The organism is Pseudolactococcus raffinolactis NBRC 100932 (genome assembly GCF_001591765.1).
Classification (GTDB): domain Bacteria; phylum Bacillota; class Bacilli; order Lactobacillales; family Streptococcaceae; genus Pseudolactococcus; species Pseudolactococcus raffinolactis.
Genome location: NZ_BCVN01000002.1, coordinates 115,344 through 159,612, shown reverse-complemented (window position 1 = coordinate 159,612; position 44,269 = coordinate 115,344). Strand labels below are relative to the sequence as shown.

The window sequence follows — 44,269 nt, the reverse complement described above, 5'->3', positions numbered from 1 at the left end:
CAAAAAAAGAGCATTCAAGCTCTTTTATGACTGATTCAAAATAGTTTTCAAAACCTCAGGATAAAGCACATACTCCATTTCATGGACTCTTGCTTCAAAGGTTTCGAGGGTGTCATCAGGTAAAACTGGTACCCGCTCTTGTGCGATAATCTGACCTGTATCCACGCCTGCATCGACATAGTGGATAGTCACACCACTCTCAGTCACACCTGCGCGCCAAGCATCTTCTATCCCATGAGCACCTGGAAACTCTGGGAGATAGGCCGGATGTATGTTAATAATACGGCCTTCATAGGCTTGCAACAAGGTTGGGCTTACGATTTTCATGTAACCGGCAAGGACGATGAGGTCAATGTCATACTGCGCTAATAGGTTTAAAAGCTCAGTTTCATAAGCAGCCTTATCCTCAAATTCTTTTAAGGCAAAAGTATGGGACTGAATGCCAAGTTTTTCAGCACGCGCCAAAGCCTTGGCATCCCGTTTATCTGTAAACAGGAAGGTGATAGGGATACCTTGTTTGACAAGATTTTCAAAATTCGTACCAGAACCGCTGGCAAAAACCGCTAGCTTCATTTGATGATAACCGCTGCTGTGTCACGTTTTACGATTTGACCAATTTCAAAACAGTTGCCCTCAAGCAAAGCTTTGGCTTGCTCAAGATTTTCAGGCGAAATAGCAAGTACCATGCCCAAGCCCATGTTGAAGATTTCAAACATTTCACTGTGTTTGAGTTTACCTGTTTTTTCTAACAAATCAAAAATTGGTAAAATGTCCCAAGTGCCTTCTGTGATCTCTGCTGCCAAGTCATCACCAAACATCCTTGGAATATTTTCGATAAAGCCACCACCTGTGATGTGTGAAATCCCATTAATCACGCCAGCTTTAACCAAGGGCATGAGATCTTTAACATAAATTTTAGTTGGTGTTAGCAAGTTATCAATTAATTTTTGACCACCCAATTCAATCATTTGGCCATTGAGATCAGTATTTTCAAAAACTTTACGAACGAGTGAGAAACCATTGGAATGAATACCTGATGACGCAAGGCCAATCAAGATGTCACCCTCTGAAATCTTCTCCCCAGTGATAATCTGAGATTTCTCAGCCACACCTACTGCAAATCCAGCGAGATCATAATCATCTTCACCATACATCCCAGGCATTTCAGCAGTTTCACCACCGACGAGGGCTGCGTTAGACTGGACACAACCTTCTGCAACGCCCGCCACAACTTGTTCGAGTTTGGCAGGGATGTTTTTGCCAGTTGCGACGTAATCAAGGAAGTAGAGAGGTTCAGCGCCTGCAGCGATGATGTCATTGACACACATAGCTACACAGTCAATTCCAATCGTGTCGTGCTTGTCCGCTTCGATTGCGAGCAAGAGCTTGGTACCAACACCGTCTGTACCAGAAACGAGAACGGGCTCTTTAACGCCTGTCGTTGTGAGGTCGAACATGCCACCAAAACCACCCAAGGCACCCATAACACCTAGACGTTCTGTCCGTTTGACGTGTTTTTTAATCCGTTCAACAACTTCATATCCAGCTTCTACATCGACACCAGCTTGCGCGTAAGCATTTTTTTCAGACACTCTTGGTTCCAACTTTCTTTTATTTGAGCTCGCTATAATGCGGCCTTTTTTATCATTATAGGTTAATTTCGGCGTAAATCAGCAAAAAAACTGCCTTTTTAGACAGTTTTTAGGTATAATGTTCGGTTTTTAAAATTAATTCCTGTTATTTCAATAGAAATGAACGGCCAAATCATACTGCGCGATCTTCATCTCACCTTGCCAGAATTGATAGCTAGCTTTAAAGCCATCAGCCGATTTTTGATACTGCTGCGTTTTAATTTGGAAATGTTGCGGCCCCACTGGAGTCGCAATCGCTGTTTTGGTAACAACTTCAGGATGCATTTTCATGATTGTGCTAGGCTGTGAAAAGCGTGTAATCGTCAGCATCTCAGCATCATACTTCATCACAACTTTTTCGTCTAGCTCATTTTGGTAGACCAAAAAATGGCTGCCATTTTTCTCATGATAGTCTCCAGTAAATTCCTCGTGAATCACTTCAGTCTCACGGTCGATTCTAATGAGGTTATCAATCGTAATGTCTACCATTTAAAACTCCTTCATCATCTTGTCAATGGTCGCAAGAATTGCATCAACGGTTGGGACTTGCGCAAGTTCAACAGATTTAGCCGCTGAGATTGGCATAAACTGTCCACCTAAGCGTTTGATTGCACCACTAAAACCTGCTTCGACGAGCTGCGCTAGGATTTCACCTGAAATGCCTGAACGCGTTACCGCCTCAGTTAGAATTAGGACTTTACCAGTCTTTTGGGCAGAAGCTGTAAGTGTTTTAATATCGAGCGGTGAAATCGTAATCGGATCAACAATTTCAAGTGACGCACTTGTTTGGCTAGCGACTGACTTAGCCACTTCTACCATTCGACCGAGGGCGATAATCGTTAAATCAGTCCCTTCTTTGACAAGTTTAGCTTGACCGATTGGGACTTCATACAGCTCCGACGGTACTGGCATGGCTGTTTTATAGAGTGATTTAGGCTCAAAAATCAAAACTGGGTTATTATTTTTAACCGCAGCTACTAAGATACCTTTGGCATCATAGGCATTTGACGGCATGACAACAATCAAGCCAGGTACGTGGGCAAACCAGTTCTCAAAACTTTGAGAGTGTTGTGAACTAGCGCCTGTCCCTGAACCACTGGCAGCACGGATAACCATTGGCACAGATTGTTCACCATTTGAAAGAAAGTGAATTTTAGCTGCTTCATTAACCAGTTGGTCAATAGCGACTGTCAAAAAGTCTGAGAATTGAATTTCAAGAATAGGGCGCTTGCCCAATAAGGCTGAACCTGTTGCAACACCAGTGATCGCCGCTTCAGAAATCGGTGTATCTAACACGCGGTCTGGAAAATCAGCGACTAATCCTTTTGTCGCACCAAAGCCACCACCATATGTGCCAACATCTTCGCCGAGAATATAACTTTCTGGCACGGTCTCTAAAATTTGACGCAGACCTTCATTGATCGCTTGTAAAAAAGTCTTAGTCACTGTAAACCGCCTTCCAAATATCAGCTGGTGTGGTTGCTTCTTCATCGTTTAAAGCCTGCTCGGCTTCAGAAGACAAGTGACGATAGATTTTTTCATCGATCAAGGCAATTTCTTCTGATGAGACATCGTAGTCGGCGATTAAAGCTTCCCGTAATTTCTTAATGGGATCTTCCCAGTTAAAGAATTCGTCAGGCGTGCGGTATTGTTCACTATCTGAACGTGAATGTCCTTTAAAGCGATAAGTCACAGCTTCAATCAAGACTGGACCATTTTTGACATCTTGGCGGGCACGTGTAAAGACATCATGGACAGCAAAAACATCTTGTCCATCTACCTTATAAGCGCTCATATCATAATTTTTTGCTCGCTCAGAAATGCTACCTGCTATCATGACAGACGCATCACTGGACATGGCGTACTGGTTGTTTTCGACCACAAAAATAATAGGTAACTTCCAAATGCTGGCTAGGTTTAGGCTCTCGTGAAAGGTGCCTTCATTAGTTGAACCGTCCCCTGAAAAGCAAACGACGATCCGATCTGAGGCATCCATTTTAAGTGCTTGAGCCAGGCCTAGGGCGACTGGATAGTTACCACCAACAATACCATTACCACCGAAATTACCGACTGAGGCATCACTGATGTGCATGGAACCACCATGTCCTCCATTTGTTCCCGTTTTTTTACCGAAAATCTCCGCAAACATGGGATAAGTTTTGGTACCTTTAGCAATAGCATGCCCATGATTACGATGTGTTGAGAGTATCAAATCATCTGGTGATAACAAATCACAAATGGCAGTTGCGATGGCTTCTTGACCGTTATAAAGATGAGTCGTGCCATACAAAAAACCTGCTCGGTTTTTATCATCAATGATATTTTCAAAGTCTCGGATGGTCACCATCGTTTGGTACCAACTTAATGCCCGATTTTTTTCAATATTTTGCATAATACCTTCCTTTCTTTGACCTCACTTCATGAATTCTCAAATCTTGACATCTGCTTATGCTCTGTCTCAGCAGTGTCATTCGTGAACTCAAGTCCGTTCAAAGTCATTCTTTTATTTTTTCGTCAGATTTTTCAAAATCAATCACTTGAAGTTGAAATCATCTTAAAAAGCACATGTAAGTCTATTATACGATAATTTTCATCAAATAAAGTATTTCAATTCCGTAAAATTTAGCTATCAACTTTTGTTAGCACTTAGTCTGTTCTTCGTTAAAAAATAATAAGAACTTTTTTAACTTAAAATCGTGCATTTTTCAGAATTTTAAGTTATAATATAACTACTTATAATATAGAAGGTGTCGTATGTCAAATACTAAATTAGAGAAAGTTTTTCGCGATCCCGTTCATAACTATATCTCGGTGAGTAACCAGACCATTTATGACCTGATTGGCACAACAGAATTTCAACGTTTGCGTCGGATTAAGCAACTCGGAACATCTAGCTACACCTTTCATGGTGCGGAGCATAGCCGTTTTACCCACTGTCTAGGTGTCTATAATATCGCCAAGCAAATCACGGAAATGTTTACAAAAAATTATCCTGATATTTGGAACTCGGAAGAGAACCTCGTCACCCAATGTGCTGCCTTACTACATGATGTGGGCCATGGTGCCTTCTCTCATACTTTTGAGGGCGTCTTTGATACAGATCACGAAGCGATTACAGTTAATATCATCACTGATCCATCTACTGAAGTCAATGCTGTCTTGAGAAAAGTGGCGCCCGACTTCCCCGAAAAGATCGCCAGCGTCATTACACATGATTATGAAAATCAACAGGTCGTTCAACTCATTTCAAGTCAGATTGATGCAGATCGCATGGATTATCTTTTACGCGACTCTTATTATACTGGCGCGACTTATGGTGAATTTGATCTCACACGGATTATGCGTGTGATTACCCCTGTTGACAACGGTATCGCTTTTAAAATTCAAGGAATGCATGCCGTGGAAGACTATATCGTCAGTCGCTACCAGATGTATATGCAAGTTTATTTTCATCCTGCTAGCCGTGCTATGGAAGTCCTGTTGCATCAACTTTTAAAACGTGCTAAAGTCCTCTATCCAACACAAAAAGACTATTTCGAGCTGACTAGTCCACGCTTAGTTCCATTCTTTGAGCACAATTACACCTTGTCTGACTACCTTCATTTAGATGACGGTGTGATGACGACCTATTTCCAAAACTGGCAAACCCATCCAGACGAAATCCTATCGGATTTGAGTAATGCCTTCATTAATCGAAAATTAGCTAAATCAATCAAATATGATAGTGCAGATGAAAAAGATTTAGACATCCTACGTCAAATCATTGAAAAAATAGGCTTTGACACGGATTATTATACTGCTGTTCATTCAAATTTTGACTTACCTTACGATTTATATCGACCAGAGCTTCAAAATCCTAGAACACAGATTGAAATCATGCAAAAGGATGGCACACTCACTGAACTATCTGAGCTATCTAGTCTTGTTAAATCCTTAACTGGGACGACTCATGGTGATAATCGTTTCTATTTCCCACGCGACATTCTCAGTCCAGATACATTGTTTAAAACTGAGCAAGAAACTTTTGTTAGCTATATTAGGAATGACCATTTTTTAGGAAAAAAAAGACTTTGAACTAACAGACGTTTGCAATAACCTCGTTTAGATAAAGCGTAAGCAGAGGTCAAGGTTCAAAAATTCACGAAGTGAATTAATAGAAAGGAAATGAGTTGAGAACTGACTTAACTCACATCATACAATCATGTCAATTAAACTCGTTGCCATTGACATTGACGGGACTCTCGTCAATAACAATCGCGAAATCACACCCGAAGTTTTTGAAGCTATCCAAAAAGCTAAAGCCGCAGGGGTTAAAATCGTTATCGCCACAGGTCGCCCTCTTTTAGGCGTTAAAAATATTCTAGAATCCTTAAATTTATTAGATGCTGGTGATTATGTCATCACCTATAATGGTGCCCTGGTACAAGCCACTGCGACCGGTGAAGCATTCATCGATGAACCTTTAACTTATGATGATTATCTAGATATCGAAATGGAAAGTCGCAGACTTAAGACACCTCTTCACTCGATTACCATGTCAACCATCTACACCCACAATCGTAATATTAGTAAATACTCGATAAATGAAGCCTATATTACAGGCCTTCCTTTAAAATATCGCACTGCTGAAGAAATGGCTAAACACGAAATTATCAAGATGATGTATATTGATGAGCCTGAAAAATTAGATGAGACGATTACTAAACTTCCCCAGCGCATTAAAGAGCGTTATACTATCGTTAAATCAACACCATTCTACCTCGAGATCCTCAACAAAAACGCGAGTAAGGGCTTAGCTGTTCAGCATCTGGCTGAGAAGCTAGGAATCTCACATGAAGAAACCATGGCCATTGGCGATGAAGAAAATGACCGTTCAATGTTAGAAGCCGTTGGCAACCCAGTGGTCATGGCAAATGGTAACCCTGAACTCAAGAAAATAGCTAAATATATCACCAAATCAAATGAAGCATCTGGTGTGGCACACGCTATTAATGAATGGGTCCTTTAAACAAGTCAATTTAGTTTACCTATCGCACACCTAACACACCTAGTGCTTAGCACTACTTATATGAAACCCTGATAAGGGCTACGGAGGAAATAAGACATGCCACGTAAAAAAGTTATTACTGATGAAATGATGCTGGATTTTGGTTTTCAGTATCTCAATACTTATGGATTTGAAAAATTTACAGCTCGTGATGTTGCGCAAAAGTTTGGCATTTCGACGCAACCCATTTATGGTGCCTTTAAAAATATGGAGAACTATAAGCGAGCTGTTTTGAAACATGTCTTCCACTATATGTTTGATGTCAAACTTAATGAAAAATATGCGGATGATCCATTGGTCTCTTTATGTATCGCTTTCATCCGATTTTCTGAAGAAAACCCTAATCTTTATAGAGCTCTCTTCGTTGAAGGTTTTGCCCGTAATCACTTAATGTTTGATTATTCTCTTGAGAATTACAAAAAAATTGTTGCTAACTCTAGTCAATATCAAAATTTAACAGAGGAACAAATTGATGCGCTTCACATCCGTTCATGGATTGTCGTCAATGGAATGGCTGCTTCAAGTATCGCAGGTATTCGAACTTATTCAAATGAGTATCTGATCACTATATTTGAAGAAATTATCAACTATATTCTCAATAACCCTAATATCGTACCAATTTCTCGATAAGTAAGATAAAAGGTGTCAAATAGGAGATTAGGAGGTCTAAAAAAATGGATAATCAAACGTTTGTTGAACGAGTGGCTCAGTATTACACGATTGATGACTATACGAATTATGCTGTCATCTACTTTAAAAGTAATGAGATTGAGCCCATGAAGCAAGTCAAGCTTTATAAAACAGACGATCCCAATCTGGCCCATGCTTTCAAGCACTATATTGCTACTTTCGATGTCAAACAACTGACTGAAGCTAAGTGGCTGGTCGATCCTGAATATTGGTTGGAAAAAGTGATTACACCTGATTTAGTCGAACAATTCTATGTGGATTGGTTGGCAGAACTCAAAACCTTGCAATCCAATATTGAAAAATGATGTTAAACCAATATCAAAAAAAATGATGCCGAAGAATCGGCATCATTTTTTGATAAAGGGATTGGTTAAGCTGCTACTTTCGATAATCGAGACATCTGTATTGAAATCTCTGAGGATTTGTGCCACTTTTTTAACAAATAGCACTTCGATATGGTGACCCGGATCAATGGCCAAAAGCCCTTCAGAAAGCATATCATGGGCTGTATGATAATAAATATCCCCAGTCACATAGACGTCTGCATGTTTCGCAATGGCATCTGGATAAAATTTGCCACCACTACCACCACAAATGGCGACACGCTTGATTTCCTGACTCATATCCTGATCGTAAGAGATAACTGATAAGCCAGATAAACCAAAGACTGACTTCACTTTCTCGCTAAAATCACCTAGGGTTTGCGGTTGGATGTTGCCAACACGCCCCAAACCAAAGTCAGTTAGGTTTTCAGTTTCTGTGACATCCAGTAGGTCACAAAACCAGTCATTGAGGCCGTTTTCAACGATATCAATATTAGTATGGCTAGTATAAACGGCAATTCCTGCACGCGCCAAATCTAGGATAATTTTTTGCTGTGTGTCTTGATCCGTTAGATTATCTAGTGGTCTAAAAATCACAGGATGCTTGGCCAAAATCACGTCAGCATTTTGTTCTATTGCTTCCTGGACGGTTTGTTCACGAATATCTAACGTGACCATGACCTTTTGAATGTCTTTGTTGAGAGTACCAATTTGCAGACCAACTGGATCATCTGCCATGGCAAGCTCTTTAGGACAATAAGCTTCATATCGCGCGAAAAAATCACTAGCTAACATTTAAAACCTCCTTGATTTTAGCAATCTTTGCTGAAAATTCGGCTTGTTTTTGTTGGGCTGATGCTGGAATCTTTGATAAAATCTCTTGGTTGGCTGCTAACTCTGATGCCCATTTTTCAAGAAAAACTGTTGATTTTTCTTGCAGTAGAAAAGGTCCAAAGCAGAGTTCAGCTTCCGTTAATCTATCTACAGATTGACCTGGATGTGCCACGATAATCTCGTAAATCTTGTCATTTTCAGCTAGGATTTTTTCATCAGAAATCGTGAAATCGTGTGCCTGCAACCATGTTCTCAAATGACGTTCGCCGTTATTAGGCTGTAAGATCATGGTTGAGACCTGACACAACTTATCGCGACCATCTTCCAGAATTTCTGCGATCAAATGACCACCCATACCGGCAATCGTAATCGTGTTCACACCGTCTGTTGTTGGCTCAAAAGCAGCTAAACCGTTTGCCAATCTGACTGAGATTTGATCTTGTAAGCCTGCAGATTGGACATTGGCCACAGCACTCTCGTAAGGACCTTTAACAACTTCTCCAGCAATCGCCTTGTTTATCCGACCAGTCTTCACTAAATGAATCGGTAGATAGGCATGATCACTTCCAACATCTAGCAAAATAGCATCTTGTGGAACAAATTCACCGACTTGTGTCAGGCGTTGTGATAATTTTTCATTTTTCATTTTAAAACAGTTTTTTCTCCAAAGTGACAATAGGGTAGAACAGGGCAGGCAACACATTTCGGTGACCGTGCCGTACAGTGATAGCGACCAAAGAAAATCAAGCGATGATGAGTTACCACCCAATCTGATTCAGGTACAACCTTCATCAACTTCTCTTCTACTTCTGTGACGGTCGCCGATTGTTTGATCAGCTGCAGGCGTTTCGACACACGTTCGACATGCGTATCCACAGCAATTCCAGGAATCCCAAAAGCATCCCCCAGCACAACATTAGCCGTTTTTCGACCGACGCCAGGCAAGGTCTGTAGTAGGTCTTTATCTCTCGGAATCTCACCCCCAAACTCATTCTCGATCATCTCAGCCGTTCTGACGATATTTTTAGCCTTACTGCGATACAGGCCAATGGTCTTGATTAAGTTTTCAACGTCTGAAACCTCTGCTTGAGCTAGGCTTTGACTGTCTGGGTATTTGGCAAAGAGTGCTGGTGTTGCCTTGTTGACACCTTTATCTGTCGCCTGAGCTGACAAAATCACTGCTATCAACAGTTGAAAAGGCGTTTCTGCATCTAATTCACCATGGGCCTCAGGAAACATGTCAGCGATAATCGCTAGTACTTCTAAAAATTTCTTCTTACTGAGCATTGTCATACCCCCAAGCCTTGCGTAGGCTATCGACTGAATTAAAGTAATCCTCTGAGAGTGTAGTGTCGCTTTGTTGCTCTACTTGGCGCATCTCACGCGCTTCACGATTATCGGCAATATCACGCGCCGTCACAATACCATCGTTACGCCAGTTACGCAAAATCGCACGGATATAAGGCAGAGAGACTTTCCGATTCAGTGCTGCTTCGCGTAATGCTTGGAGAATTAAGTCTGCTTCAAATTTATCATCCGTCAACCACTTCTGTAGTTCTTCAATGTTAATCGGTGTCAAACCACCTGGCATTTCAGGCTCAAAAGCTGCAATCAAACGAGCGATATCAGAAATGCCTGATACTTCGTCATCTACTTTTGAATCTTTTGCTGATGTTGGGTTGCTTGCAACTGCCAAGAGATCATCTAATTTAGCAAATGCTGGACGCGTATCAAAACGCATCTCACCCGTTGTCTCATCAAACTCAGCTGTCAATATGTTTGAATCCGTCAAAAGATTGATGGCTTGATTGACATCTGCTGTCGTCATCTTTAAAAAACTAGCAATTTGACTAGGTGCCAATGATTCATTGCCATAAAAATAAAGCCATACATTGAAACTCACCAGTGTCGGGAAAATATCTAAAATATGCGTTAATATCGCCTGTGGTAGGACGATATTTTTTTTGAATTGGTCGTAATATGTCATGATTTCATTATACCAAAAAACCACGGTAAACGAGGTTAAATATTATAAGATTCATATTTAGCAAGTACCATCAGTTATCAGAAATATCAACGATAAAATCAATCTTGTCCTAGTGCTTTGATGGCTTGACTTGTTTTCTGCAAATTTCGATAACTTTGTTCAAAGTGTTCTGAAACATACATGTAAAAGAGAATATCAACAACGTAGAGTTGTGCCATTAAACTCATGGTAGCTGCTGTTCTCATTTGGAAATCTTCTCCAGAAATGGAGTGAAGGACATAATCAGACAGCTGACCTAAAGTAGACTTTTCATTTGAGGTAATGGCAATCATAGGCACTTGCATTGATTTAACAACGTTCGCTAGTTCGATGACTTCTTTTGTTTCACCTTTCATTGATATCCCGATAAATGCAGCTTGATCTTTTTGAACAGAGAGGGAAGAAACTAAAAGATGTGTATCTTGTAAGAAGTAAACTTGTTTCCCGATTCTACTAAATTTTTGGAATATATCTTGTGCCACAATGGCTGAAGCGCCAATACCAAAAACAAAGATGACTTCAACTTTATCTAAGCAAGAAACGACCGAGATCATCGTTTCATCAGATAATGCTGTATTCGTCGTCTCTACCATATGGTTAATGCGAACTTTTAATTTGTTTTTAATGGATAAAGGTGTTTCAGCATCGCTGACTTCATCATAGTAACGGTCATCTTCTGCATGCATGGCATAGGCGGCACTTAATTTTTGTTTAAATTGGGAAAAGCCATCATAGCCTAGTTTTCTAGAGAATCTAACTAATGACGCAGACGAGCTCCCCAGTTTCTTGGAAACTTCTTGTGAGCTCATCTCTAAAATAGCCTCTCCAGACTCAAAAACATAATCTGCTATCCGTTTTTCGACAGCGCTTAGACTAGAATATCTTTCTCTTATTAACAGTAAAGTATCCATTACGCCTCCATTCCTTATTTAATTATAACAAAGAGGCTGGCATAAACCAACCTCTTCTATTTAATAAATATTATGGTTGGATAGTTAAGAGTACTTGTCCTTTATCAACAGTATTTTTAGCATCAATACTTATAGCTTTATAAGAATTTGAATTCGTTACAACAATTGGCGTTATCATTGATAAACCTGCAGCTTTAATTTTATCAAGATTGACTCGTATTAATAAGTCACCTTTCTTCACACGTTCATTTTGTTTGACAAAACTTTCAAAGCCCTCACCATTTAATTCGACAGTGTCCATACCGATATGAATTAAAATTTCAACACCATCATCACTAGTCACACCAATTGCGTGTTTAGTTGGAAAGACAGTCGTGACAATACCATCTACTGGTGAGTTAACTTGTCCATTTGTCGGCTCAATCGCGATGCCATTACCTAGCATACCACTAGAAAAAACTTCATCTTCAACCTCAGACAAATCTTTCACTTTACCTGTCATTGGTGCATAAACAGTAGAGCGCTCAAATGCAGGTGTTGTCACCACACGCAAAGTTGGTTGTAGTGTTTCCATTTGAACGTTTTTACCAAAATTGTCTGCTTTCATTTTTGCATCTTTTGGAATACCGAAGAAATATGTCGCAAGGAAGCCACCAATATAAGCACCAACTAGTCCTAAAAGATAGATTATCCATTTTCCGTGAGCAATTAAGGGAATTAAAGCGACACCACTAGGACCTGTTGCAATAGCACCAACGTTACCGAAGAATCCGATAATTGCACCACCAATACCACCACCGATACAGGCTGTGATAAATGGTCTACCCATTGGTAAAGTAACACCATAAATCAAGGGTTCACCAACACCAAGAATACCTACTGGTAAAGCGCCTTTAATATTTTGAACAAGTGTGCGATCTTTTCTAAGTTTAGCCCAAATTGCCAATGCAGCACCGACTTGGCCTGCTCCTGCCATCGCCAAAATTGGAAGTAAATTAGTTTGACCCGTTTTAGCGATCATTTCCAAATGAATTGGTCCTAAAATTTGGTGTAGCCCCAACATCACCATTGGCAAGAAGGCAATACCTAATACAAAGCCAGAGAAGGCACCACCAATATTTAAGATACCATTAATACCACCGATAAGATGATCTGAAACAAAGCCAGCAAGTGGCATGATTAAGAAAATTTCTAATAGACCGATAATAATCAAACTAATCGTTGGTGTGACAATGATATCTACTGACTCAGGTACAACTTCGTGAAGTTTCTTTTCTACGATTGAAAGTAACCAAACAGCTAGTAAAACGCCTAGCATCCCACCTTGTCCTGCTGAAAGTGGTTGACCTGTGAAAATGTTTTTGATTGGATTTTCTGGGTTCATGCCTGTTAACATGACCACGCCACCAATAACCCCACCAAGTGTTGGTGTTGCACCAAATTCATTAGCAGCATTGATGCCGACATAAATCGTCAGGTAGGCAAATAAAGCATTTTTCAAGATATTCATGATATCAATATACTGCTGCCATGTTGCTGCATTGAGACCACCTGCAACAACTAAATTTGATAGAACAGCCGCAATACCTGCAACAATCCCTGTTCCGACAAAAGCTGGAATCATTGGAACAAAAATATTTGAAATTGATTTTAAGACTGATTTTAATTTTGAAGGTTTATTATATTTTTCTTTTGCAGCCGCTTTATTAGCTAAAGACTGTTCTTCAAAGCTCAAACCACCACTATTTGGGAAAGTTTCTCCGAGCTTGACGCCGACCATGTCAACCATTTTCTTAGCGACTTTATTGACCGTTCCAGGACCTACAACAACTTGTAGTGTGTCATCTTCAACAATCCCCATAACACCATCAATTGCTTTTAGACCAACTAGGTTAACCTTTGAATTGTCAATAATTGTCATACGGACACGTGTCATACAGTGAATAACTTTTCTGACATTCTGTTCGCCACCAACATTTTCATAGATCTCTTTTGCGATACGTGCAATCTTTTCTTCTGCCATTTGTTTTCCTCTCCCATTCCTCTTAAGATTATTAATTTAATGTCTGTTTAACAAAACCATTCGCTTTAGCTAGTTTTTCGCGTCCTTCCTCTGCACTTGAGTCTGTTAATATCATGACGATTGCAAGTTTAACATCTTGATTGGCCTCCTCAAATTTTGCTTCAGCTTGTTCATAGGTACATTCCGTTGCTTGCATAATGATACGCTTACTGCGTTCCACTAATTTTTTATTTGTTGGTTTTACATCCACCATCAAATTATTATAAACTTTACCAATACCGATCATTGCAACTGTTGAGATCATATTCAAAATTAATTTTTGAGCTGTACCTGATTTTAATCGCGTTGAGCCTGTTAAAAATTCTGGTCCACAGTCCACTTCTATCGGTAATGTTGCATGTTTAGAAATCTCAGCATCCTTGTTACATGATAGACTAGCTGTGGTTGCACCAACTTCACTTGCATAATCTAGCCCACCAATTACATAAGGTGTTCTGCCACTTGCAGCAATGCCAATAACCGTATCATTGGAATTCAAGTTTAAATCAATTAAATCCTGACGTCCCAACTCTAAACTATCTTCTGCCCCCTCTACTGCAACGGTCATGGCTTGATCCCCCCCTGCAATCAAACCAATCACTTGTGTCGCTGGAACACCAAAGGTTGGGACACATTCAGCAGCATCTAAAACGCCTAAACGACCACTCGTTCCGGCCCCCATATAAATTAACCGACCACCTTGCTTAAAGGATTGAATCACTGCATTTGTCACAGGTTCAACCTCTGGTAATACTTCGGCAACAGCTTGAGCAACTTTTTGGTCTTCTTGATTCATTTTATAAGTCGCTTCATGAACACTCATCTGATCAAGATTAAAGGTTTCTGTATTTCTGCGTTCTGTTGTTAGTGTAGATAAATCAATCATCTTGCTTCTCTTTTTCTATTCTATATTTTTGTCCTGGTCCAATGTAATCAAGTAAGTCTGTGTCTTCAGCAACAATACACCCTACACGATTAACTTTTGAATCCGCTACCAATTCTGTTTTGACGACTTGAATTTCTCCCATATAGCGACCGTAGTCACAATTATCAATTGTGATTGCCCCTTTTTTTCTGACTACTGTATTCTCAGGCTGTATATCTGGGATAGTCTTAAATCTTGCATTGGCGCTTCGAATCACATCTCTTGCAGCATCTTGCCTATTTTCATGTTCACCTTGGACATGCCTAAAATCAGCTGTCTCAGATCTGGCCCTTAAAAGAACTGTTTGATCATTGATATACTGAGTAAGCTGTAAAGCCGTTGTCTCTTGTAAACCACCATCTCCAACATAAATATGGTCAACAGCCATCCGTTCCATATCTAGCAAAGCAGCCAGAGGATGTAAAAAGCGATGTACTTCTAATGTTGGTAACCCCAAATACAAAGGATGTCTGAGATCTGCATCACCTGGGACAAATGCCATTACCTTAAAACCATGTTGCTTTAGAAAATTATTTTTTTCAATGAAGTCTTGGTGGGAAAGTCCTGTTTCTGGACGCGGATAGTAATTATGCCAGGCCTCCAAATGATTGAAATTCGCATTATTTTCTTTTAATTCATCAATATCTTGTTGCGTTATGGTGCTGGCATTTAAACTGATTGTAATTGTATGACTAGCCTTTGAAATGATAGCATTACTAATATGATAATCCATTCTTAAACCAGTCACACCGATTGCTTTCAGTTCAGCTAAGTTGTCAAAAGAGAAACCCGACCTACTTAAAGCATCACCAGAAATATCAACCATTAACTTCAAATGATGCGTTTGCGCAAAATTTCCTAAATCTGTCAATCTCTTTTTATAGAGATTAACATCATCCTCAGGAATATGCATCGAGGTAAAGATACCCTTAAAGCCACTATTGGCCATTTTCGCAATGTATAAACACTTTGCTTCCTCTAAATCTGAGTTCATTATAATCGAGAAACCATACATGTTTTACCTCCTTTTGAAATATTATTTCATGTTTATAAATATATTATACATCAAAAGAATTATAATTTCAATAGTTTGTTTATTTTTTTTCAAAAAAGAAATAATATTTCAAAAGGATCATCTAAAAAACCACGATCAACGTGGTTAAAGATTATAATATTCAAATTTTGCAAGTTCCCGCAAGTCATAGGGGGTATCTTGATAAACAGCATAGTTAAGCCAATTTGAAAAGAAGAGGCTAGCCGCACTTGACCAGGTCATGCGAGGTTTTTGGGTTGGATCATCATTTGGATAATAAGCTTCTGGCACAAGATCCTCACCAAATTCAAGTTTATCGCGCTGATATTCAAAATCTAAAGTCATCCGATCGTACTCTAAATGACCAAAGCTATAGATTTCCCGCAAATTTTTCTTAGCCACAATAGATAGACCTGACTTTTCGCCATATGACAAGATGTCAAATCCATGAGGTAAATCACTAGCAAGTGTCTCAGTACTCCGAGAATGTGGTGCAACAAACTCATCATCAAAGCCACGAAATAGAACATGTTTGGGATTTTCTACCGTCTGGTGATAAACACCCCACAACTTTTGATCTAAGGCATGTTTAGAGATGCCATAACGCGCATAAAGACCTGCCTGTGCCCCCCAACAGATATGCAAGGTTGAGTAAACATGAGAACGAGACCAATCTAAAATCTGATGTAATTCATCCCAATAGTCAACTGCTTCAAATGCCAGATTTTCAACAGGTGCACCTGTCACAATCATCCCATCATAATAGTCCGCTTTGATATCATCAAAACTTTTATAGAAGGTATCTAGATGATTCTGCGTAATATTTTTAGATTTATGCGTCATCATATGCAGAAAATCAACATTAATTTGAAGTGGTGTATTGGATAGTAAGGCTAAAATTTGTGTTTCTGTGACCATTTTGCGTGGCATCAGATTAACCACCAAAATGTTCAAGGTTCTAATATCTTGTTGCGCAGCTCTCGCTTCGTCCATCACAAAGATATTATCGGCTTCTAACAGTTTAACAGCTGGTAGCTGACTATTGACTTTTACAGGCATCCAATCCCTCCTTTACCTAGTATCATTGCTCTATTTTACCATGATAAAGCATCGTTTCAAACTATGATGAAATTATAGTTAGTTATAAAAAAAAACTATACAGTGATAGTTTTTAGTCATTTAAGCGTTGATATAGTGGGAACAAAGCCTCAAATGTCTCTAAAATATAAGCTTGAGGATCTTCCTGCCAAATCGTCGACTCTCGGGAAATAATCCGTCCGATTTCGAATTCCCCTTTCTTCACATCGTGCAAGCGCTGAATTCCTTTCTCTAACCCTTCCGTCACCGAGAAAAATTCAGGTTTGGTATGATCCAAAGAATAGACAAAATCCTCCGGAAAATCATGATGTTTTGCTAGATCATCCGCGTACTGCTCACGTTTTGCAGGGTTATCAATGATAGATAAATACATAAAGACATAGTTATCCCAAATACCCAACTGTAAATGAGCCTGAGACTTGTAGCCACGCTTGCTATCAGAAATCGCCGACCAAGTATTTTCAGGCGCATATCGCGTGCGTCTTCGATGTTGCGCAATATGAACAAATGTCTCATGCTCAACAAAAGCACTCAAACGCGTCGAAACCTCTGTCATGATATCTGCAAAAATCGGTTGGATATTGGCACGAATGGCAACCATTCGCTCATCTAAGCCTTCAACATCAAAAACCTTAAACGAATCGTCGTTAAAAACTTTCACTAGAAACTCCTTCTTTTCATTAAAAGCGAAAGAAGATGATGCCCGCACCATCTTCTAACACCACAATTAATCTCACTAACCTTGGTAAACAATCTCACCATCACAAATGGTATAAGCAATCACACCTTGCAGTTGATCACCAACAAAAGGCGAGTTGCTGGCTTTTGAGGCAAAATCATCTGCAACTTCACGCGTAACATCTGCATCAAAAATCACAAGGTCAGCTGGCCCATTTTCAGCGAGATACCCCGCATCCAAATCTAAGACCCGAGCTGGATTACTAGTCATCTTCTCAAGTAAAGCCATAACAGACAGATAACCTGGCGTAACCAAATGTGTTAAACCAAGCGATAGTGATGTTTCAAGACCGGTCATACCAGATGGTGCTTTTGTAATTTCTTGCTCTTTTTCTGCATGGGTATGCGGCGCATGATCCGTTGCAATCACATCAATCGTACCATCCTGCAAGCCAATAATCAATTTCTCAATATCAGATGTCCGACGCAATGGTGGATTGAGTTTCGCATTGGTACCATGTGTCAAAATCGCATCTTCAGTTATCGAAAAATGCTGAGGTGTCACTTCTGCTGTGATCCTCGCCCCCATCGCCTTAGCAAATCGGACGATATCGACCGATTCCCCTGCAGACAAATGTTGAAAATGTACACGCGCCTTTGTATCTAAGGCTAGCATCGCATCACGCGCCACCATACTATACTCAGAAACCGTCGGTGCACCCGTCACACCACATTGATGCGCAACTGCACCATCGTTAATCCCCAAAACACCTGTTAATTGCGGATCTTCTTCATGCAAGGCCAAAATCGTGTCGAAGTCGACAGCTTTTTGCATGGCCTTACGCACCTGACCTGCGTCCGTGAACGGAATCCCATCGTCAGAAAAACCAACCGCACCTGCTTTTAAAAGTGCCTCAAAATCCGTCAGCGTTTGCCCATCAAACTTATCGGTAATGGTCGCAACACTCTTAACATGAATGTTTTCACGTGACGCAGATGACAGAACCTCTGTCAAAGTTTCAACAGTTGAAACAGTCGGATTCGTATTGGCCATCATGACGACAGTCGTAAATCCACCACGCGCAGCAGCAAGACTACCTGTATGAATATCTTCCTTATGTGTCTGACCAGGTTCCCGAAAATGGACATGAATATCAATCAAGCCAGGCGCAACAATTTTACCAGTCGCATCAATGATTTCAGCATCTTCTCTAGTTAAATCTTGCCCAATCGCAACAATTTTCTGACCATCAATCAAAATATCAGCCAACGCATCAAATTGACTTTTGGGATCTATCACACGGCCATTTTTTATGAGTTTCATTTTGGGTCCTTTTCTATCTAGCGCCTACTACAGGTCAATGACTTGATTTTAATCTCGCCAAGTGTTTTGATTTTCCTTGAACTTTTTCAACAATTCTAACTCATCAGCATTAACATAACCGATTTCTTTAGCAATCTCAATCAAATCAGAATAATTTGACAAGGTAATTAAAGGTAGATTGGCTTTCTCAAAGTTTTCAATACCACGTGGTAATTCATAGGTGAAGATGGCTGCAACCCCTAAGACATCAGCACCTTCACGACTTGCAGCTTCAGCTGTCCCAATCACAGAACCACCAGTTGAAATCAAGTCTTCGATAATCACCATTTTTTGATTTTCAGTAATGCGACCTTCAACCTGATTACCTGCACCATGGTCTTTGGCTTTAGAGCGGATATAAACCATTGGCAAATCAAGAATTTCAGCAACCCAAGCAGCATGTGGGACACCACCAGTTGCAGCACCTGCAATCACTTCAACATCAGGAAACTCAGCACGAATACGCTCAGCAAAACCTTTTGCAATGCGACGGCGTACTTCTGGATAAGAGATCGTGATCCGGTTATCGGTATAAATTGGAGATTGGATACCGCTCGCCCAAGTAAAGGGATCATTGGGTTGGAGGAAAACGGCCTTAATATCGAGTAAGTCTTTAGCGATGTCGCGGGATAGTGTTTGCATGTTGTGCTCTCTTTCAAAAATTTGTTTGTTACCATTTTATCATAAGATCGATTGGAAATGGTTGAGTTTTCATAAATTTACTTAATCTTGTTGAAATTCTTTTTCAACGGCACCCAAGGCAGCATTGAAAACTTGATCCATGTCGTAGTATTGATAATTACCCAAACGGCCACCCATGATGACCTTGTCAAGTTGTTTCGCTTCAGATCGGTATTGTTTGAACAAAGTCGAATTCCTCTCATCATTTACTGGGTAATAAGCTTCTTTACTACGATCCCAGACTTGTGGATATTCTCGTGTCAAAATAGAAACATTGTCATCACCTTTTTGATCGAAATGACGCCATTCCATAACCCGTGTATAAGGTGTTTCTGCATCTGTATAGTTGATCACGGCATTCCCTTGCGCGTTATCAGTCGGTAAAACCTCAGACTCAAAACGAAGACTGCGGTACTCTAACTCGCCAAATTTGTAATCAAAAAATTGATCAATCATACCTGTGTAGACAACACGTGGAAATTCTTCTAAATAAGTTGCCTTATCATCGAAAAAGTCAGTATCCAGTTGGACATCAATCAAATCACTATCTAGCATTTTATCAAAAATCGCTGTATAACCATCCACAGGCACACCTTGATAACGGTGATTAAAATAATTATTATCAAAGGTAAAACGTATCGGTAAGCGACGAATAATGAAGCTAGGTAGCTCAGTCGCCTTGCGTCCCCATTGTTTTTCCGTATAGCCCTTAATCAGTTTCTCGTAGATATCAGTCCCGATGAGTGAGATAGCCTGTTCTTCAAGATTCTTAGGTGCTCCTGTAATCTTAACTGCCTCACACTGCGCTACAATTTTTGCCTGAGCTTCAGCTGGCGTTTTAACACCCCACATTTGATAGAAAGTGTTCATATTAAAGGGCAGGCTATACAAATCTCCTTTGTAATTTGCGACAACTTGGTTAATATAGCTGTTAAATTCGGTGAATTGGTTAACGTAATCCCAAACAAATTTGTTATCCGTATGGAAGATATGTGCACCGTAATCATGGACATTGATGCCGTTTTCTTTATGGGTGTGCATATTCCCACCGAGATGACTACGACGTTCAATGATTAAGCTACGCTTGCCTCGATCTGCTGCTTCATGGGCAAAAATAGTACCGAATGGACCTGCACCAACAATTAGATAATCATATTTTTTCGTATTGTGGTGCACGATTCCTACTCTCCAAGTTCTTCAGATTTTTCTAGCCACAGCTCTTCAACAGCTTCTTTTTCTGCCATAACCGCATCCAATTCTTTTTGTAAATCACCCAATTTTACAAAGTCTTCTGATGACACAACCATTTGTTCATGCAGTTCAGCGATTGTTACATCGAATGCCTGTAACCGCTCATCCAAGGCTGAGATTTCTCGTGTCAATTTCCGACGACATTTTTGATCATCTTTCGAGGCTTGATAACTAGACGGCGCCACTTGTTCTGAGACTAGCTCATTTTCTGTTGCTAGAAGTGTAGCAATTTCAGCTTCCTCAGCCTTCTTCTCCAAGTAATAGTCGTAATCACCTAGATATAGCTTACTGCCTTCGGCAGATATTTCAAGGACTTTATCAGCAACTCTGTTGATGAAGTATCGGTCATGGCTGACAAATAATAGTGTCCCATCAAAATCGATGAGGGCATTTTCCAATACTTCACGACTGTCGATATCTAAGTGGTTGGTTGGCTCATCAAGTACCAAGAAATTATCATTTTGCATGGATAACTTAGCCAAAAGTAACCGTGCTTTTTCACCACCAGATAACATGCCAACAGCTTTTTGGACATCATCGCCTGAAAAGAGGAAAGCGCCCAGACGGTTTCGAATCTCAACCTCTGGAACAAGGCTATGGTCTTTCCAAAGTTCTTCTAAAACTGAGTTAGAAGGTGTCAAGTCACGTTGCTCTTGATCGTAATACCCCATGGCAACATTAGCCCCTAATTTGACTGTCCCATCAATCAAAGGAATCTTGCCAACGATAGATTTGATTAGGGTTGATTTCCCAATCCCATTAGGACCGACAATCGCAATTGAATCATATTTACGTTCATCTAGGTTAATCGGACTAGATAAGACTTCTTTATCATAACCAACAGCACCATTTTCAACAGTTAAGACGACATTGCCTGATTCAAGAGCTGGTGAAAAGGTAAAATGCGCTGATTTTTCATTGGCCAAAGGTTGATCCAAGCGTTCCATTTTCTCAAGTTTTTTACGTCTTGATTGGGCACGTTTAGTCGTCGACGCACGCGCGAGATTTCGATTAACAAAATCCTCTAGGCTAGCAATTTCTTTTTGCTGTTTGTCATATTGTTTAGCCTGTGTCGCGAGTTTTTCAGCTTTAAGTTCAATATATTTACTATAATTACCGATATACTTTTCAAGCTTGCCACGTGACAACTCTAGGGTCTCAGTCGTCACTTTATCTAGAAAATAACGGTCATGACTGACAATTAGAATTGCGCCACGGTAGTTTTTCAAATAGTTTTCAAGCCATAATAAGGTTTCGATATCCAAGTGATTGGTCGGCTCATCAAGAATCAAAAAGGCTGGGTTTTCAAGCAATATCTTAGCCAGGGCTAAACGTGTTTTTTGACCACCTGATAAACTAGAAACAGACTGCGTCCAAAACGTCTCATCAAATTTGAAACCATTTAAGACGTTTTTGATATCAGATTCATAGGTAAAGCCTTTATTTTGGCGAAATGTTTCAGTCAGACTATCATAACGAGACATTAAGCTGGCTAGATCAGCACCCGTTAACTCTCCCATTTGCGCTTCCATCTGGCGTAATTGTTTTTCTTGGCTTATTTGTAGGTCAAAAACACTCAGCATTTCAGCATATATCGTTCGCTCTGACGAAAAGTCTGCCTCCTGTGCGAGATAAGACATGGTTAAATTTTTAGTTTTTGAAATCTCACCTGAGCTTGGTGTCTCGACATCTGCAATGATTTTCAGCAGGGTCGATTTCCCTGCACCATTGCGGCCGACGAGCGAGACCCGCGAATTATCTTGGATCGTAAAATTTATCTTTTCAAACAGGACATCTGCACCAAACGTCCGTGAAATATTGTTCCCTTGTAATAAAATCATAGGTCTATTTTACCATAAATTAGGCTGTTTTTCTAATCGTCTAGTCTATTTTGTTTGACAACTTCACAAACTTTTGGTAATCTATTCACAAAGAATACTGATGGAGGTCTTTACTTTTATGGTCGTAACAAAATTTAACGAGGTCTTACCTAAGGCAACTGCCAAACGTTTGCCCCAATATTATCGCATTTTTAAGCAGTTTGTCTCAGATAAGGTAGATCGAACCAACTCTCAGGCTATTGCTGCGAAATTAGGTGTAGACTCTGCCACTGTCAGACGTGATTTTTCATTATTTGGCGAACTTGGTAGACGGGGCTATGGTTATGATACGACTGCCCTTCGTGACTTTTTTGGTAACTTATTAGGGGACTCAGCCGAAACAAATATCGCCCTTGTCGGTGTGGGGAACTTAGGTCGCGCTTTGATTAACTACCGCTTCCACGATCGCAATAAGATGCGGATCACCCAAGCCTACGATGTTGCGGGAAACCCGCTCGTTGGAACAAAGACCGATGATGGTGTTCCAATCTATAATATCTCAGACATTCAAAAGAATCTTGCAGATGCTAATATTGAGACTGCGATCATCTCTGTCCAATCAGATCGCGCTCAAGAAGTTGCTGACCTTTTAATTGCTGCTGGCATTAAAGGTATTCTCAACTTCACACCAAGACGCCTGCAAGTACCCGAGAATATCACAGTTCAATCTGTTGACTTAACCAGTGAACTTCAAACGCTCTTATTTTTCATGCAAGATAAAAAAGAAACTGCAGATAAACTATGACAACATTACACCCTATCATTGGTGTTGCCGCAAATGAACGACGTGATGCAGGGGATGACATGGGGCACATGGCTATTTCCTATAATCCTTCGGGTTATATAAAGGCAGTTCAGCTTGTTGGCGGTTTGCCAATCATGATTCCTATTGGTGACCCCATGAACGCCAAGCGCTATATTTCAATGATTGATAAACTGGTTCTAGCAGGTGGTCAAAATGTTGCGCCAGAATTTTATGGTGAAGTCGAAACAATCAAGTCTAACGACTATAATCGTGAACGAGACGCTTTTGAAATTGCACTGATTAACGAAGCTATCAAACAAAACAAGCCAATCGTTGGTGTTTGTCGCGGGATGCAATTAGTTAATGTCGCCCTTGGTGGGTCGCTCAATCAACATATCCACCACCATTGGCAAGAAAAACCAATGACCCAGACTTCTCATGATGTCTTAATTGATAAGCACTCGCCACTTGATCAAATATATGGACGAAAAGCACATGTCAACTCCTTTCACCGGCAAAGTCTCAAACAGATTGCACCACAGCTTGAAGTTATCGCCAAATCATTGAATGACCATGTCGTAGAGGCTGTGCAATCAATTGATCCACATCTTCGTTTTCTAGGTGTTCAGTGGCATCCAGACTTCATGTATAATGTACGTGATGAAGACTTAGCTTTCTTTCGTTACGCTGTTTATAATCTATAATTACACGTTCTTCATCTGAACGTGTTTTTTTCTGAGCTTTTTTTAAAATCAAAACATCAAGCCACTTTCTTGAAATGAAAAGTAGCGCTGTTGTCCAACAATGATATGATCAACCAAGTTTACGCCGATATAATCACAGGCATTTTCCATTCGCTCCGTAAAAACAACATCTGCATCTGATGGTCTAGGGTCACCAGACGGATGATTATGGGTAATTAAAATCCCAGCTGCCAAAGTTTTAACTGCAAAATGTAAAATTTCACGAGGATTAGCACTAGCTGAATTGACAGTGCCAACAAAGATCGTCCGCTTTTTGATGATTTGATTTCTACCATCTAGATAGACTGCTACCAAATGTTCCTGATCAAAGTCTGACATCTCATCCATCAATGTCCTTGCAAATTGCTGAGCGCCCTTGACTTGGCCATATCGCTTGCGTTCAGTCGACTGAATACGTTTGCCAAGCTCCATCATAGCTCGGATTTCAACCGCTTTACTTTCGCCAATTCCTGGAATTTGCATGAGTTCCTCAATACTAGATCTACGAAAATTTTCTAACGTTTCAAAATGACTCAAAATTTGACCCGATAGATCCAAAACAGAAGATCGAGCGGTACCTGTTCTCAGTAAGATTGCTAGTAATTCTTGATCCGATAAATACTTTTCGCCAAGTGTTCTCAAACGTTCACGTGGTCTCATGGGGTAATCTGCTTCTCTTATTTCATACATATTTTTATCCTCTATCTATTTATACGAAAAAAAGAGTGATTTGCTTACCCTTTTTAATATTTTTTAATAATTTCTGACTATTGCCAAAATAGTTAGTTTGTGTTTTAATAGATAATGTCAAAAGTTTTTGACATTTTATATCAAAACTAGTGGCCTCTATTTTGATCATCTTATATAGCTTCATATCTGACTGAAAGACTTTAGTGCGCGGATGGTACCCCTTGGACGGGGGCGTAAGTGGAAGTCAATATTTTAAGAAGTAAACTCGCAGAAAGGGCAAGACTTGTGACTAAAAAACTAGTAGGTATCATCTTCTTTGTCATCCTCATCGTCTCGTCAATCTTTATCGGTCTTGTCGATCTTCCTATTTTTGAATTAGGAACTTGGACAAGCCGTCAAAATCTTGTCTTATTGTCGTCAAGATTACCACGGACCTTGAGTCTAGTGATTGCTGGTGCAAGTGTTAGTGTTTCTGGTCTTGTGATGCAAAATCTGATGCAAAATAAATTTGTATCACCAAACACTGCCGGTACCATGGATAGTGCCAAGCTAGGGATAGTCTTTGTCATGATCTTTCTGCCCAATGCGCCACTTTTGATGCGAACAAGCGTTGCATTCGGCTTTGCGTTCTTGGGAACATGCCTATTTTTACTCCTATCACGCTATTTACCTAGTAAAAATACGATTTTAATTCCCTTAGTTGGGATTATGTTCGGGAATATCGTTGGGAGTATCGCGACTTTCTTTGCCTATCAGCATCAACTGCTACAGAATATGGCATCATGGTTACAAGGTAACTTTTCTGTTGTGATGCGAGGTAACTATGAATTGCTTTACTTATCAATTCCTTTATTTATCGTCATTTATCTCTTTGCCTACCAGTTTACCATCATGGCAGCTGGTCAAGAGATGGCAACCAACCTCGGCATCTCCTACCAAAAAATGCGTCTCTTTGGCATTGGGATTATTGCCCTTTCCTCAAGCATTGTTCTCGTCAGCGTTGGCAACATTCCCTTTTTAGGGATTATCGTTCCTAATCTGGTGAGCCTTAAATTTGGTGATCAAATGAAAAATAATCTACCACTCACCGCCTATTTCGGGGCAAGCTTCCTCTTAATTTGCGATATGATTGGTCGGATTGTCATTGCCCCTTACGAGATTTCAGTCAGTTTAGTTGTCGGTGTCCTAGGCAGCGTTTGTTTTATCGCCCTGTTACTCAAAGAAAGTCGCAGGTATGCTTAAATGACTCGAAAACTAACCCATCTCACGCTAGGTCTTGCGGTATTAGCCGCTTGCGCCCTCTTTATGACCTATCAAACCTACGGGAACCTTGACTTTGCTATCACTTTGCGGGGCAAAAAAATGCTAGCTTTTATTTTAGTCGGGATTGCTTGCAGTTTTTCAACGATTAGCTTCCAGACTCTGACCCAAAATAAACTGCTAACACCCAATATTCTCGGTATTGATTCATTCTACGTCTTGATTCAAACCTTGTCTATCTTTGTCTTTGGCAGTCAAAGTCTTTCAAAAGCGACTAATATCTGGGACTTTTTACTGACCATCCTCTTGATGATCTCACTCAGTACCTATCTCGCTTTCACCCTCCTCAAAAAATTTAAGCAAAACCTTTTTCTATTTTTAATGATTGGCATGATTCTAGGAACATTTTTTAACAATGTCAGCAGTTTCATGCAAGTCATCCTTGATCCAAATGAATATGATCATCTACAAGGTAAGCTATTTGCTAGCTTTAGTAATGTCAAACCGGATCATTTAGGGCTTGCAACCATCTTAATCGGCTTACTCTGTCTCTTTTTATGGTGGCTCGCACCCCAACTGGATGTCCTGCATCTAGGTAACGACCATGCCGTTAATCTAGGCATTGATTTAAGAGGACTTCAGTTGATGAGCTTATTTGCCATTACTGCGCTTGTCGGTATCTCAACAGCCCTTGTTGGACCGACAAGTTTCCTCGGCTTCATCGTGGCCAATATTGCCTACCAGCTCATGAAGACCTATCGGCATCGAGAGCTATTCCTTGCTGGTAGTTTAATCGCTATTCTCCTGCTGATTTTGGGTGAGTTTATGGTCGAGCATATCTTTAGCTTTAACACGACCCTCAACGTCATCATCGAATTTACAGGGGGATGCTACTTTATCGGGCAAATCTTATACGAAAGAAATGGTAACAAAAGATGAAAATAGAAAGCTTATCGAAATCGTTTGGTAAAAAGCCCATTCTAAAAGAGATTGATTTGACCATTAAAAAAGGCAAATTAACTGCTTTTATCGGACCAAACGGCGCTGGCAAATCAACACTTCTCGCTAGCATGAGCCGACTCATTGGCATTGAAGCTGGCCATATCTATCTGGATGGTCAGGAACTCAAAGCATTCAAATCACGTGAACTCGCACAGAAATTAGCCATTTTAAAGCAGATGAATCATCTCAATATGCAAATTTCCGTTCGTGAACTCGTTGCTTTTGGTCGCTTTCCCTATTCTAAAGGGCAACTCACTGCTAATGACCAGACTAAAATCCAAACTGCAATTGAGCAACTTGGCATGCAAGACTTAGCCGATGATAATATCCAAAATTTATCTGGCGGTCAGCTCCAACGCGCTTACATTGCTATGATTTTAGCTCAGGATACTGACTATATTTTACTGGATGAACCCTTAAATAATCTGGACATGAATTATGCGCTACAGATGATGCAGCTCTTGCAAAATTTGGTACGCGATTATGGCAAGACTGTTGTTATCGTGTTACATGATATTAATTTTGCTGCGAGTTTCGCTGATGACATCGTTGCCATGAAGTCTGGTACCATTTTTGCCCATGATAAGACGACTAATATTATCAATGAGCCTGTCTTGAATGACTTGTATGATATGACGATTCGCATCGAAGAAATTGATGGTAAAAAATTCTGTCTCTATTTTTAGAGCATCTTAACTATAATAACGAAGATAAGGAAATAACATAATATGAAACTTAAGAAACTAATCACGGCTTTCACTGGTGTTTTGCTCGTTGCTACGCTTCTTGCAGCTTGTGGCAGTAAAAAAGAAGCTGATTCGTCTCAAAAAGCCAAAACAGATACGATTGAAGTTGTTGGCGCTGACGGTAGCAAAGTTAAAGTTCCTAAAAACCCTAGCAAGGTCGCTGTTTTTGACAATGGCTCACTTGACACAATTCAAGCGCTTGGCGAAGGAAAATCTGTCGTTGGTGTTGCTAAGAAAAATCTACCTGACTACCTGAAAGAATTTAAAAATGTTGACAGTATCGGTGGTTTGAAAGAACCAGATTTAGAAAAAATCAATGCTCTCAAACCACAATTGATCGTGATTTCAGCGCGTCAACAAGGCTTCAAAGCTGATCTAGAAAAAATCGCACCTGTCCTAGATTTGTCAATGGATAACAAGAAGGTTTGGGAATCTACACAATCACATATTTTAACACTTGCAAGTATTTATGGTAAAGAAGCTGAAGCTAAAAAACAAATCGAAACTTTGAAAACAAATATCGATGCTGTTAAAAAGAAAGCTGAAGGTTCTGGTTTGAAAACTTTAACCCTCATGACAAATGAAGGCCAAGTTGCCGCTTTTAGTGAAGGCTCACGTTATGCCATTATCAATGATACTTTTGGTTTCAAGAGCGTCGATGAAACAATTAAAGCCTCTACACATGGTCAAAGCGTTTCTTATGAGTATGTCCTTGAAAAAAATCCAGATGTCATTTTCTTCATTGATCGCACGAAAGCTGTCGGTGGTGACTCAAAAGAAGCTAGTCTAAAAGATAACGAATTAGTTAAACAAACAACTGCCAGCAAAAATGGTAAAGTTGTTGAACTCAACGCTTCTATTTGGTACTTAAGTGGTGGTGGACTCCAATCAACACAACTCATGCTTGATGAAGTGGCACAAGCTTTGAAATAAAGCTGAACATTTATATCAAAAAACATGTCAGGCATCTGCCTGACATGTTTTTTGACCATTTACGTATTGTTTTACCAAAAGAATACTGATTTGATAAAGAATCAGAATTTTTTGACCAATTTTGCATTCTTTGCTACGATCAATTATGATGCTGTCTAGTTCATCTAAAACCAACTCAAAAATAGGCTATGAACAATCTTTGATTTAACATCAAAAATCAGTCATAGCCTATTTTTACAAAACTTTTATTTCAAACTCTTTATCGTCTACTATTATTCACCTCTGAAATAAGCAACAGCACTCTCAAAGAGTTGCTGATCTTTATGACCAGGGATATTTTTGAAGAGGCCTGATTCGTAACGTTCAGAGTGACCCATTTTACCGAGAATCTGTCCGTTTTTACTGATAATCCCTTCAATGGCTGCAACTGAACCATTTGGATTATAGAAAGAATCCATGCTTGGCTTGCCTTGGAAATCAACGTATTGAGTGATGATTTGGCCATTTGCAATCAAGTCAGCGAGTTCAGTTTCAGAGACCACAAATTTCCCTTCACCGTGAGAAACTGGGATGGTATGAATGTCACCGACTTGAACACCTGTCAACCATGGCGAATTGGTATTGGCAATTCTCGTTTCGACCATTTTAGCCACGTGTTGATTAGCATCATTATAGAATAAGGTTGGTGACTCTTCAGTCAAGCTGTCAAATTGACCATATGGCAATAAGCCAGATTTAACCAAGGCTTGGAAACCATTACAGATACCGAGAATCAAGCCACCACGCGCGATAAATCCATCAATGGCTGACTTAACTTGCTCGTTTAAGAGAATATTTACGATGAATTTGGCAGAACCATCTGGTTCATCCGCTGCTGAGAAACCACCCGCAAACATGAGGATGTTGGCTTGTGCGATATTGGCAACCATTTCTTTGATCGAATCCGCAATATCTAAAGTACGGAATGGGACTATTTTAGCCTTAGCTCCTGCGGCTTCGAAAGCTTTAGCCGTATCATACTCACAGTTAGTACCTGGGAAAACTGGAATATAAACAAGCGGTGTCTTGATTTTAGCTGATGCTTGGATTGTAGCATGAGATACTTTTGTCTCAACTTCTACTAGTCTATCATCTTGTTCAAACAAGGTCGGATAGACTGATTCTAGTGGGCTTTCATAGCTTGAAAGCAACGTCTCGCCTGAAAGGCTGACACCATTCACCACAAGATTAAAGTCTGTCGTCGTACGACCGATTTTTGTAACACCTGAAAGATCTTCTGGTGAGGTAAAGATGAACCCAGCAAACTGCGCTTTGAGTAGGTCAGAGATGTCTGACAAAGCAACATCAGCGCCGATGTGATTTCCGAAGGCCATGAGAGCAATCGCTTCACCAAAACCACCCGCTTTGGTTGAAATGGCTGCTGTGATACGATGATGGGCCTGTAAGTCCGTTAGCAAGTCAAAATTCGATTTGATAATGTCCCAGTCGATTTTATCTGTGAGCGTTACACCTGGGATATAGTAGATATTTTCATTAGGTGACTTAAACTCTGGTGACAAGATGCGGTCTGTTTCAGAAGTTGTCACACCAAAGGCAATGAGTGTCGGTGGCACTGTAATATCTTCAAAGGTACCGCTCATCGAATCTTTCCCACCGATTGATGGTAGACCGAGTTGTTCTTGGGCTTCTATGGAGCCAAGTAGAGCCGCAAGTGGTTTACCAAAGCGTTCCGCTTGTTTATCCATACGCTCGAAATATTCTTGGTATGAAAAACGTGCTTTAGACCAGTTTGATCCCGTTGCAACAAGACGCGCCGTTGCTTCAATCACGGCATATGCTGCACCATGATATGGTGACCAGGCAGCAATTTCTGGATTATAGCCATGTGCAAGGAGGGAAACCGTATTGGTCACACCGTGCAAGACTGGTAATTTTTGAACAGAACTTTCAGTTGGTGTGATCTGATAACGCCCACCAATAGGTTGATTGACAGTTGAGCGACCGATTGAGCTATCAAAAATCGTTTGTAGCCCTTTTTGTGAGGCAAAGTTTAACTCTGATAAAAGACCATTCAAATCAGCCTCTAGAGAATCCAGAGTTGACGTTTTGTCAAATGGTACAGGTAAATCAGAATCGACGACTGTCGCATCAACAACCACACGGACACCGTTTGTATCAAGGAATGACCGTTCAATGTCAACGATCGTTTGACCTTTCCAGACCATGGTCAAGTTGGATTTTTCAGTGACTTCTGCGACTTGAACCGCTAAGATATTTTCCTTGGCACATTCAGCGATAAATTTATCAACATCTCCTGCTTCAACGACAACGGACATCCGTTCTTGTGATTCAGAAATTGCAATTTCTGTCCCTGATAAGCCTTGATATTTCAAAGGAATTTTATCTAAATCAATGCGCAAACCATCCGCTAATTCACCAATGGCAACACAGACACCGCCCGCACCAAAGTCATTGGACTTTTTAACGAGCTGTGTCACTTCTGGATTTCTAAACAAACGTTGAATTTTACGCTCTTCAATCGCATTGCCTTTTTGAACCTCAGCGCCTGCTGTTTCAACTGTTTCCTTAGTCTGTACTTTTGATGAGCCTGTTGCCCCACCAACACCATCACGACCTGTTTTACCACCAAATAAAATAATGGCATCACCGGCTTGAGGTTTCAAACGCAGAACGTTTTCTTTTGGAGCGGCACCAACGACAGCACCTGTTTCCAAGCGTTTAGCGATAAAGCCAGGGTGGAAATATTCCTTGACATAAGTCGTCGCAAGCCCAATCTGGTTGCCGTATGAACTGTAACCATGGGCAGCGCCTTTAGAAATCACTTGCTGTGGTAATTTACCTGCTCGCGTTTCTGAAATCGGCGCCGTGATATCTCCCGCACCCGTAATTCTCATCGCTTGATAGACATAAGCACGACCAGAAAGCGGGTCACGAATGGCACCACCAATACAAGTCGATGCGCCACCGAAAGGCTCGATCTCTGTTGGGTGATTATGGGTTTCATTCTTGAACATGAGAAGCCACGGTTCTTTAACACCATTAACATCCACTTCAATCTCAACCGAACAAGCGTTGATTTCATCAGAGACTTCCATGTCATCCAAACGACAATTAGCACGCTCGTAACGCCCGAAAATCGTCGCTAATTCCATCAATGTCGTAGGCTTTTCGCTACGTTTGATATCTTCACGCATGGCTAGGTATTTTTCAAATGTTGTTTGAAGTTGAGTCTTAAATTTCGACTGAGAGAAATCAATTGTTTTCAGTTCAGTCTCAAAAGTTGTATGACGTGTATGGTCACTCCAGTACGTATCTAAGACTTTCAATTCGGTTTCGGTTGGGTTTCGGTCAACTTTCTTGAAATAATCCTGAATCCACACTAAATCAGCCACTTCCATTGCGAGTGAGTAGGCTGTGTGAAGCTCAGCAATTTCAGCTTCCGATTTTGTGATAAATCCTTCGAGAACTGGAATGTTGTCACTCGCGTCTGAAATTTCCTCATCAGAAATCGCTGTTTGAATCTCTTTAAAACGTGAGTCAACTGCATTGAGTTGATATGTTTTGATTTTTTCAAATTCTGCATCTGATAAATCTGAATTGAGAAGATAGAGTTGGGCAGTTTTAACTATGGCATCATGACTAGCTCCTAATAAGAATAAGGCTTCTTCTGCTGAGGTAGCACGTTGATCAAATTGACCCGGTAGCGCCTCAATGGCGAAGAATTTCGAGTCAGCAAGGGCTGATTTGACTGTTTCATCGGACAAAAGATTATCCGTTACTTTTTCAGAAAAAATTGACTGTTCTGCGGCCGTCAAAATCTCATTCGTCACATGAAACACATCATAGACTTGAACGATATTAACAGATGTCAAAGTTTCGAGTTGTAGATTGTGTTGCAACTCTGTCAAGAGAGCATGGTTTTTAACTTTAAATTCAGGTTTTTTAGCGACAAAAATACGTTTTTTCACGAGATTATTTTCCTTCAAATTCTGCTTGTAAACCGGCGAGGACTTTTTGATAAACTGGGATTAAATCCCCTAAATCACGTCGGTAGACATCTTTATCAACATGGTTATTGTCTGCATCCCAAAGGCGAGATGTATCTGGTGAAATTTCATCTGCTAAAATGATCGTACCATCAGGCAAACGACCATATTCGAGTTTGAAATCAATTAACTTGAGACCGATTCTAGCAAAAATTTCTGTCAAAATAGCATCAGTTTTAAGCGCTGCTTGTTTCAGAAAAGCAATCTCTTCGTCTGTTGCGATGTCTAAGAATTTGACATGGGCATCATTGATAAATGGGTCATCTAAATCGTCATTCTTGTAGTAAAATTCAACGATTGGCGCTGGCATTTTGATACCTTCCTCGATATCAAAACGTTTAGAAAATGACCCTGCTGTATAGTTTCGAACGACCACTTCCAAAGGAATAATGTCCACTTTTGTGTTTAATTGTTCTGTTGTAGACACTTGTTCGATGAAATGTGTGTAGACACCACGACGATTGAGTTCACGGAAAATCAAGCTTGTGATCTGATTGTTGAGCTCACCTTTACCAGCAATCTGGTCTTTTTTCTTGCCGTTGAGTGCTGTCGCCTGATCTTTATAAGCTGCGAGCACCACTGCTTCATCATCAGTCTGATAGAGATTCTTCGCTTTACCTTCATAGAGCAGTGTCCGTTTGTCAGTCATTTTTTCTCCTCATTCATATCTTCAACATCTAGTGTCAAAATTTATTATAAATCCATGATATCGTAAATTTTTAGTAAATCATCAAAAAAACTGCCTAAATTAGGCAGTTTCTATAGTAAATGTTCGGTTTTCATCCTGTTTTCAGTCTCATTTCTGACTAAAAATCAGTGAATGTTTCATAAATAGCGATATAAGGTGCTTACGTTCTTGTGAGAACAGTCTAGTAATCCAAATCATCCGCATGACCCGTAGCATTACCAACAAAATAACCTGTTTTACAGTTAATTGATACGAGGTAGGTGCCATCAGATTTATAAAGGTTATAATAACCATTACCTTTTTGGATACTTGCAGGCAACAAAATGTAATTATCACCAGAAATGTAGCCACGTTCACGACACTTTTGTAGAACTAATTCTCTGATACCAGGCGCCCAAGCATAGGCCGGATCACTCAGGTCTGCATTAGGATCGACAGGTACTCGTGAATTAGAGGTGACAATCGTAACATTTGGATATTGGGCTTGATACTGAGCAGTTGATAAGCCGTAGCCTGAGGATATAGGTCCTGTCGCTGAGCCGGCTGTTGCAGTGGTTGCGCCACCTTGTTGCGGTGTCGTCGTTGTATTTGCTGGTGCTGACGGGGCGGCTGGTTGAGCGTTTGCGGCTGAAGTTGATGCATTAGCTGCGGCTGTCGATGCATTAGCTTTTTGTTGTGCCTGACCGTGGGTCACAGCATCTTTTAATAAGGTATTTAAAGCAGTGTTTTCAGTTGCCGTATAGCTCAACTTAGCGTCATTTCGAACTTGCGCCGTTTTATCCAAAACGCCATCTTTAATAATAGCTTTATCGAAATTCCCATTCATTGCTTTGATGGCCGAGATTTCCGACTTAAGCTCGTCTACCTTAGCTTTCAAAGTCTTGTAGTCAGACTGGTCTTTCAACTTATCTAACTCACTTGTCAACTTGTCGAAGTTATCAAACTGATCATTTTTTAATTTTGTTTGCTTTTCGTCCACAAAAAATGTCGCATAAACTTTGTTAAAAGCAGCTGTTTTTTTGGCTTCCTCAGACTTTTTAGCCTCAGATTTTGCAGTTTGGGCAGCTTGCTTCTGGTTGGACTGATCAACTTGATACCATACTGTCCCCCCAACTGCTAATAGAAGAAGCGCACAAACACCGATGATTAGTGGTTTTTTATGAGATTTCGTCTCTTGTTCAGAAGCGCCGATTGACCACTCTTGTTTGGCTGAAGCTGGCTGCGGCACAATCATTTCAGGGACTTTGACAGGAGTTTTAACCTTGGTTGTCGGTTCTGATACTTTCGATGCGAATGGCGTCACAACAGGATCAGGATCAACTTGACTAACGGGTTCATCTGACTTTTCAGACAAGGCAGGCGAACCTGGCGATTGTTCATCGTCATCATCAGCTGCTAGAACAACCGTGTCAAAAGAACCTTGGATTTCTGGGAAATCAGGTTCGATAGCTTCTTCAACAGGCTCAGTCACTTCTGGTATTTCTGGTTCAGATACTGGTGCTATCTCTGACACTGTTTCACTTTGTACTGAAACTTCTTCTACTGCTGTATCAGACAATGTCGTTTTGTTTTCCACCACGTCTTCTTTTTCAGATGAAATTTCTTTTTCTGAATCATCTGAATCAGCAGTTGCTGCTTCACGAGCAGTTTTAACCAACTTGTCTAAGCTTTCAGATGCAGCCGCTGCTTTCAGTTGGCGCTCTTTTTTTGCAGATTCAATATCAGATCTGTGTTGCCGAATATACTTATCGAGTGAACTTTCCTTAGTCAAATTTTCAGTCTCAAGCTCATCTGATTTAGCCGAAACCTGTTCAACAGTCAGATTTTCAGCATCTTTCATCGCCAATGTTTTTTCTTTGTAAGCAGTCTTTTTCTTTTTTTTAGCCATATTATTTTATTCTCTTACCAAAATATTGGTACAAATCTGTACGAAGTCGACCATTGTATAACTTACGTTTTTTGGTCGCCTTAGCACCGTAATGTTTCTCAAATTCTAAGTCACTTGTGATGATATATTTACTCCAAGTCTCGAGAGGCTTGAAGGTCTCACCCATCTCTTCATAAAGTTGGTAGGCTGCTGTCTCATCTCCTAAACGTTCCCCGTAAGGTGGGTTAGAAATCAAGACACCATCTAATTTCTCCGAACGAAAGTCTTGCAGACGCATTTGCTTGAATTGAATGATGTCATCAAGTCCGATTTCGAGGGCATTTTCTTGAGCGATTTGGATCATGCGACCATCTATATCGAAGCCAGAGATATCCAGTTTGGCATCGTAATTTGCCAAACCTTCGGCATCATCTCGAACCTTTTTGAAGATTTCCTCTTCAAACCATGGCCAAGCCTCGAAGGCAAAGTCACGGTTAAAACCAGGGGCAATATTCATACCAATCGAAGCCGCTTCAATACAAAATGTACCAGAGCCACAAGTCGGATCAACAAAGGGACGTGACATATTGGCGCGCCAGTTTGTCAACATGATAATGGCTGCTGCCATATTTTCCTTGATTGGCGCCCCACCTTTATCCACACGATAGCCACGTTTAAAGAGTGACTCGCCTGTTGTATCCAACATGATCGTTGCGACATTTTTATGGAGCGCGACTTCAATTGAGAACAAGGCTCCCGTCTCAGGAATCGGGACATTTTCAGGGCGATGGTAATGGACTTGCATTTTTTTAGCAATTGCTTTTTTCGTAATGGCTTGAATACTTGGCTCATTGTGCAAGTCAGACTTGATGGCCTTAGCTTTAGCGATTGGAAATTGAGCGCCAAATGGTAAAATATCAGCCCAATCCAGCGCGTAGACACCTTCGAATAACTCATCGAAAGTCTTAGCTGGAAACTCACCAATAATGATCTTAACGCGGTCAGCCGTTCGTAACCAAAGGTTAGCTTTGGCAATCGTTTCTTTATCTCCTGAAAATAGAACACGTGAACGATCGTCCATTTTCGTTTCAATGCCCAGATCACGTAATTCGCGTGCCGTTAAGCTTTCAAGTCCTGCTGCTGCAGTTGCTACTAAATTAAAATTATTTTTCATCTTATCTTTTCCGTGAGTAATATATCTCAAAAAGGCTGGAGCTTTACGCCCCAGCCCCTGTCATCCAGTTTTCTATAAGCCATGTTTTGTTCCAGTTGACCGTTCAGCCAACCTTCGATAATCATCTGTCTGCTATTTTTAAGCATGCCTAAAAATAGCCTCGTCGTGCGTTCAAATTCCGCGTGACAAGTGCCCCTACCATAAGTTTGGGTTGCTCGCTTGAGGGGTTTACCACGTTCCACTTGCCTTGTTTCCAAAGCAACTCGTCTCTATGGCACTTTTACAGAATTTGTCGCATATCTTCGTAAGAAAACTTAGCTAAAATTCAGCCGTTAGGTCTGACACACCTACCTAGGCTTATTGTTTCGCCTAGCACAAACACTGCGGGCGTCGCAGCCCGCGCGAGCATGGACTTTCCTCACGATTCACAAGGTTTAACCCAAGAAATCGCGCAATTATCCAAAAACTGGTTGTTTAAAATCGTTATAATATCCGAATAACCACTGTCAATTGACAGGATTATTCTCCAGAAATACCATTTGATGTCGTTGTTGTTTGGGCTTGAGGACCAAAAACAGCACGTTCCAAACGGTTTAAACGTTTGAGAATATCAAAATTATTGGCTGATTTCATCGTCACACGTGGTCCGCTCGCTGCATCACCTGTATCAGTTGATGCAGTAATCGGGTTAAAACGTTGTGTATTTTCAGAAACCGCAACCTGTGGTTTCGACTCAATATTACGGATTTTTTTCTTCAAGAATTCATTTTCTTCTTGTAAAGCTAAAATTTCTTCTTGAAATTTTTCATAATCGACAATGACATCATCAAGCAAATCATTGACTTGGTCTTTGTCATAACCACGCATTTTCACATCAAAGTCTGCATCGTAAATATCTTTAGGAGTAAAATTATAAGTTGCCATTATTCAGAGTCTCGCTATTTCTTTTCGTTATACTTTCAATCTTACCAAAAAAGAAGATCATTTACAAGGGATAGTTCAGCAGTCTTAAAACTTATCTCAGTTCTGCTTAGCTTGCCATTCTTTTTGGATCATATGGTAAGCTGCTACTGGATTTTCTGCCTGCGTAATCGGACGTCCCACAACGATAAAATCACTGCCGATTTCTCGTGCACGACTTGGTGTCATCACGCGCTTTTGATCACCCACCGCAGCACCCGCAGGACGAATCCCTGGTGTCAAGCAAATAAAGTCCGATGACGTCGCTGACTTGATGAGTTCAACTTCCTGTGCTGAACAGACGACGCCCGCAAGACCCGCTTCCTGCGTTTTTTGCGCATAATGTACGACTGACTCAGTCAAGCTAGTTTGAATATTTTGAAAGTCTCGCATCTGCTGTTCACTCGTTGAGGTCAGCTGTGTGACAGCGATGAGTTTTGTCGATCCTGCTAAGCCGTCCAGGGCTTCTGACATCATTTCCACACCACCTGCAGCATGAACATTGGTCAAATCAACACCAAGGTGACGAATAACTTTCATCGCTGACTTAACTGTATTCGGAATGTCATGCAACTTCAAATCCAAGAAGACATCGTGTCCTAAAGACTTGATATATTTGATAACGTCAGGCCCAGCGGCATAAAACAATTCCATGCCGACCTTAACGTACAACTGTTCATCTGTCTCAAACTGTGTCAAAAATGTTTTGACTTCGCTCATCCCTGAAAAATCTAATGCAATAACCGATCTGTTTTCTGTAAATTTACCCACGAATCGCCTCCTGACATTCTCTTATAAAAGTTTTTAAATCTGTGATACCGTACTTATCCATCACTTCTGGCAAAGTCTCGATGATTTTCGGACAGATAAAAGGATCAGTAAAGTTAGCTGTCCCAATTCCAATGGCTGAAGCCCCAGCGATCATCATCTCCAAGGCATCCTCAGCAGAATCCACCCCCCCCATACCGATAATCGGTAGACTTGAGGCTTGCGCCACTTGACGGATGAGTTTAAGTGCCACTGGGAAAATAGCAGGTCCTGACATGCCGCCAGTGCCATTAGCGATAATCGGTTGTCTGGTCTGCAAACTAAACCTTGTACCGACCAAGGTATTAATCATCGTAAACCCAGTTGCGCCTGCATCTTCGACGGCTTTAGCAATGGTTGTAATATCTGCGACACTCGGTGTCAACTTGACATAGACAGGCACATCAGACACTGAAACAGCAGCTTTGACAGCATCATAGGCCAGTTCAGGAACTTGACCGATGAGCAAACCATTATTGCCGTGATCGACATTAGGGCAAGAGATATTGAGCTCAATTGCTGTCACATTTTTAGCCTTAGAAATCTTCTGCGTGACTAAGGCATATTCTGCATTAGAAAAACCAGCAACATTGGCAATAATGGGCAAGTCAGGACATTCTCGTGCCAACCATGTCAGTTTGTCCGCAATCACAGCATCCACACCTGGATTTTGGAGGCCAATGGCATTGAGCATACCAGATGGTGTTTCTGCGACACGCGGCGTCGGGTTTCCAAACCGTGCTTCTGCTGTTGTGGCCTTAATCATGATTGAGCCTAAACGATTGATATCATAATATTTGGCATACTCTTGACCAAATCCAAAGCAGCCTGAAGCTGGGATAATTGGATTTTTCAAGTCAAGACCTGGTAATTGAATCGCTAATCTATTTTGGGTCATCAGATAACTACCTCACTCGCTCTAAAGATTGGACCTTGATCACAAACTTTCAAGGCTTGCTGACCTGTTTCATCTCCTGCAACATGGACGACGCAGGCGTAACAGGCACCCATCCCACAAGCCATTCTAGCTTCCATGGAGATGAAAGCATTGGGATGATTTTCTGTGCGACTGGCGACCGCTCTAAGCATTCCTGCGGCACCACAAGCATAGACAGCATCATAAGCCATGACATCAATTTCATCCATTAAGACACCGACATTACCATCACGTCCATAAGACCCATCATCTGTCACGATTTTAAGTTCGTATGCCACGGCAGCAAATTCTGATTCTAAAATGACTGCTGATTTCTGGGCGAAGCCTAACAAGACTGTGACGGCTACACCCATGGCTTCTATATCTCGCGCCAGTTGGACGAGTGGTGGGGTACCAATGCCACCGCCAATGATGAGAGCTTTTTGTTTTGGAAAGGGCATACTGAGGTCAAAACCATTGCCAAGTGGGCCCATGACATCAAGTTTTTGACCTGGTGTCATTTGTGAGACATCTGCAAGACCAGGACCCTCGACGCGGTAGATGATGACGCAAGTTTTGGCTTCGCGATCATACTCCGAAATCGAGATCGGGCGACGCAAGACCTTGTCGGGACTTGGCACGCGAATGTGGAGAAACTGATCAGGGACTTTCATATCTAGGACCATCTCACCTTGTAGCACCATACGAAATACGCGAGGCGCAATCTTAACATTTGACAAAATTGTCATTTCTTCTTGTAAAATCATCGCAACCTTTCTGCGCTTTCACTGTGTGAAAGCTTGAAACTTGACCTCATATCCAAAGACGCTTGACTAGGATATAAGATGTAGAGTGACTGCCAAAGATAACGCACATCAACATAAAAAACCGCAGGAAAAATCCTGCGGTTTGCTTTCATCTGACGCTGCAACCTTGTCACGCTCTCGGCGTGACTTAAAGGACTCTTGTCTATTATAACAAATTTACGGCTAAAAACCAATACATTTTCAAATGATTATTTTCTATCTTTCAGTGCTTTCAATGCATAGAGGATAGAGACGGTATCAATGACTTCTTGGAGCAAAGCACCGATTATAGCTGGCAAGATACCTGTTGAGGCAATCAGCATAAGTGCGATACAGATGAAGATACCAATCAAAACAGCCTCTTTGGCGACTTTCATCGTCTCACGAGAAATTTTGATACTTTCAGGTACGAGGTTTAAATCATTTCTTAACACGACAACGTCAGCACTTTCACTGGCAACTGTTGAACCACTGGCACCAAGGGCAATACCAACGTCTGATAAGGCAAGAGCTGGCGCATCATTGACACCATCTCCGACCATGACCATGGGACGATGCGTTTCTGGCAATTCTTTTAAGATGCCAATTTTTTCACTTGGCATCAAGCCTGCATGCATTTCTGTAATACCTAGTTCGCCCGCAACAAGTTCAGCAGTTTTTTGATTATCACCTGTCAGCATCAAAATATGTTGTACATCTTGAGCTTTCAAGCGTTCAATCACGTGTTGAGATTCTGGTCGAATTTTATCTTCAAACAAGATTTTTCCGATAAAGACATCATCTTCACTGATGAAAACCGCTGTCCCATTCACTTTTTCATCTTCCGCATTGGCAAAGTTGGCCCGACCAATTCGATAGGTTTTATTATCAATGACGCCGCTCAAACCAAGACCAGTCGATTCCCGTAAGTCTGCTACGGCTAAAAGCGCCAAGTCTTTTTCAGTTGCGAGTTTAACCAATGATTTTGCTAAAATATGGTTACTGCCAATTTCCAAAGCAGCTGCGATTTGAAGCAAGTCATCCTCGGAATGTTCTGTTTTTTCAGGTGTGATAGACTTTACTTGTAAAATACCAGTTGTTAAAGTTCCTGTTTTGTCAAAGGCAACGGTTTTAGCAAGTGATAATTTTTCAATCGTTGTCCCATTTTTCACCAGAAGACCATTACGGGAGCTACGACTCATACCACCAACAAAGGCAATCGGTGCTGCCAAAATCAAGGGACATGGACTTGCAACAACCAAGACTTCAGCAAAACGAGTCATGTCACCAGAAATAAGCCAAGCGGCACCGGCAATGAGCAAAGAAACAATGGTAAAAGGCACTGCATAACGGTCTGCCAATCTGACAAACTGTGCAGGTGTTGCTTCACTTTCTTTGACTAACTGAACGATTTTTTGATACTGACTATCAGATGCTTTCTTGCTAGCCTGAATCAAGACGGCTGTTTCACCGTTGATACTACCAGATAAAACGTCATCGCCAATAGCTTTTGTCACAGGCTCAGATTCACCAGTTAAAGACGATTCATCAAACCAGCTATCACCTTCTAAAACAACACCATCAATTGGGACAACTTCACTTGCCTTGACTAAGAAGACGTCGTCGATTTCGATAGCATCAATCGGTGTATCTTCATAGCTATCGCCGACTTTCTTGTGGGCAAAAGTTGGTGAATTTTCTAGCAGTTTATGTAGTTCACGACTTGCACGATGCGCTGCGTAGTCTTCTAAGCTTTCGCCGCCAACAAGCATGACAATGATAATCAAGCTTGCCCAGTATTGACCAATGACTAATGTTGAAATAATCGCGATGATAGCGAGTAAGTCAACACCGTAACGACCGCTGCGTAAGGTTTTAATCATCTCAATAAACATTGATATAGCTAAAATTGCCCCAGCAATTGTCACGAGTACCCGTGTCATTGTCGGTTGCTTAAAGCCGAAATCTAATATAATTGCAATGATTGCAATCATAAATGTGAGGGTTAGTTTTTGCCAGTTTTTCATAATTTGTTATATCTCATTTCTAAAAATCTCTATGATTAGTATAGCATAAACGCTCTAAAAATGGCACTCTAACGCCTATTTAGTGAAATGTTGACTTAAAAGTAAAAATGTTTTGACAGATTTCCAAAAATAAGTCAAAACACTTTTACATTAAAAAACACACTAGCTTAACTAGCGTATTCCTCATTTGTTTATTAATAAACTGATTAAATTGCTTGTGTCACAAATGAGCGACTTTCCAAAACCTTCAACATGGCAGCGATCGTATCTAGTGATGTAAACAAAGGTACACCGTGCTCAATAGATTCGCGACGAATGGTCATGCCATCTGTGTTATGATCGTTTCTGTCTTTCCCCATGGTATTGACAACCGCTTGAATGCGACCTGAACGGATGCTATCAACAATATTGGCTTGACTTTCTGTGCTTTCTCCAATTTTAGCGATGACTTCAGCATAGACACCATTCGCCTCAAAGAATTTAGCTGTGCCAGATGTGGCATATATGCCGTAGCCGATGTCGTGGAAACGTTTCGCCAGGGCCAGCGCTTCTTCTTTGGCATCATCCGCAACTGTAAAGAGGATGTTACCAAAGGTTGGCAGGTGGAGATATGACGCTTCAAAGGCTTTATACAAAGCTTTTTCAAGTGTCGTATCAGAACCCATGACTTCACCTGTTGACTTCATTTCTGGTGAAAGATAGGCATCCACTTTTTGTAATTTCGTGAAGCTGAAGACTGGCGCTTTGACATGAACCTTATCGTCTTCAGGGTAAAGACCATCTTCATAGCCCAACTCTGTCAAGGTTTTTCCTAAGATCAGCTGCGTTGCAACTTGTGCCATTGGAATTCCAGTTACTTTAGATAAGAATGGCACTGTACGAGAGGCACGCGGATTCACTTCGATGACATAAACCGTGTCGTCAAAAATAACAAACTGAACGTTCATCATACCGATACAGTTGAGGCCAAGCGCCAAGCGTTTTGTATAATCAGCAATCGTCGCTTGCAGTTCAGCTGACAGATTTTGCGGCGGATAAACGGCCATCGAATCACCCGAGTGAACCCCCGCACGCTCAATATGTTCCATGATACCTGGAATCAAGACATTTTCACCATCACAAATCGCATCCACTTCACACTCACGACCAAGCAAGTAAGAATCGACCAAAACGGGATGATCTGGACTCGCTTTAACCGCAGTTTGCATATAGTTGCGCAAATCAGCCTCATTATCCACGATTTCCATGGCACGTCCACCCAAGACATAAGATGGGCGAACAAGAACTGGATAACCAATCGCATTAGCATTGGCCACCGCTTCTTCTTCATTGGTTGCTGTCGCACCAATCGGTTGCGGAATCTCAAGCTCTTGTAGCGCCGCTTCAAAAAGTTTCCGATCTTCTGCCCGATCAAGTGCTTCAACCTGAGTTCCTAAAATCTTAACACCAGCTTTAGACAAAGGCTCTGCCAGATTGATAGCCGTCTGCCCACCAAACTGAACGATAACTCCTTTAGGTTGCTCAAGATCGATGACATTCATCACATCTTCGAATGTCAGAGGCTCAAAGTAAAGTTTGTCAGAAACTGAAAAGTCAGTTGATACAGTCTCTGGATTTGAGTTCATAATAATCGCTTCATAGCCTGCTGCTTGAATCGCTTTGACTGAATGGACCGTCGCATAGTCAAACTCGACACCTTGACCAATCCGAATCGGACCTGACCCAAGGACTAGGACAGACTCTTTTTCAGAACGGATTGACTCATTTTCAAACTCATAAGAGCTGTAGAAATAAGGCGTTGTTGACTCAAACTCAGCCGCACAAGTATCGACCATTTTAAAGACTGGCACAATACCACTATCTAGCCGACGTTTCCGAACTTCCGCTGCATCTGTCCGCCAAAGATCCGCAATTTTACGGTCTGAAAAACCATTTCGCTTAGCATCTTTCAGAACTTCTGGGCTAAATACATTGACAGCTAATTCTTGCTCGATTTCAACGATATGAAGCAATTTATCCAAGAAAAAGAGGTCAATTTTTGTGAGACTGTGCAGTTCTTCAATCGTGTAACCACGGCGAATCGCTTCTGATAGGTAGAAAAGACGATCATCCTGAGCCTTCACGATTTTTTCAACCAAGGCATCATCTGTCACATCTGCCAATTCAGGCATTTCATTGTGGTAAGCGCCGACTTCAAGTGAGCGAACCGCTTTCAGGAAGGATTCCTCGATATTGCGGCCAATCGCCATGACTTCACCAGTCGCTTTCATCTGTGTGCCGAGACGACGTTCCCCAGATTCGAATTTGTCAAATGGAAAACGTGGAATTTTAGAAACCACATAGTCAAGCGCTGGTTCAAACATAGCATAAGTCGTCCCAGTTACTGGATTAATCATCTCATCCAAGGTCAAGCCAACAGCGATTTT

General features: G+C 40.9%; 40 protein-coding genes and 1 other RNA gene (1 of these 41 running past the window's edge). 10 read left to right on the top strand and 31 right to left on the bottom strand.

Annotated features, from left to right (window positions below; genetic code table 11):
* Window positions 1-24: 24 nt before the first annotated feature.
* The 5 genes from purN to LRA01S_RS01780 all read right to left on the bottom strand — a co-directional run bounded on the left by purN (window position 25) and on the right by LRA01S_RS01780 (window position 4,023).
* Window positions 25-573, bottom strand: a complete 549-nt coding sequence (purN, locus tag LRA01S_RS01800; RefSeq protein ID WP_061773938.1) for a phosphoribosylglycinamide formyltransferase — start codon at window positions 571-573, stop codon at window positions 25-27.
* Window positions 570-1,592, bottom strand: a complete 1,023-nt coding sequence (purM, locus tag LRA01S_RS01795; protein ID WP_061773937.1) for a phosphoribosylformylglycinamidine cyclo-ligase — start codon at window positions 1,590-1,592, stop codon at window positions 570-572. Before purM ends, purN begins: the two co-directional genes overlap by 4 nt.
* Window positions 1,593-1,742: 150 nt before the next feature.
* The gene (locus LRA01S_RS01790) at window positions 1,743-2,120 is read right to left on the bottom strand and encodes a YwiB family protein (RefSeq protein WP_061773936.1); all 378 of its coding nucleotides are present in this window, start codon (window positions 2,118-2,120) and stop codon (window positions 1,743-1,745) included.
* Window positions 2,121-3,077, bottom strand: a complete 957-nt coding sequence (locus tag LRA01S_RS01785; RefSeq protein WP_082785347.1) for an alpha-ketoacid dehydrogenase subunit beta — start codon at window positions 3,075-3,077, stop codon at window positions 2,121-2,123. It abuts the gene before it with no gap.
* The gene (locus LRA01S_RS01780; RefSeq protein ID WP_061773934.1) at window positions 3,070-4,023 is read right to left on the bottom strand and encodes a thiamine pyrophosphate-dependent dehydrogenase E1 component subunit alpha; all 954 of its coding nucleotides are present in this window, start codon (window positions 4,021-4,023) and stop codon (window positions 3,070-3,072) included. Before LRA01S_RS01780 ends, LRA01S_RS01785 begins: the two co-directional genes overlap by 8 nt.
* 362 nt (window positions 4,024-4,385) lie before the next feature.
* Here LRA01S_RS01780 and LRA01S_RS01775 point away from each other — a divergent pair, with 362 nt between their 5' ends.
* The 4 genes from LRA01S_RS01775 (at window position 4,386) to LRA01S_RS01760 (ending at window position 7,673) form a co-directional block, all read left to right on the top strand.
* Window positions 4,386-5,705: an HD domain-containing protein gene (locus LRA01S_RS01775; protein ID WP_061773933.1), complete on the top strand. Its 1,320-nt coding sequence runs from the start codon at window positions 4,386-4,388 to the stop codon at window positions 5,703-5,705.
* Window positions 5,706-5,832: 127 nt separating this feature from the next.
* Complete coding sequence (gene yidA, locus LRA01S_RS01770; protein WP_061773932.1) at window positions 5,833-6,639, top strand: sugar-phosphatase; 807 nt, start codon at window positions 5,833-5,835, stop codon at window positions 6,637-6,639.
* 96 nt (window positions 6,640-6,735) lie between these two features.
* Window positions 6,736-7,308, top strand: a complete 573-nt coding sequence (locus tag LRA01S_RS01765; RefSeq protein WP_061773931.1) for a TetR/AcrR family transcriptional regulator — start codon at window positions 6,736-6,738, stop codon at window positions 7,306-7,308.
* Window positions 7,309-7,352: 44 nt separating this feature from the next.
* Window positions 7,353-7,673: a hypothetical protein gene (locus LRA01S_RS01760; protein WP_061773930.1), complete on the top strand. Its 321-nt coding sequence runs from the start codon at window positions 7,353-7,355 to the stop codon at window positions 7,671-7,673.
* Between the two features lie 42 nt (window positions 7,674-7,715).
* Here LRA01S_RS01760 and LRA01S_RS01755 read toward each other — a convergent pair whose 3' ends face one another.
* From LRA01S_RS01755 to LRA01S_RS01690, 14 genes are all read right to left on the bottom strand, one after another.
* Entirely contained in the window at window positions 7,716-8,486 is a 771-nt protein-coding gene (locus LRA01S_RS01755) for a Nif3-like dinuclear metal center hexameric protein (RefSeq protein ID WP_061773929.1), read from the bottom strand.
* A complete protein-coding gene (locus tag LRA01S_RS01750) occupies window positions 8,476-9,171 on the bottom strand; it encodes a tRNA (adenine(22)-N(1))-methyltransferase (protein WP_061773928.1) in 696 nt (231 codons plus the stop codon). The genes LRA01S_RS01755 and LRA01S_RS01750 overlap by 11 nt, the downstream gene beginning before the upstream one ends.
* The gene (nth, locus tag LRA01S_RS01745; protein ID WP_061773927.1) at window positions 9,168-9,812 is read right to left on the bottom strand and encodes an endonuclease III; all 645 of its coding nucleotides are present in this window, start codon (window positions 9,810-9,812) and stop codon (window positions 9,168-9,170) included. The genes LRA01S_RS01750 and nth overlap by 4 nt, the downstream gene beginning before the upstream one ends.
* Window positions 9,802-10,512: a DnaD domain-containing protein gene (locus tag LRA01S_RS01740; protein WP_061773926.1), complete on the bottom strand. Its 711-nt coding sequence runs from the start codon at window positions 10,510-10,512 to the stop codon at window positions 9,802-9,804. The genes nth and LRA01S_RS01740 overlap by 11 nt, the downstream gene beginning before the upstream one ends.
* 98 nt (window positions 10,513-10,610) lie before the next feature.
* Window positions 10,611-11,462: a MurR/RpiR family transcriptional regulator gene (locus tag LRA01S_RS01735; RefSeq protein WP_061773925.1), complete on the bottom strand. Its 852-nt coding sequence runs from the start codon at window positions 11,460-11,462 to the stop codon at window positions 10,611-10,613.
* Window positions 11,463-11,532: 70 nt separating this feature from the next.
* Entirely contained in the window at window positions 11,533-13,485 is a 1,953-nt protein-coding gene (locus tag LRA01S_RS01730) for a glucose PTS transporter subunit IIA (RefSeq protein ID WP_082785346.1), read from the bottom strand.
* 31 nt (window positions 13,486-13,516) lie between these two features.
* Window positions 13,517-14,410 (bottom strand): N-acetylmuramic acid 6-phosphate etherase, encoded by an 894-nt coding sequence (gene murQ / locus LRA01S_RS01725; RefSeq protein ID WP_061773924.1) that lies wholly within the window; start codon window positions 14,408-14,410, stop codon window positions 13,517-13,519.
* A complete protein-coding gene (locus LRA01S_RS01720; protein ID WP_061773923.1) occupies window positions 14,403-15,464 on the bottom strand; it encodes a DUF871 domain-containing protein in 1,062 nt (353 codons plus the stop codon). The genes murQ and LRA01S_RS01720 overlap by 8 nt, the downstream gene beginning before the upstream one ends.
* A 144-nt stretch (window positions 15,465-15,608) precedes the next feature.
* Complete coding sequence (locus tag LRA01S_RS01715) at window positions 15,609-16,541, bottom strand: homoserine O-succinyltransferase (protein ID WP_061773922.1); 933 nt, start codon at window positions 16,539-16,541, stop codon at window positions 15,609-15,611.
* A gap of 112 nt (window positions 16,542-16,653) precedes the next feature.
* On the bottom strand, window positions 16,654-17,241 hold the full coding sequence (locus tag LRA01S_RS01710; RefSeq protein ID WP_061773921.1) for a DUF1054 family protein: 588 nt from the start codon (window positions 17,239-17,241) through the stop codon (window positions 16,654-16,656).
* Window positions 17,242-17,316: 75 nt separating this feature from the next.
* Complete coding sequence (locus LRA01S_RS01705; RefSeq protein WP_061773920.1) at window positions 17,317-18,582, bottom strand: dihydroorotase; 1,266 nt, start codon at window positions 18,580-18,582, stop codon at window positions 17,317-17,319.
* Window positions 18,583-18,630: 48 nt separating this feature from the next.
* Window positions 18,631-19,263 carry an orotate phosphoribosyltransferase gene (gene pyrE, locus LRA01S_RS01700; RefSeq protein ID WP_061773919.1) on the bottom strand — a complete coding sequence of 211 codons (633 nt, stop codon included), beginning with the start codon at window positions 19,261-19,263 and terminating at the stop codon, window positions 18,631-18,633.
* An 81-nt stretch (window positions 19,264-19,344) separates the two neighbouring features.
* Window positions 19,345-20,478, bottom strand: a complete 1,134-nt coding sequence (gene glf, locus LRA01S_RS01695; RefSeq protein ID WP_061773918.1) for a UDP-galactopyranose mutase — start codon at window positions 20,476-20,478, stop codon at window positions 19,345-19,347.
* Window positions 20,479-20,483: 5 nt separating this feature from the next.
* Window positions 20,484-22,394: an ABC-F family ATP-binding cassette domain-containing protein gene (locus LRA01S_RS01690; protein WP_061773917.1), complete on the bottom strand. Its 1,911-nt coding sequence runs from the start codon at window positions 22,392-22,394 to the stop codon at window positions 20,484-20,486.
* Window positions 22,395-22,512: 118 nt separating this feature from the next.
* Here LRA01S_RS01690 and LRA01S_RS01685 point away from each other — a divergent pair, with 118 nt between their 5' ends.
* Both LRA01S_RS01685 and LRA01S_RS01680 read left to right on the top strand, forming a co-directional pair.
* Entirely contained in the window at window positions 22,513-23,178 is a 666-nt protein-coding gene (locus tag LRA01S_RS01685) for a redox-sensing transcriptional repressor Rex (protein WP_061773916.1), read from the top strand.
* Window positions 23,175-23,882 (top strand): gamma-glutamyl-gamma-aminobutyrate hydrolase family protein, encoded by a 708-nt coding sequence (locus LRA01S_RS01680; RefSeq protein WP_061773915.1) that lies wholly within the window; start codon window positions 23,175-23,177, stop codon window positions 23,880-23,882. The genes LRA01S_RS01685 and LRA01S_RS01680 overlap by 4 nt, the downstream gene beginning before the upstream one ends.
* Window positions 23,883-23,930: 48 nt before the next feature.
* Here the strand turns inward: LRA01S_RS01680 and radC are convergent, their stop codons facing one another.
* Window positions 23,931-24,611 (bottom strand): RadC family protein, encoded by a 681-nt coding sequence (gene radC, locus LRA01S_RS01675; protein WP_061773914.1) that lies wholly within the window; start codon window positions 24,609-24,611, stop codon window positions 23,931-23,933.
* 285 nt (window positions 24,612-24,896) lie between these two features.
* On the opposite strand from radC, the gene LRA01S_RS01670 reads away from it, so the two are divergent.
* From LRA01S_RS01670 to LRA01S_RS01655, 4 genes are read left to right on the top strand one after another with little or no spacing between them, the layout of a single operon-like run.
* Window positions 24,897-25,853 (top strand): ABC transporter permease, encoded by a 957-nt coding sequence (locus tag LRA01S_RS01670; RefSeq protein ID WP_061773913.1) that lies wholly within the window; start codon window positions 24,897-24,899, stop codon window positions 25,851-25,853.
* Window positions 25,854-26,810 (top strand): iron chelate uptake ABC transporter family permease subunit, encoded by a 957-nt coding sequence (locus LRA01S_RS01665; RefSeq protein ID WP_061773912.1) that lies wholly within the window; start codon window positions 25,854-25,856, stop codon window positions 26,808-26,810.
* A complete protein-coding gene (locus LRA01S_RS01660; RefSeq protein WP_061773911.1) occupies window positions 26,807-27,559 on the top strand; it encodes an iron ABC transporter ATP-binding protein in 753 nt (250 codons plus the stop codon). Before LRA01S_RS01665 ends, LRA01S_RS01660 begins: the two co-directional genes overlap by 4 nt.
* Window positions 27,560-27,601: 42 nt before the next feature.
* Entirely contained in the window at window positions 27,602-28,552 is a 951-nt protein-coding gene (locus LRA01S_RS01655; RefSeq protein WP_061773910.1) for a siderophore ABC transporter substrate-binding protein, read from the top strand.
* A 272-nt stretch (window positions 28,553-28,824) separates the two neighbouring features.
* Here the strand turns inward: LRA01S_RS01655 and LRA01S_RS01650 are convergent, their stop codons facing one another.
* From LRA01S_RS01650 to carB, 11 genes are all read right to left on the bottom strand, one after another.
* Window positions 28,825-32,541 carry a phosphoribosylformylglycinamidine synthase gene (locus LRA01S_RS01650; protein ID WP_061773909.1) on the bottom strand — a complete coding sequence of 1,239 codons (3,717 nt, stop codon included), beginning with the start codon at window positions 32,539-32,541 and terminating at the stop codon, window positions 28,825-28,827.
* A 4-nt stretch (window positions 32,542-32,545) separates the two neighbouring features.
* Entirely contained in the window at window positions 32,546-33,268 is a 723-nt protein-coding gene (gene purC, locus LRA01S_RS01645) for a phosphoribosylaminoimidazolesuccinocarboxamide synthase (protein ID WP_061773908.1), read from the bottom strand.
* A gap of 220 nt (window positions 33,269-33,488) precedes the next feature.
* The gene (locus LRA01S_RS01640) at window positions 33,489-35,195 is read right to left on the bottom strand and encodes a cell division site-positioning protein MapZ family protein (protein ID WP_061773907.1); all 1,707 of its coding nucleotides are present in this window, start codon (window positions 35,193-35,195) and stop codon (window positions 33,489-33,491) included.
* 1 nt (window position 35,196) lies between these two features.
* A complete protein-coding gene (locus LRA01S_RS01635; protein WP_061773906.1) occupies window positions 35,197-36,348 on the bottom strand; it encodes a THUMP domain-containing class I SAM-dependent RNA methyltransferase in 1,152 nt (383 codons plus the stop codon).
* Between the two features lie 70 nt (window positions 36,349-36,418).
* An RNA gene (gene rnpB, locus LRA01S_RS01630) (RNase P RNA component class B) lies at window positions 36,419-36,815 on the bottom strand.
* 52 nt (window positions 36,816-36,867) lie between these two features.
* Window positions 36,868-37,272, bottom strand: coding sequence for a cell division regulator GpsB (gene gpsB / locus LRA01S_RS01625; protein WP_061773905.1), 405 nt, complete (start codon window positions 37,270-37,272; stop codon window positions 36,868-36,870).
* A 96-nt stretch (window positions 37,273-37,368) separates the two neighbouring features.
* Complete coding sequence (gene pyrF / locus LRA01S_RS01620) at window positions 37,369-38,079, bottom strand: orotidine-5'-phosphate decarboxylase (protein ID WP_082785345.1); 711 nt, start codon at window positions 38,077-38,079, stop codon at window positions 37,369-37,371.
* Complete coding sequence (locus tag LRA01S_RS01615; protein WP_061773904.1) at window positions 38,072-39,013, bottom strand: dihydroorotate dehydrogenase; 942 nt, start codon at window positions 39,011-39,013, stop codon at window positions 38,072-38,074. Before LRA01S_RS01615 ends, pyrF begins: the two co-directional genes overlap by 8 nt.
* Window positions 39,013-39,798 carry a dihydroorotate dehydrogenase electron transfer subunit gene (locus LRA01S_RS01610; RefSeq protein WP_061773903.1) on the bottom strand — a complete coding sequence of 262 codons (786 nt, stop codon included), beginning with the start codon at window positions 39,796-39,798 and terminating at the stop codon, window positions 39,013-39,015. The genes LRA01S_RS01615 and LRA01S_RS01610 overlap by 1 nt, the downstream gene beginning before the upstream one ends.
* A gap of 248 nt (window positions 39,799-40,046) precedes the next feature.
* Window positions 40,047-41,843 carry a heavy metal translocating P-type ATPase gene (locus tag LRA01S_RS01605; protein WP_061773902.1) on the bottom strand — a complete coding sequence of 599 codons (1,797 nt, stop codon included), beginning with the start codon at window positions 41,841-41,843 and terminating at the stop codon, window positions 40,047-40,049.
* A 206-nt stretch (window positions 41,844-42,049) separates the two neighbouring features.
* Window positions 42,050-44,269: the 3' portion of a carbamoyl-phosphate synthase large subunit gene (carB, locus tag LRA01S_RS01600; RefSeq protein WP_061773901.1), read on the bottom strand. Its footprint extends 969 nt past the window's final position; 2,220 of the gene's 3,189 nt are visible here — the last part of the coding sequence; its start codon lies off the right edge, out of view; its stop codon occupies window positions 42,050-42,052.

Bases quoted from the DNA above. Each gene is read 5' to 3' on its own strand.
- LRA01S_RS01740 (WP_061773926.1), bottom strand. From the start codon at position 10,512: ATGACATATTACGACCAATTCAAAAAAAATATCGTCCTACCACAGGCG.
- pyrE (WP_061773919.1), bottom strand. From the start codon at position 19,263: ATGCAAACACTATCCCGCGACATCGCTAAAGACTTACTCGATATTAAG.
- LRA01S_RS01720 (WP_061773923.1), bottom strand. From the start codon at position 15,464: ATGTATGGTTTCTCGATTATAATGAACTCAGATTTAGAGGAAGCAAAG.
- gpsB (WP_061773905.1), bottom strand. From the start codon at position 37,272: ATGGCAACTTATAATTTTACTCCTAAAGATATTTACGATGCAGACTTT.
- LRA01S_RS01680 (WP_061773915.1), top strand. From the start codon at position 23,175: ATGACAACATTACACCCTATCATTGGTGTTGCCGCAAATGAACGACGT.
- LRA01S_RS01690 (WP_061773917.1), bottom strand. From the start codon at position 22,394: ATGATTTTATTACAAGGGAACAATATTTCACGGACGTTTGGTGCAGAT.
- LRA01S_RS01755 (WP_061773929.1), bottom strand. From the start codon at position 8,486: ATGTTAGCTAGTGATTTTTTCGCGCGATATGAAGCTTATTGTCCTAAA.
- LRA01S_RS01780 (WP_061773934.1), bottom strand. From the start codon at position 4,023: ATGCAAAATATTGAAAAAAATCGGGCATTAAGTTGGTACCAAACGATG.
- LRA01S_RS01655 (WP_061773910.1), top strand. From the start codon at position 27,602: ATGAAACTTAAGAAACTAATCACGGCTTTCACTGGTGTTTTGCTCGTT.
- LRA01S_RS01610 (WP_061773903.1), bottom strand. From the start codon at position 39,798: ATGATTTTACAAGAAGAAATGACAATTTTGTCAAATGTTAAGATTGCG.
- LRA01S_RS01605 (WP_061773902.1), bottom strand. From the start codon at position 41,843: ATGAAAAACTGGCAAAAACTAACCCTCACATTTATGATTGCAATCATT.
- LRA01S_RS01775 (WP_061773933.1), top strand. From the start codon at position 4,386: ATGTCAAATACTAAATTAGAGAAAGTTTTTCGCGATCCCGTTCATAAC.
- LRA01S_RS01760 (WP_061773930.1), top strand. From the start codon at position 7,353: ATGGATAATCAAACGTTTGTTGAACGAGTGGCTCAGTATTACACGATT.
- radC (WP_061773914.1), bottom strand. From the start codon at position 24,611: ATGTATGAAATAAGAGAAGCAGATTACCCCATGAGACCACGTGAACGT.
- yidA (WP_061773932.1), top strand. From the start codon at position 5,833: ATGTCAATTAAACTCGTTGCCATTGACATTGACGGGACTCTCGTCAAT.
- LRA01S_RS01750 (WP_061773928.1), bottom strand. From the start codon at position 9,171: ATGAAAAATGAAAAATTATCACAACGCCTGACACAAGTCGGTGAATTT.
- LRA01S_RS01735 (WP_061773925.1), bottom strand. From the start codon at position 11,462: ATGGATACTTTACTGTTAATAAGAGAAAGATATTCTAGTCTAAGCGCT.
- LRA01S_RS01765 (WP_061773931.1), top strand. From the start codon at position 6,736: ATGCCACGTAAAAAAGTTATTACTGATGAAATGATGCTGGATTTTGGT.
- LRA01S_RS01685 (WP_061773916.1), top strand. From the start codon at position 22,513: ATGGTCGTAACAAAATTTAACGAGGTCTTACCTAAGGCAACTGCCAAA.
- LRA01S_RS01705 (WP_061773920.1), bottom strand. From the start codon at position 18,582: ATGAAACTCATAAAAAATGGCCGTGTGATAGATCCCAAAAGTCAATTT.
- nth (WP_061773927.1), bottom strand. From the start codon at position 9,812: ATGCTCAGTAAGAAGAAATTTTTAGAAGTACTAGCGATTATCGCTGAC.
- purC (WP_061773908.1), bottom strand. From the start codon at position 33,268: ATGACTGACAAACGGACACTGCTCTATGAAGGTAAAGCGAAGAATCTC.
- LRA01S_RS01715 (WP_061773922.1), bottom strand. From the start codon at position 16,541: ATGCCTGTAAAAGTCAATAGTCAGCTACCAGCTGTTAAACTGTTAGAA.
- LRA01S_RS01660 (WP_061773911.1), top strand. From the start codon at position 26,807: ATGAAAATAGAAAGCTTATCGAAATCGTTTGGTAAAAAGCCCATTCTA.
- LRA01S_RS01730 (WP_082785346.1), bottom strand. From the start codon at position 13,485: ATGGCAGAAGAAAAGATTGCACGTATCGCAAAAGAGATCTATGAAAAT.
- LRA01S_RS01790 (WP_061773936.1), bottom strand. From the start codon at position 2,120: ATGGTAGACATTACGATTGATAACCTCATTAGAATCGACCGTGAGACT.
- LRA01S_RS01635 (WP_061773906.1), bottom strand. From the start codon at position 36,348: ATGAAAAATAATTTTAATTTAGTAGCAACTGCAGCAGCAGGACTTGAA.
- LRA01S_RS01615 (WP_061773904.1), bottom strand. From the start codon at position 39,013: ATGACCCAAAATAGATTAGCGATTCAATTACCAGGTCTTGACTTGAAA.
- LRA01S_RS01665 (WP_061773912.1), top strand. From the start codon at position 25,854: ATGACTCGAAAACTAACCCATCTCACGCTAGGTCTTGCGGTATTAGCC.
- purN (WP_061773938.1), bottom strand. From the start codon at position 573: ATGAAGCTAGCGGTTTTTGCCAGCGGTTCTGGTACGAATTTTGAAAAT.
- murQ (WP_061773924.1), bottom strand. From the start codon at position 14,410: ATGATTGATTTATCTACACTAACAACAGAACGCAGAAATACAGAAACC.
- LRA01S_RS01640 (WP_061773907.1), bottom strand. From the start codon at position 35,195: ATGGCTAAAAAAAAGAAAAAGACTGCTTACAAAGAAAAAACATTGGCG.